The following is a 56,896-nucleotide window of genomic DNA, read 5'->3' as shown; positions in this document are numbered from 1 at the left end:
TCTGGGCTTCCCGCTCGTGGTGCTTGGCGTTGAGCACGTTGTGGGGCACCTTGAGGATGATGTCCGCCTGGGCAAACAGGGATTTGGCGTCCGGAACGATCTGGGCCCCCGCTTCCTGGAACACGTCATCGGCAAAATTGGCCTCCTGCCCGGCATTGCTCTCCACAGCCACGGTAAAACCGAGCTTGATGAACTGCTTGACGGAATCCGGGCTGGCCGCCACCCGCCGCTCCCCTGGATAAACCTCTCTTGGAATACCGATTTGCATAGAATCCCTCCTCATGAAGTTAGACCGACAAAAACAAGGCGACAGCAAGCGTTCGGGGAAAATGACTTCCCCCGAACGCTTATCCATATGAATGTAAAGGTATTGGGTCGCAGATGGACCGATTGGATCGCAACCCGGAAAGATCAATCAGAAGCGAAAGCGATTATTGCAGCGTATCGTCATACTTTTGTTCCAAGGAACTGGCGTGTTTTCCTTCCTGTTCCGCCAGGAACATCAGTACCGCTTGAATGTTCGGATTGGTGGCCCGACCCGCCAGATCCAGGTACAACTGTCGGGCCTTCTTCTCCCGTTTGGCGGCCAGCAACAGCGCATCCTGATAACCCAACATGCTGTTGGGTCGGTCGTCCACCACCAGATAGTCCGACAATTTCAAGTCGGGATCGGGACAACGACGTTTACCAGCCTTGAAACAGTCATTTTCCATGATCCCTTGCAGGCGACGTTTGTGATCCTCCTCCTGCAAGGCGTACTCCAGCATGATCTCCTTTTGATCCCTGGTTTTGGAACGGGTCGCCATTTCCCGATAAAAGGCCGCTTCCTCTTCTTCATGCTGTATGGCGAAGTTGATGACCTCTTCGAAACTATGCATGTCGAATCCTTCCCATGGTCTGAATTATTGAGGAGCAGAAGAGGCCCAGGTCTTGGTTGCAAGCCAAAAAGCCATCTCCCGACAATCATCGGCAACCGCAACCCGTTGCGGTGACAATCCGGTGGGTGCGACCCGTTCGCCGCGGCTGTTCAGCAAGGCGGCCAATTCCGGCACTTCCTGGACCAGTTCCCGCCTCAAGGTCTGCAAATCCGCCAATCCGGGTTCGTTGGCCAGTGCCGACAAGACCCAATAGCCAGCCCGATCTTTTGCGGCGGGCAGACAATTTTGCAACAGGGTCAACGCGCCATCCCGGTTCAGGAAGGCTCCTTCGGTCATCAACGGATCGGCCATGGTCAGATTGAGTTCCGCATGGATGTATGGACCACACGAACCAACGGACATGGCAATGACCTTGGCACCGTTCAGATGGGAAGTGTCCACCCAGACATTCACCAGCAGCAGACAATCGACCGGTGTGGAGTCCTGCCAGGGTTTGGCACCCAGACGGGTCAACAGGGCGACATTGGCCTCGCCGCGAATCTTGCCATGGGGTTTTTCGGCATCTTGAATGACCAGACCCGAGCCGTAATAAAAACCAGCCCCCAATCGACGCGCCAACCGGGCCGCGGCATAACTCTCCTCGACCGTCAGTTTGGCGGAAACCACCACCGCGACCTTGCCACTGCCAGACAACAAAGCCTGGGCAGAGGTCAGGGTATTGAGATCATCCTCCCCCATCCGACCCGGCAGCAAACGATGTCTGAACCGACCCTCCGCGCAGATGATCGCCCCGTTGACCGGATCACCATCGATGGAACCCACCTTGACCACACGACCTTCCGCCACATGCACCGCCAGACCGCAGCCACGGCTGCAATTGGTACAGGTGGTCTGCATCGTCTCCCAGATCCAGGGTCCAGCCTCTTTGCCGGTATTGGCGGAAAGCGTCCCCGTGGGACACACATCGATACACATGCCGCAGGCGTCGCATCCGGTCTCTTGCAGGGAATCACCAAAATTGGGTCCGATGCGGGTGACAAATCCCCGATTAATGAAACTCAAGGCGTGGATCTGTCTGACCTCGGAACAGATCCGCACACAAGAACCGCAGGTGATGCACTTGTCCGCCTCGATACGAATCAGGGGATGACGCGTATCCGGGAGATAATCCCGTTTGTTTCCGGCCAACCGTTTTTCCGAAGCGCCGTACTCGGTCGAATAATGGCGCAAGTCGCAATCGAACCGCGCATTGCAACCACATTCGATGCAACGGGTGGCCTCGGCCATGGCCCGCACCTGATCCAGACCCACATTGATGGGGGCCCATCCCTCGCCGGCCAAACGCTTTTCGGGGGGATGGGTAAACTCCAGGGCACGTTTCTTGTGGACATAGCGGGGAGAAAAGTCCGCCATGTCCAGATCCTCCAGGCGTCCCCTGGAGATGACATACGGCTGAATCAGTTTGACATCCGCGCCATTCAGATACAGATCCATGGCCACGGCGGCGCGACGCCCCTCCCCGACCGCCCGAATCAGGATGTCGGGACCAAAGGCGCAGTCTCCCGCGGCGAACACACCTGGAATGTTGGTGGTCTGGGTTTTTTCGTCATACACGAAAGTCTGCCAACGGGTGACTTCCGGCTTGTCGGTTTCGTTGTCGATGCACGACAGGTCCGGATCCTGACCAATCGCGGGAATGATCAGATCAAAGGGCAGATCCTCTTCACTGCCTTCCAACGGCACGGGACGGCGGCGTCCGGAGGAGTCGGGTTCTCCCAGGGTCATGGTGATGACCCGCAACCCCTTGGCCCGCCCCTTTTCCAGCAACACCTCGACAGGCGCGGTCAAAAAACGGAATTCCACGCCTTCTTCATGGGTTTCTTCCTGTTCGACGGGCAGAGCCGGCATTTCGGCCTGGGTGCGTCGATACAGCAGGGTCACTTCCGCCCCCAGACGACGGGCCACCCGGGCACAGTCCATGGCCGTATCGCCACCACCGATGACCCCCACCCGCTTTCCAAGCTCGACGGGTTCGTTGAGGACCACCTTGCGCAGAAAATCCACCCCCCCCATCACCCCCGGAACGTTTTCGTTGGGTACGCGCATGGCCTTGGCCTTGTGGGCGCCGATGGCCAGCAGGATCGCGTCGAATCCTTGGGATTTGAGGCCGGCAATCGTGAAATCCTGTCCCAGGCGTTGGTTGTAGTGAACCGTGACCCCCAGATCCAGAATGGATCGGATCTCCCGATCCATGATGTCCCAGGGCATGCGGAAACGAGGAATGCCATAGCGGGCCATGCCTCCCAAAGCGGGCAGAGCCTCGAAAATGTCCACGCTGTGTCCGGCCTGACGCAGAAAATAGGCGGCGGACAGACCCGCCGGACCACCACCGACGATGGCGACCCGTTTGTTGGTTTCCGCGCCGGCCTGGGGCACAAAGGGACCGTGCGTCAAATCGAACTCGGAGGAGAACCGTTTCAAAGGATTGATGGCCACGGGTTCATCCACCAGTCCGCGCCGGCATTGGGATTCACACGGATGGGGACAGATGCGACCACACACCACCGGCAACGGATTGCGTTTCTTGATGAGTCTGACCGCGGCTTCAAAGTCGCCGTTGGCAATGTGGGCGATGTATCCCTGAATGTCGATACCCGCCGGACAGGTGGCCTCGCACGGCGCGATGCAGTCCCCGGCATGATCGGACAGAAGCAGATCCAGAGCCATGCGCCGACTCTTGACCACCTCGGCGCTGTCAGTATGAATCACCATGCCCGGCGCGACACGGGTGGAACAGGCGGGCAACAGCCCTCTGGCCTTTTCCACCGACACCACGCACAAAAAACAGGAGGCAAAAGGCTTGAGACGGTCATCATGGCAAAAGGTCGGAATGTGAATGCCTTGCTCCGTGGCAACGTCACGAATGGTGGCATCGGCACGGGTTTCGACGGATTGGCCATTCAAGGTGATCGTGATTGTATCGCTCATTTGGTATGGACTCCCGGTCAGGCCGCCAGAATGGCGTCGGGGTTGCAAACCTCCGCGCACATGCCGCAATTGATGCAGATTTTCGGATCGATGACCCAGGTATCGGGATGTTTCAAAGTCCCGGTAATGGCATTGACCGGACAGTAACGCTCGCAAATGGAACAGCCGGAACACTTGTCATTCAGGATGGTGTGTGTGATCAACCCCTTGCACACCCCGCCCGGACACCGTTTTTCCTGCACATGAGCGATGTATTCGTCGCGGAAGTACTTGATCGTGGTCAACACCGGATTGGCAGCGGTCTGACCCAGGCCGCACAACGACGCACTCTGAACGCTCCGACCCAGATCTTCCAGAAGATCGATGTCTTCCATGGTTCCTTCACCCGCACAGATCCGGGTGAGGATCTCTTTCATGCGCAGGGTGCCGATGCGGCAAAAGGTGCATTTGCCACAGGATTCGTTTTCGGTGAACTCCAGGAAATAGCGGGCCAGATCCACCATGCAGGATTTGGAGTCCATGACCACCATGCCGCCGGATCCCATGATGGCTCCGGTGGCGTTGATGGCTTCGTACTCGATGGGGGTATCGAACAGACGCTCGGGAATGCAACCGCCGCTGGGCCCGCCCAACTGAACCGCCTTCAGGGGCCGGGTGGAAGCGGAACCGCCTCCGATATTTTCCAGGACATGACGGATGGTCACCCCCATGGGCACTTCCACCAGACCGCCCCGGGCGATGGCTCCGGCCAGGGCGAACACCTTGGTGCCGGAACTCTTCTCTGTCCCGATGGCCGCATAGGCGGCTCCACCGTTCTGGATGATCCAGGGGAGATTGGCCAAGGTTTCCACATTGTTGATGATGGTGGGTTTGCCAAACAACCCGCTGATGGCGGGAAACGGAGGCCGAATGCGCGGCATGCCCCGTTCACCTTGGATGGAGGCCATCAGGGCCGTCTCTTCCCCGCAGACGAAGGCTCCGGCCCCTTCCTTGATCTTAATATCGAAACTGAAATCCGAACCCAGGATATGATAACCCAGATATCCGGCCTCACGGGCATCCTGAATGGCCTGACCAAAATATTGGACCGCCAGAGGATATTCGGCGCGAATGTAGGCATATCCTTTGGACGCCCCGATGGCATAGGCCGCAATGAGCATCCCTTCCAGCACGTTGTGGGGATCCCCTTCGAGCAAAGAGCGATCCATGAACGCCCCCGGATCCCCTTCATCCCCATTGCACACCAGATATTTGACATCACCCGGGGCATTGCGGGCAAATCCCCACTTGGTGGCTGTGGGGAATCCGGCCCCGCCACGTCCGCGGATTTTGGCGATTTTCACCTCTTCGATGACCGCCTCGGGGGTCATGCCACTGGTGATGATCTTCTTGATGGCGTCGTACCCGCCTCTGTCCAGATATTGCGCCATGGAGGTCGGATTCAATTGTCCGACATTGCGCAAGGCGATGCGGGTCTGACGGGTCAGATAGTGTCCGCCTTCGCAATCCGGCTCCTCGCTGGAGCGGATCAGCAACGTCTTTGGCAAGACCCCGTCCCCCCGGAGAAACTGGATCACCTTGGGAAGATTTTTCTTGGTCAGATTGCCCCACAGATAGCTCCTGCCCTGGTCATCGACGGTCTCCACCATCACTTCCCGGTGGCACATCCCCACGCAGCCAACGCTTTTGAACTGGGCATCGGGGAGGCGTTTCTTCAACAGTTCCGTCACCTCAGGGGCTCCGGCGGCGATACCGCACGACCCTTCTCCAACGGTAATGGTCCATTGGGTGTTGCTCATGATCGGCACTCCTTGTTTGGCACCCTGATTTTATTAATTTTCAGCATCTTGACCTGCCAGGATTTCATTGTTCTCGCGGGCGTGCTTGAAAAGTTGACGTTGGGCATCAGCCCCTTTGACATTCGGAAAAGCCTGCCCATCGATCACCATCACCGGGGCCAAGCTGCAACAACCGATGCACGCCACATTTTCCACGGTATAAGATCCATTGCTGGCGGTATCTTGTTCCGGATTGCTGATCCCCAGAGCATGACGCAAGGAGGTGTTGAGCCGGTCCGCGCCCTGAACATGACAGGCGGTGCCGTGACACACCTTGATCATGTGCCGCCCAACAGGCTTCAAGCGGAATTGCGCGTAAAACGTGGCCACACCATACAACTGACTGGCATTGATACCTGTCTGGGCGACCACCAGATCCATGGCCTTGCGGGGCAGATAGCCATAATGACCCTGAATAGCCTGCAGAATGGGAACAGCCGCGGAAGAATCAGAACCAATAGCCGTAATCCAATGATGCACGAGTTCCGGATCAACCGTGGCTTCCATGTTTTGAAGATTCATATGATCTCCTTTTCAGTTTGATAGAAACTTCGATCCATGCAAAAGAAATACTATTCATTTAAAAAACTTCGCGTATAACTATAAAATATGATTAAAACTTCCATGAATGACAGTGTCATCCCTATCGTGTTGATCGATTTAATGCAAGCATGCCAAACTTCTGATTGTTACACTGTGACACAAAGCGCGACACACCAGCAAGGCTCTTTCCAACTTGTATCGAAAATTTAGCACAATTTTTATAGACTTTATTGATCTTGATATGTTATTAATACAATCTTTATACAATCTTTATGCATCACAAGGAAAGACTTACATACAATTCTTGAAAAGACTTACCGAGGGATCAATCGGAACAATCCGCTTGAGGTCAACTTTAAAGAACGGGACGTCGCAGGGCTCGATGTTGCGCAGGGGAGAGGCGCGCCTCAACAGGGGACAAACCGATAACCAATACCGGTTTCAGTGAGAATGTATTTGGGATTGGCAGGATTCTCTTCGATCTTACGGCGCAAACCAGCCATAAAAACCCGCAAATAATGAGGACGATCCATGTATCCTTCCCCCCAGATTTCGCGCAGGATCTGACGATGGGTCAAGACACGGCCAACATTGGTGACCAGAAGCGTCAGGATACGATATTCAAGAGGGGTCAAGTGGATCGGTTTCTCTCTCAGCGTCACCAGACGCTGATTGATATCTACAAACAGATCACCAAATCTCATCATATTTTTATCGTTTTCCGTCTCCGCTTCATTGCTTTTGGGAAGTGTACGACGCAATACCGCACGAATACGGGCCTGCAATTCCAAAACTCCAAAAGGTTTGGTCAGATAGTCATCCGCGCCCGCATCCAACGCCTCCACTTTCTGGACCTCTTCGGTACGCACAGACAAGACCAGAATGGGAATGTCACACATATCCCGCAATTCACGAATCACATCCACCCCATCCCGATCCGGAAGTCCAAGGTCCAACACGATCAGTTCTGGACGACGCGTCACCGCTTCGATGATGCCTTGCTGGGCCGTATCCGCTTCCCATACCTTGAATCCGGAGACGCTCAAAGCCATCGCCACGTACCGACGCACCAGTTTCTCGTCTTCGATCAACACGGCATCCCGTAATGTTTCAGTCATCCAGTTTCTCCATATCAGGAATCACGAAAGGATACTCCGTGATGGGAAGACGAAATTCAAATTTTGTCCCGCCTTCCGGACGATTTTCAGCATAGATGGTTCCGGCATGGGCTTCAATCACGGAGCGAACAATCGCCAACCCCAACCCCACCCCGCCCACACTGGGTTGTAATTTGCCGCGCACAAATTTTTCAAAGATGGCCTCCTCCTGACCGGGAGGCAATCCAGGACCATTATCCATCACCAGTACAACCACATACGGTCCATCCACATGAGCCCTGATTTCAATACGGCTGCCCACAGGAGTATGGCGCGTGGTATTTTCCAACAAGTTGCAAAAAACACGTTCGATCATCATGCCGTCCATTTCCAACAAGGGTAAATCCTCTTCAATCTTGGTGTACACCTCATACCCATCCAACAAAACAGAACAATTCTTGATCGCGGATCCCAGGACCTCATCCAGAAATTGCCACTCCTTGTGCAAAGAGACATAATCAATCTGCAAACGCGCCATGTCCAACAGTTTGTTGATGTCGGAAAGAATCCAACGAACCTGCTTTCTCATGGTGTCCAACAGATCGACATGGGCAACGGACAAGGGAGGATCGATCAATTCCATGGCATCCGCAATACTGGCCATGGCGGCAATCGGGGTACGTATATCGTGTGAGAGACTGGACAATAAAACATTGCGCAACCGTTCCGATTCCATTTCCATTTCCGCTTTTCGGGTCTTGGAGGCATAGGCAAGCCGTTCCAAGGATAATCCGACGAAGTTGACATACGCTTTCAGGATGGATTCCTGATCGGAAGTCAATTCACACATCGCTTTGTTGGAAACCAACACCACAACGCCATAAGTATTCGAACTACCCTGAAGAGGAATATATACAGGTTTCCCGGATTGACGCACCAGGGGATCCTGCCAGGAATCATCATGGTCTTCAAAAATTTTCTGCGCATGATCCAAATCCAGTATTTCTGGCATGGCGTTTCTCGCGATCAACTTGCCTCGTTCATCGGGCAACAACAAAATGGCACGGGCATCAAAGTTGACGGCAATGAATTGATAAGAAGGCTCAATGATCTGCTCCTGACTGACAATGCCAACCAGTCTGCTGGCCAACTGGTACAAGGACCGAATGCTGCGCTCTCGATCTTCCGAAATTTTCGCCTGGGTCCGCAACCCAACAGTCAAATGGGAGGTGGTCAGGACAATAAATAACATCACGACAAGCAGGATCAGGTATTGAGGCTCTATAATCGCAAACGAAAAGTGCGGCGGGACAAAGTAATAAGCAAAAGCACAAACGCTCAGAAATGATGCCAGTATGGATGCTTTTCTCCCCATCTTGACGGAAACCAGAAAAACAAGAAGCAGGTATATCATTTGTACATTTTCCAGGATTATCTTTCCCTGGAATGGAACAATCAGCAAAGTTGCTGTAAAAACAAGCAACAATACAATGAATTCTTCGTTCTTCAACAGTGGAGTCATTATGTTCACACCCCCCGCAACCTGACAGAAACCATGATTGACCTATCAAAGCCCGTTTGAGATGCACCTGTCAAGCGTGTCCCGATGCGGACATACCCCAAACCAGAATCATCATGGGACATAATCTGGCTTGGTTGCGAACCGTCTGCGACCGTACCATCGTGCTTGCCGCTGGCCGGGTCGTCACAGACAACACCGCTGGCCGGATCCAATCTTCCCCGTGCCATCTATGCGGACTGTGATGGCTGACGTGCGGACCTGTTCGAGCACACCAGGGGGACACAACTTCACACCTTGACTCCGGACAGGATTTTCTCCATTCTTCCGATAAGAGGACTGAAGATGCGGAACACGGCTTTGGCATCACCAGATTCACCATAAGAATGAAGCCCTTAAGACCACTTTCAAGGTGGTCTTTTTTGTGCCGGCATCCAACCGGGATCCAGCAACCATAAAATTCGCCTCTTTACACACAGGTCAACCACGGGTCGTGCAGGCAAAGTTTCCATTCAAGAATGCAAAAACGACCGTTCAATCAGGTGTCATGATGAATTCCTTGCAGAGCGCACGCATAAAGGCATTCCCTGTATCAGCCAATTGGCTACGCATGAGAGGGGATGCCTGGATGCGTTACATGCGTTGGTTGCCGATTCTCCTGTTGATTGTGCTGGCCGGATGTCAGGCCAAACCTCTGCCGGAAATCGCGGAACCGCCCAAAGCGCCAGAAATCGTGGAAGATGGCGAAAGATTCTCCGATGCCAGTCTGGAGTCCGTCTCCTGGTCGGAGATTTCTCCGAGTCTGTTTCAGGACAGACAACTCAACACCTGGGCCGACGCCCTGACCCAAAGTTCGATTTATTACCGTCGTATTCCCGCCGACAAGCGTTTCTCGTTCGCCGGCTATACGGTTTCCGCCGCGCAGATGGCCCGGGCCTGCACCGAACTGGCGGAACTGGCGCGTAGCAACGATCCGGCCCGCCTGAAAAAAGAGCTGCAACAACGGTTCCGCCTGTTCCGCTCCGTGGGGGGTAATTCCAAGAAGAATGTATTGGTGACCGGCTATTACGAACCGCTGTTGCATGGCTCCTTCACCCGCTCCAAACGATACTTCTATCCCATCTACCGGCGTCCCCCGGACCTGCTGGATGCCGGCAACAAGGGAGGGTATCGACTGGTCAATGGCAAGCGTGAACGCTATTTCACCCGCAGCCAAATCGATGAACGGTTCCTTTCAAAAACCGATTCCAAAAAGCTTTCCGCCAAGCTGGCCAATCGTGGATTGGAACTGGTGTGGGTGGACAATCCCATCGATGCGTTTTTCCTGCACATTCAGGGATCCGGGCGGGTCAAACTGGATACCGGCGAACTCATGCGCATCGGCTATGACGGCACTAATGGTCGCACCTATACAGCAATCGGCAGAATTCTCATCAGCGAAGGCAAAATCCCCCACGAAGAGATGACCATGCCCCGCCTGCGTCAATGGCTGGTGGACAACCCCCGCGAAAACCAACGACTCTTCTTCGCCAATCCGTCGTATGTCTTCTTCCGCAAGCTGTCGGGAGAATCGGTGGGCAACATCAATGTGCCCTTGACCAAGGATCGCTCGATTGCCACCGATCATCGGCTGTTTCCCAAGGGAGCGCCGGCCATCATCTCCACCACGATTCCCGAACTGGCCCCGGATGGCAAAACCGTGGCCAGTTGGCGACCGGAAGTGCGCTTTGTGGTCAACCAGGATACCGGCGGAGCCATCCGTGGACCTGGACGGGTGGACCTGTTCTTTGGATACGATGAACAGGTGGAATACCGGGCCGGCGTCATGAAACAAAACGGCTCCAGCCTGTATTTCATCGCCCCCCGTCCCGACCGCCACTGACCGGAATCCCTCTGGCAGGGGTCTTTTTCACTCAGGTCCATTCACGTTGACCGGGTGGAAAAGCCCCCTGCCACGACGGCACCACCTTCCCACCCCGCTCCGATTCCAGGCTCTTGTGCCGATACATACCGGCACAAAAATACAACTAAAATAATCTGATTACGCCACATCATCGCAAACCACACGCCATTTCCGTCCGTGAATACACACATATAATCACAAATAAAATCGATAGCTCATCATCCTTTGATGAATCCGATGATCAACCCGAGCAACCAATCCGCCACCGGAGCGACATTAATTCAGGAATCTTAATAAGAAATTGACGAAAAACGGGATACTCATGACACAATCCTGACATAGAACCATTTATACTATTCAAATGTGTGTTGATTTCCTGTTCTAAAATACAAACCCGAGAAAGAAAAATAATGAATATAATCATTATTGGGATCACGCCGATCGGCGAAATCCTGGCAAAATATCTGGTCGAGGAGGGACACGACATTCATGTCGTGGATCCCAATCCCGAGGCCATTTCCCAATTGCTCACCCATGTGGATGTCCGCGCCTTGCAAGGGGATGTGAGTGATTTGGCCATTTTGCAGGAGGCTCACATTCATTCCGCCGATCTGGTGATGTCGGTCACCCACTCCGACACCCGCAACATTGTCACGGCTCTGGGTCTGCACTCCCTGGCGCCCAAAGCTAAGGCGGCCATTTGGGTACGGGATGAACAGTTCACCACCAACACCCACATCTGGAACGGTTCGCAACTGGATCGGGCCATCCTGATCACCCCGGAGCGCAATGCCATCAATCTGGTGATGGATCTGTTGGAAATCCCCCTGGCCTTTGAGGTGACCTCTTTTCTGGAAGGACGCATCCATATCGCTGGATTCCGCTTGCAAGAAGACAGTCCCCTGATCGGCAAACAGTTAAAAGAGATCGACAAAACCCAGGAAAACCGTACCCTGGTAGCGGCGGTGGAACGCGAAAACGAGACCCTCATTCCCGATGGTGACTTTGTTTTCCAACCCCGGGATCGACTCTATCTGCCTCTTCTGGCGGGACGGGAACTCTCCTCCGCGTTTGCGTTCATGGGATTGGAACACAATCATCAACAGATGCACAAAACCCGGCATTTGATCGGCGGCGGTGGACGCATGGCGCTGCATCTGGCCATGAAACTGGAACAGGAGGGGTTCAAACCCACCATCGTCGAAAAAGACAGTCAACGCTGCGAAGTACTGGTGGCGCGACTCTCCCGCACACGCATTCTGCACGGGGATGTGACCGATCCCGTGTTGTTGCAGGAGTTGGTCACCCCTTCCACGACCTACATTGCCCTGACCGGGAACCAGGAGATCAATTTCATGTCCTCGGTTCTGGCACGGCGTCTTGGATCCGGGCGATCGATCACCATGTTCGACAATGAAGGCTATATCGCGCTGTCGGCGTTCATGGGCATCGATGCGGCGGTCCATCCCAATTTTACCGCCATCGGCCAGATCATGGGGTTGTTGCGGCCCTGTGATGTGCAGGAAGCGCAATTGATGCTGGGCGGAAAACTGGAGGCCGTGTTGATCCGGTTGACCGCTGACGCCCCCCTGGTAGGCAAAATTCTGCGGGAGGCCAACATGCCAAAAGGGGTCATTGTGGCCGCTTTGGTCCGCGGGGGACAATTGCTGCTCCCCGACGGCAACACGACATTCCAAACCGAGGATCAGATTCTCCTGGTCAGCAGCAGACAAAGCAAAATCAAGCGCAAAATTCGTCAACTGGTTCTTGCGGAGCACTAAGCCATGAATCTTGTGATGAATCTGCGTGTATTATCCCTGCTGGCCATCCTGCTGGCGGTTTGTCAGAGCGCCGCCTTGGCCGTCGCGTTGATCCTGGGAGAAAATCCCGGTCCATTCATCGGTTCCATGCTGACCGGGGGGACGTTGGGTGGCGTGCTGTATTTCAAGACCCAATCCGCCAAAACGGAACTCCGCGCCAGAGATGGCATCCTGATTGTGGGACTGGGTTGGGCCATGGCGACAGTCCTGGCCGGTTTGCCCTTTGTTTACGGGGGCTGGATGGGATGGATCGACTCCTGGTTCGAGACCGCCTCCGGATTCACGACCACCGGGGCTTCGATCCTCACGGATGTGGAGATCCTGCCCAAGAGTCAATTGTTCTGGCGTTCGGAAATCCAATGGCTGGGTGGCATGGGTATTTTGCTGCTGGCCATCGCGATTCTGCCTTTTCTGGGGATTGGCGGCATGGAAATCATGAAAGCCGAAGTCCCCGGTCCCACCAAGGATCGCCTGGTGCCCCGGGTGGCCACCACCGCACGGATTCTGTGGGTCCTGTACGCCGGGATCACCCTTGCCAACATTCTGGCCTTCATGGGATCGGGCATGGATGTTCTGGAGGCGACCGATCACGCCTTCACCACCATGGCCACAGGTGGCTATTCCACCCGCAACGCCAGTCTGGCCGCCTTTTCACCCGCCGCGCAATGGTGGTGCGTCTTTTTCATGTTCGTGGCCGGGGCCAATTTTCTGCTGCACTACCGCCTGTTCATGAGGCGTGATTGGGGAATCTTCAAGGATCCGGAACTGCTCACCTATTTCGGCATCACCGTGATCGTCTCCGTGTTCACCGGGTTCGTGCTGATGGTGGCGCAGGAAAAAGGTCTGGAATTGGCCATGCGACATGCCTTTTTCAATGTGGTGTCGATTCTGACCACCACCGGATTCGCCAACGACGACTTCGCCAAGTGGCCGCTGTTTCTGCAGGTGATTCTTCTGAATCTGATGGTGATTGGCGGCATGGCCGGTTCCACCGCCGGAGGCATCAAAGTGGTACGTCTGGTGATGGTCTGGGAGTTGTTCCTGGCCATTCTGGATCGTTTGATGGCACCCCGTCGCATCACCCGACCCAAATACGCGGGCGTGATCATCCCCCCGGAGGTGATGGAAGGCAGTTTGATCATGATCGTGGTCTTTTTATTCGTGATGCTGCTGTCCGTGATCGTGCTGACCGCTGTGGGACTCGATTTCACCACCGCTTTTTCCGCCTCTCTGGCCTGCATCGCCAACGTGGGTCCGGGCATCGCCAAAGTCGGCCCCGTGGAAAATTATGCCTTCATTCCCGACGCGGGCAAATTGCTGCTGACCGTTACCATGATCGCGGGACGTTTGGAACTCTTCACGGTCTTGATTCTCTTTTTCCCCCGGTTCTGGAAAGGGGAATAACCACCAGCACCCCCGGTTTCGGCCAGACCAACACCCGTTCATCGATAACAGTGCGGATCCAGCCACGTTTCTTTCCAAGGAGCAGGATCGCCATCTTGGCCATGCACCGCTTGCGCAAAGGGTGCATGGCCAAAAAACCATCCGGCCCCACGCGCCGCACCCGGCCAACTCCCGCCCCACCCAAAACATCCCCGTTGACAAACTCGAAAAGCGACAGCCCCCGGCCAAAGACGGGAATGACAGCTCCCTTCCATCTTCCGGGCTTTCGTCCCACCCCTCCCTCGGTCTATAATTCCTGTGGCGGGTATCGCATAAACCTCCAGGAGAAATCGCAATGAAGCACCTTCACGCCGCACTGGTGATCGCTGGTCTCTGGGTGGCTCCGTTTTTCACAGCCCATGCGGACTCCCCCTACCAGAAAGTCCAGCCTCTGCTCGACACCTCCAAAACCGTGCTGGACGAGCCACTCCGTTATCCCGACGGCTCCCCTTTGCAAGTCAGTTCCACCATTGTCACCATCACGCCCGGCGAGGAGACCGGATGGCACAAACATGGCGTCCCCATGTATGCCTATATTCTATCCGGGGAAGTGACCGTGGATTATGGGGAACGGGGCACACGCACCTTCGGCGCCGGGACAGCCATGGTCGAGGCCATGGACCAGTGGCATCGGGGCACCAATCGGGGTCAGGAGCCGGTACGGATTCTGGTGGTCTACATGGGTTCGGACAAGGCGCGGAATGTCCTTCTGCGCGCAGGAAAAAAGGAAGAATAATCGACAATGCTCCACCAGGATCTGTTTGAATCCACAACCGATGATCAGGGCAGAAAACGTCCCGCCCTGAAAAAAACCGTGCCGCAACGCTTGATGCGACTCATGGGGCTGCGCCCGGATGAACCGGATGGCCCGAATGGCCCGGGGGAACCGGATGGCAAAGAAGAAAAATACCAAGCCACTCAAATCCCGGTGCGGGAGATGCGGGATGTGCAGGAGTGGTGTTGCTATACCGCCGAATTCGGCATCGTGGAAACGCATGAACAGTTTCCACCCCCGGTGCAACTGGTGACCATTCCCTGTCGCTCACCCAGCGGGGATGGCCATTGCACCCGCACCGGAGAAGAACGACCCTGCACGCTTTTTGGCGCCTTTTCGTCGGTGGAGACCCCCGACAAGGAACGGGTGAAAATCATTGTGGCTCCCGTGTTGCCGGGCACCTCCCTGTCCGAGCCGGAACAGGCGATGCTGACCAAAAAACGGGAGCGTTTTCACAAATCCCTCCGACAATGGGAAGAGGTGTTGGCGCCGGTCAACCTGGTGTTGGAGGCCAGCACCCGCAGTGTGCAATTCTGGTTGCACTCCTGGTTCGGGAAATAGGGAAGCCATTCGGGAAAGGAAACAACAAGGGGGAGTTCAGGAACGGGGCCAATCCTGATCGGCGATCTGCCGGAGCGTCTCCAGCAAGGCCTGTTTCTTGATGGGTTTGGACAGGTACAACGTGCATCCCGCCTCCCGGCTGCGCGCCCGTTCCCCTTCCATGGCGTGGGCCGATAGGGCGACGATCGGCACCGGGGGACGGTTCATCTCCCGTTCCCATTGCCGAATGATGCGGGTGGCGGTGTAGCCGTCCATATTGGGCATCTGCACATCCATGATCACCACATCGAACCGCTCCTTCTGAACCCATGTCACCGCTTCCACCCCATCGTTGACCAAAACCACGCTGTGCGGAGTCGGCATCAGATAGGCTTCAAACAGGATCCGGTTCTCTTCCACGTCTTCGGCCAGCAGAATGCGCAGGCCACGGGTCTGTCCGGTCGTCGCCCGCTCCAAAGGCGCGACCCGCAAAGATGATGCAGCCGCCAGACGTATGGGCAGATCAAAGAAGAACCGGCTTCCCCGACCCACCCGGCTCTCCACCCCGATGTTGCCCCCCATCAACGCCACCAGACGCCGCGAGATGGACAATCCCAGTCCGGTCCCTCCGTATCGTCGGTTGATGCCCGCGTCAGCCTGGGTGAACTGTTCAAAAATGTGGCTGATCTTTTCCTCGGCGATGCCGATGCCGGTATCGATCACCTGGAACATCAGGCTGTCGGATTTTTCCTCATGGCATGTCAGCCGCACATCCACCCGGCCCTCATGGGTGAATTTGATGGCGTTGCCCAACAGATTGATCAACACCTGACGCAACCGTCCATCATCCCCCAGGATCGCCTCCGGAATATCCGCAGATACCATCGCTTCCAGGATCAATCCCTTCTCCTCGGCGGCGATTTGCATCAACCGGGCGGTCTCTTCCAGCACCTGACGGGGCGAAAACGGCATTTCCACCAAAGTGACCCGCCCGGCCTCGATGCGGGAGAAATCCAAAACATCGTTGATCACCCCCATCAAGGCCCGACCCGAATGGTGCATGATCTGGGCAAAACGACGCTGGGTGGCATTGAGATCGGTTTCCAGCAACATTTCCGACATGCCCAGCACCACGTTCATGGGGGTGCGGATTTCATGACTCATGGCGGCCAGGAATTCGCCTTTGACCTGAGCGGCCTTTTCGGCCTGAGCCTTGGCCTGTTGCATGGCGATTTCCGCCTGCTTGCGCTGGGTGATGTCCCGGGCCGCGGCGAAAATGCCCTGCGCCTCCCCCTGTTCATTGCGATACAAGGCGGCGTTGTACAACACATCCACCGGCTGACCGCCCCCTTGCGGCTTGAGCGCCAGAGGATAATCCCGTACCGTCCCTTGCTGCCAGACACGCTGATACCCGGCCCGGGCCTGCTCCGGATCGGTGAAACAATCGGAAAAATCGGTACCGATCAACTCTTCGCGCTTTTTCTGGGTCACCTCTTCCGTGGCCCGGTTGACATCCATGATCTTGCCATCGGCGCTGATGGTCACCAGCGGATCGAGGCTGGCTTCGATCAGACTGCGGGCATACAAAAAGGACTCCCGCAACTTCCGTTCATTGTTGCGCAACAGCGCCTCGGTTTCCCGTTTGGCCAAACGATTGCGATAACCTTCGATCATCTGGGCACAGGTGGTGACCACCGGCTCCAGAAAGGAGACCACCCCCTCATCGTAACCAGCCGGACGGTTGGCCACGCCCAGCACCCCCACGATCTCCTCCTGTCTTTTGATGGGCACACCCAAAAAAGCCTGCAAGGGAGGATGCCCCTCCGGCAAACCGCAGCTCCTGGGATCGTGGGCCGGATCGTTGGCGATCACGGGCATGCCGCTCAAATAGGGCGCGGCGTACAGACCGTGCATTCGGGTGAAATGAAATCCGGTCGGAGCGTGGGCCTCGTAATAAGCCCTGGAGGCGTCATCCCAGGCGATGTTGGAGATGGCCAAAGTCTGAAGATAGACATGGCCTTGCGCGTTGATTTTGGCTTCGGCCACGAAGCCGTAACGACTGTCGGTCAATCGCAGGACTTCCATGAGCAGGGTGTCGAACAGGGCGTCGGGATGGGACTCCCCGATGAACAGGCTCTGGATGCGATTGATGCAGGCCACCTGCATTTCCAACTGTCGGTTGGCGGTCAGGAATCCGGTTTCCGCCCGCTTGCGGTCGGAGATGTCCAGAATATGCGCGACAAAGTGTACCGGTTGATCCTGAAAATCCCGCACCATGGAGACGCTCAACACGACCCAGACAAGATGGCCGTCACGATGGATATAGCGCTTCTCCATCTGGAAGGTGTCCAGATTGCCCGCCAGCAATTGACGCACGAAAGCCAGGTCCGCTTCCAGATCATCCGGATGGGTGATGCTCTGAAAATCGATGGCCAGCAACGCCTCCTCGTCATAGCCGATGATGGCGCAAAACGCCGGATTGACCTTGAGAAACCGCCCCTCGGGGGAGGCCAGCACCATACCATGGGCCGCGGTCTCGAAGGCGCCGCGAAAACGGGATTCACTGAGCCTGAGCGCGTCTTCCGTGCGTTTTTGCATGGTGATGTCGTGCATGGAGACCACGGCCCCCAGCTTGTTTCCCGCAGCGTCGCATATGGCCCGACCGGTCGCCAACAGGGTACGTCTGGTACCGTTTTCCGGAGCGACCACAAGCTCCTGCTCCAGCACGCTCTGGCCGGAAAAGGCCCGGTACAAAGGAATTTCCTCGATTGGCAGGAGGGTCACGCCATCCGGGCGATACAGATCGTAATGACGGCTCCACTGCTCGGGAGGCAGATTCTGCTCCCGTTTGCCGTGGAAATCCCGGCTGGCTTGATTGAAGAAAGAGAGCATCCCCTGTTCGTTGCAGGCCACGACACCATCCTGAATGTTTTCCAGAACCGCCTCGATAAAAATCTTTTGTTTGTTGACCGCCTCTTCGGCCTGGAGACGGGCCGTGGTCTCTTCGACGATGGCGATGTAATGCTCGGGAGGTTCACCGGGCTGCCAAGCCGCCGAAACGGTCAGGTTGACCCAAATGACCGTTCCATCCTTGCGGATGCACCGTTTTCTCAAGGTGTATTCGGGAACACCCCCGGACAAAAGCCCTTCCAACGCGGCCAGATCCATGCTCAAGTCGTCGGGGTGGGTCAGTTCCCTGGCACTTGTGTTGACCATCTCCTCCCGGGAATAGCCCACCAATTCCGCATAGCGCCGATTGACCCGCACAAAACGACCGGTGGCCGCGTGGACCAGCGCCACCCCCAGGGGACTTTTCTCGAACAGGATCCGCAACCACCGTTCATTTTCCAGCAGATTCTGTTCCATCCGCCGTTTTTCGGTCACATCCCGACCCGAGGCGAACAGCACCTGCCCATCGCCCACCGCTGTCCAATCGGTCCACAAAAACTCCCCGTTCCGATGCACCAATCTCACCTGGAAATTGCGGGTGATGCCACCGCATAAAACTCTATCAATCTCCTGTCGGGTGGATTCCAGATCATCGGGATGAAGATACCGATCGAAAGCGGTCCGGGACATTGCATCGAGGGTGTATCCCAGAGCCGAGGCCAAAGCCGCGTTGACCCGCAGCAAAAAGCCATCCGCACCGATGATGCAATACAAGTCGGGAGAAAGCGCAAAAAAACGATCCCGTTCCTCCTCAGCGCATCTGCGTGAGGCGATTTCCCGTTGCAACAGGGTCTCGGAGGCCGACGGTTCATCGGACACTGCCTGGACTACTGGTTCCATAGCCACCCAATCAAATCGTTATGGGGCGCGGGCCAAGCCATTCACCCCGGTTCCATGGGTCTTCTGCTGACGTGCCTGGTTAACATCCGGATCGCATCCGGCGATTGGTGCGGGAACCGATTCAAACGAAACGGCTCAAGGTTTCCAGCAGCAGTTTCTTGCTGATGGGTTTGGACAGATGCAACGTGCATCCCGCCGCCCGGGTGACGGCAATGTCTTCCCACATGGCGCTGGCGGTCAAGGCCAAAATCGGAATCGGGACACGATCATGGCTGGCCTCCCATGCCCGGATGGCGCGGGTCGCCTGATATCCATCCATACCCGGCATATGCATATCCATCAAGACCAAATCGAAAGTCCCCTCCTTAAATTTCTGCAAGGCCTGCACCCCATCCTCCACGAGGGTCAGACAATGCGGAGTCTTTTCAAGATAGGCATCGATCAAAAAACCATTCTCTTCCGCATCGTCCGCCATCAGAATGGACAAACCGCTCTCTTTCCGCTCAGCGATCAGGAGGTCGGGTTGGCCGGAATCCACATGCCGCGACTCGACGGTCGGAGCCTGGGAAAACGACAGTTCCACATGGAAGGTACTCCCCTGGCCGGGTTGGCTTTCCAGCCAGATGGAACCCGCCATCCGTTCCACCAGTTTGTGACAAATGGACAGCCCCAGTCCAGTGCCCCCGAAACGGCGCGACGTGGAGGTATCCACCTGAATGAACGGTTGAAAAATCTTCTGTTGCCGATCCAGCGGAATCCCCATGCCGGTATCGGCGACCGAAAAACGCAACCGGTGTTGCTCTCCCTCCTTCCCCCCCGGGTTCTCCCCCTCCCCGATCCGGACCATCGACAGCACCACCCGGCCTCGGGGGGTGAATTTGACCGCGTTGGAAAGCAGATTGAGCAGAATCTGCTGAAGCCTTTGCGAATCACCGATCAGACGCTTCGGAATGTAAGGATCGATCTGCAACGCAATTTCCGTCTCCTGGCTGGAGGCCTTGGGCTGAAGCATCTCCACCAGGGTCTCCATCATGGCCTCCGGCTCGAAGGGGATGGTCTCCAGTTCCAGTTGTCCGGCTTCCACCTTCGACAGATCCAGGATATCGTTGATCAAGGCCAACAGTCCTTGTCCGGCATGATGGATGATCTGAACAAAACGCTGCTGACTGTCATTGAGGGGGCTTTCTGCCAACATCTCCCCCATGCCGAGAATGGCATTCATGGGGGTACGGATTTCATGGCTCATGGCCGCCAGAAAACGACTTTTCTCGGCATTGGCCTTGTCCGCGTTGGCGATGGCCTGTTGCAGTCTGGCATCCAGTTGTCCGCGTTCGATGATGCCGGAAAGGGTATTGACAATGGCCTGCAACAGTTCCGCCTCCTCGGCGTCCCCGACATGTCCCGCCGGCAACAAGAGGTTCATCACCCCCAGCACCCGCTCCCCGGAAACGATGGGCGCGCAATACAGACCGCAGGAGGTCATTCCCGTGCAAACGTGGGCAGGCTCCTGGTCCGAAAAGGTGATCAAACGCAGCTTCCGATCCGCAAACACCTGTCCGCACAAACACCAATCCCTGGGAACCTGAACGCACTCCATCCCCATCGACCGGGACAGACCCCGTTCAACGGCCAGCACCAAACCATCCTGCGTTTCGTCATACAGAAAAATCATCCCTTTGGCCAAGGTGGGCAGCCAACTTTCCGACAGGATCAGATCCAGGGCGATTTCAAGCTGTCGGGTCAAAGTATGCTGGGCTGTAGCCGATTGCAACAGCTTGTTGATGAGAATCTGGGTCTGAAGCAGACGCCGGGTCTGTTGTTCCGCCTGCTTGCGGGCGCTGATCTCCCGACCCACCGCCGAAAAAAAACGTTTCCCGTTGACCACCCAGGAAGACAAGGAAAGTTCCAAAGGAAACAATTCCCCGTTCTTGCGCATGGCGGTCAACTCCAGCAGCCGTCCGGCATGATGCAGGATTCCGGTCTCGTTGACCCGTTGCAAGGCGTTGCGGTGTCGCTCCTGATCCTGTGGCGCCATCAACAGCGTCACGGGCAATCCGAGGATTTCATGCTCCCGATAACCAAAAATCGACGCGGCCCCGGAGTTCCAGGAGACGCAACACCCGGCGGCATCCGTCGAAACGATGGCCTCGCTGGCCGAATCGGTGATGGCGCGGAAACGCAATTCGCTCTCCTTCAGCGCCGCCTCCGCCTCCCGTTTTCCCTGGATCAGCCGCTGCTTCTCCAAAACCCGATCGATGGCCCCCGCCAGCAAAGCCGGATAGTTGCCTCCCGTCTCCTTGACCACATAATCGACCGCCCCCAGCCGCATGGCCTCCAGGGCAATTTCCATGCTGCCGAACCCCGACACCATGATCACCGAAGGCGTGGCCTGTTCATCCAGCATCCGTTTCAAGACGGCCAAGCCATCCAGATGGGGCATTTTGTAATCCACCACCACCACGTCACAGGGCGACCGGGACAATTTTTCCAATCCGGCCACCCCATCCGGGGCCGTCTCCACCGCGAACCCGTGCCGTTGCAAACGACGCAAGACCAGTTCCGCCAATGCCGCGTCATCCTCCATATAAAGAATGCGGGGCTTTTCAGGGTGCAATGAGGCAGTCATCACGAACAACTGGGAAAGGACATGATGTTGATCAACAACCCCATGTTCTGGATGGTCTTGGCGAAATCCAGCGGGTTGACCGGTTTGGTGATGAAATTGTTGCAGCCCAGATCATAACAACGCTGCACCTCCTGGGGATCGTCGGTGGTGGTCAGGATCACCACCGGAATCACCCGGCACTTCTCGTCCGCCTTCATCTCCCGCACCACCTGGTAACCATCGACTTCCGGCATGTTCAGATCCAGCAGCACCAGCAGATGCAGCGGACGTTGCCGGCCCGCGTACTGTCCCTTGTTCAACAGATAGTCGATGGCTTCCCGTCCGTTGGACAGTCGGACAATGGGATTGGTGATGCCGCACCGACGCAAATTGCGTTCGATCAGGATGGCATGGGCATCCTCGTCTTCCACCATGACAATCGTGACCGATTGGGTTGCCTGCATATCCACTCTCCTCCTCGTTCTTTAAAGATCGGCCGTTGGGGGCGGCACTGTCGGCAGAGTCACGGTGAAGGTCGTCCCCTGCCCCAAGGTAGAGTCGCACACGATTCCCCCTCCCAGACGCCTCACCAGCGTGCGCACATACGCCAGTCCCATACCCTCTCCCTGGGTGTCCTGACGCCCCACTCTCTGGAACAAAATAAAAATCTTCTCAAGATCCCCGGACGCGATGCCCCGACCGTTGTCGATCACCTGCAACGTATAGCGCCCGGACTCTTCATCCGCCGCTCCCCGCACTTCGACGGTTCCAGGCCGCTGAGGGTCGAGATACTTGATCGCGTTGGCAAGCAAATTGCCCAGAATCTGCTCCATGGCGGTCCGGTCGCACACCAGATCCGGCAGACTCCCCACCAGCATGGTCACTCCCGCCTCCTGGATCGTAAAACCCAAGGCCTGAATGTTCTCTTCCACCAACTGACGCATGTTCAACCGCTCGGCGCGCAAGATGATCCGACCCAGCCGGGACAGGTGCAAAATGGCGTTGATCAAACCATCCATCTTGTGGATGGAGGCCCGGATGTAACGCAAATCCTCCGGAATGCGGGTCTGCAACAGTTCATGGGCCTGTTCCGGCTTCCACCCTTCCAAGGTGTCGGGAATCAGGGTCATGAGGATGTTCAGTTCATCCAGGTCCATCTGCAACTCTTCCGTGAACCCCTGGATGCTGAGCAACGGAGAACGCAAATCATGAGAAATGATATAGGTGAACTGCCGCAACTCTTCGTTGGTTTGCGCCAGATCCTGCAAGGTGTGCTGATGCTCCAAAACTCTGAGTCGGAGATCCACCACCAGGGATTGCAACCGGTCGGCCATGTGGTCGAAGGCGCTGCCCAGCACGCCGACTTCATCTTGTCCCCGGATCCCGGAACGAATGGAAAGATCCTGATCGGAAAGACGGGCGGCGGTGTCACCCAGAATTTTCAGCAGTCCGGTCTGTTTGCGGATGGTGAAACCGATCAACAGCACCAGCAGCACAAATGCGGTCAGACTCATCCCCAAGATGGTGACAATCTCCCGTCGCAGCGGCGCGAACAGCTCTTGTTGATCGATCTTGACCACTAGGCCCAGGCCCCATTCGGGACTCATCCGGATGTGGCGAAACGCGCCCACCACCGGCACGTCGCGGTAGTCCAAAGCCTCGATGAGGCCTTCGTGTCCGCTGGATGACAACCGGGCGGGAATGGAGGTCAGACGATGTTGCAACGGCAGGGGGCGCGTGCCGTCCGGCAACGCATATCGGGCCGTGTTGATGATGAATCCGTCCTCGTTGATCAGCACCACCTCGCCGCTCTCTCCGAGGCTTTCGCCGGTATCCAGCAACTGCTTGAGCAGGCTGTTCGGGTTGAGCGCCACCACCAGCATGGCCACCTCCCGCCCGGCGCTGTCGAACACCGGATGGCCGATGCGGAAAACCGGCCATTGCATCCCGGCCTGCATCCGCGCCTTGCCCAGATAACCCTTGCCCGACAAACGCGCCCGTTTCAGGAACTCATCGTGTTCAAAGGGTCGCTGCCCGCTGTCCCGACTCGACAAAACCGTCTGGCTGACCAGATCGAACAGTTCCACATAGTCGAATTCCGGATAGATGTGGGCGATCTCCCGCAACGCGTCGCGAACGCGTTCATCCCTCTCAGCCGAACTCGGCAGGGAAAGCGACGCCGACAACGAAGAGATACGGGCGAAGATCCGTAAATCCTTCTGTTTGTCCCCCAACCAACTTTCAATCTGCTCTTTGTGCAGATTGGCGATCAGACTCAATTGCCGAAACATCTCCGAGCGCAACTGACCCATGCGCCCATCGAACCGGGTGTAAGGCACACCCCGGATGATGCCATAGACGATACAACCCAGAATCACCAAAAACAGCAGACTGGACCAGACGATCAGCCGGGTGCTCAAGTTCCATCTCCGGGAGACCACCGCCACCTCTTGCCGGGGGGTACCGGGAGCAAAGGCGGTCACTCAACCGGCTCCACGCCCGAGAACACATCCAACCGATTGGGAATGGGCGCGGCCAGAATCGCTTCCCCCACATCCCGACGGAAACAGGAACGGACCGTCTCCCAGCCCAGCCCCGGCGGCACCTTGCCGATGCTTCTCAGAAAACGGGCGGCCCGCCCGATGCGCCCCTCTTCCATCAAATCCTCCAAGGGGATCACCGGCATGATCCACAAATGCCGCAAGCTGCTGTGGACCAGACGGATGATCTCATGACGAAACGATTCGACATCACGCATGCCCATGCTGCCAGCCGCCTCTTCCCACCAGCCAACCGCCCGGGCCAGATGATCCTCCGACCGTTCCAACCAGTTGAGTGCCCTGGCCTCGGAGGCCACCAACTCGGAGACCCGGTCGGGATGCTGTTCGGAAAAATCGCGGGTAAAATAGAGATAACCGGAAGAAAGCACCCGATGGATGATCTTGTGCCCATACCGGGATGTGGCCAAAGTGGGGGTGGGTTCCCAGGCGCTGAAGGCGTCGATGCTTCCCTGCTCCAAAGCCAGGGGCATGGCGTTCACCTCCATGGGAACGAGAGTGACTTCCGCCTCGGACAACCCGACCGCCGCCAATGCGGTCAGCAACGCGTGATGCGCGTTGGAACCAAAAGCATATCCGATGCGACGACCGCGCAAATCGGTCAACAACAGGGAACGACGTGCGACAATGGCGCTGAAATACAGATCCGCCAGCGCCACCACCCGCACCTGATCCGATACGCAGGCGGTGATGGTGGGCATATCCCCCCCGAACCCGCCTTCCAGCTTGCCGTCCCGGAGTTGCAGGTTGAGATCCGATCCCTTCAAAAAGGGATGAAACCGCACCGAGGCCCCGGATCGCTGCAACGCCTCTTGCAGAATGCCATCCCGCTTCATCACTTCCGTGATGATGCCGATGGGCAACCATAAGGGTTGGATGCCGATGTCCACGACCCTTTTATGATCACCGAATGTATTATGATTGTCTTTATTGCCGACACCCTCCCCAGGAGTCACCACAGCATGCCCAATATCCTGGACCGCCAGACCCGCAGCATGGGAAAGCACCCAAACCAGACAGACCAGCACTCCGAACCCAACCTTCCGGGCAACGGAAATCCAACTCGACATCTCCCCCCTCCCCACCAACTTTTGCAACCGGTTTTCCTGTTTGTAATCATACCACAATTCGTGTACATGAACAACAGCTTATTCTATTATAAGTCCATTTTCGCAACAACACCCCATCGACGCCATACACCCAAAAAATGCAACGCCACCATGACCCGCCGCGACTTTTTTCGTTTTCCGGCCCATTCCGGCCAAGCGGGAATGTTTTGACTTGATTTTCCGCCTGTTGCACCGGATCATGCCAGCAGTCGGCACACCAAAGGTCATGACACACTCGGAAACGCAACAGCCAGGAGAACCGACAACATGCACCCGGGGCAGGTTCCGTGTGGTTTGCGATCCAACAACTCTGACCCACCACAATACCACAGGGCCACCCATCGATTCGCTGCGCTCCTGGGGGTTGTCTGGCTCATGCTGGGCTGTGACGGACCCGCAGAGGCACAAACCCGGATCATCCGCTATTTTCCAGTCGGCCCCATCTATCACTATCGATGGAAATTGCTGGATCTGGCCCTCTCCCATGGGCAGGCCGCGCATCCCACCCCATACAAGTTGATGCCCTATGCCGAAGAAATCACCCAAAACCGGGGAATCAATCTGCTGGAGTCCGGCGCCATCGATGTGATCGCCCTGGGAACCAATGCAGAACGGGAGTCGCGGATGCGACCCATCAAAATCGACATTCTGCGCGGCATTGTCGGCTTTCGTGTTTTCGTGATCCGCGCCGAGGATCAAACCCGCATCGCCGGAATGGATCCCCAGACGCTGCGGGAACAATTGAGCTTCGGTCTCAACCGTCAATGGGCGGATCTGCCGGTTCTGCACGCCAATGGTTTTGTGGTCGAGACCTCCTCCCGCTATGAGAACCTGTTCGGCATGCTGGCCGCGGGCCGCTTCGACGCCTTTCCCAGGGGCATGAACGAAGCCCGACGGGAACTCGACGAACGCCAGACCGCCTTTCCCCAACTGGCCCTGGAACAGACCAAGGCCCTGTATTTTCCCTATCCGGTCTACTTTTGGGTCAACCGGGAAAACATCACGCTGGCGCAACAAATCCAACAGGGTCTCGAAGCCGCGTTGGCGGATGGCTCGTTTCGTCAATTGTTTGAAAACCACCACGCCGACGAGATCAAACAGATGAAAACCACGCCACGGGAGGTGATTCGGCTGCACAATCCGATCCTCCCCGCGGCCACAGACGAACCGGATACCCGCTGGTGGTGGCCATGACCCGCCTGGGGCATCACCATCCGCCACCGCGCACCGTTGACCCAGGGGCGCGATCCGCACCGCCCCCGGCGGTCCAACCCGCTTGAAGGAAAGACGATGTTTGCCAAGCAAACGCTCTCCAGAAGGCTGCTGTATACCATGTTTCCCTGGTATCTGCTGCTTGCCCTCGGCATGACCGGGGCGCAACTGGCCATTCAGTATTTCAGTGTCAGCCGGGATATCGATCAGGATCTGGTTTCGTTGGGCCGGACCGTCCAACCCGGCATCACCGAGGCCATGTGGGAACTGGATGCCCCGCAACTGATTTCCATGGCGCAAGGGGTCCGACAAAACGCCATCGTCACCGGAATCCGCATCGAATCCGTGCAAAAGGAGATCCAGGTGACCGATGGCACCCTGCCCGATCCCACGGCCGAGGCCGATTCCCTGTTTTCCGGCTTGCGCCCCCCTTCCATCGTTGCCCTGGTGCATCACTCCCCCCGGGGCGAAAGCCACCTGATCGGCCATCTGACTTTGTATTCAAGCCGGGAGGTGGTGTGGAATCGCACCAAATACAGCTTTCTGATGGTGCTGCTGCACTCCATGATCGTCACCACGGGCCTGTGGCTGATCATCTCCTGGACCATTCGTTTCCGTCTTTCCGGCACCGTGACCCGGATCGCCGAAGCCGTGGCCAACTGGCGCTTTCAGGCCAACGACACCCCGGTGGCCAAGCTGGAATATCCCTATCGGGATGAACTGGGGGATCTGGTCCAGGCGTTCAACGAGGGGCGGGCGCGGCTGTTCGAGTCGTTGCGGGAGTTGAATGACCTCAACCGCAATCTTGAATCCATCGTGGAGATCCGCACCCGGGAGTCCCAACAGGCCAAAGAGGTGGCCGAAGCCGCCAATCAGGCCAAAAGCCAATTTCTGGCCAACATGAGCCACGAAATCCGCACCCCCATGAACGCGATCATCGGCATGGTGTATCTGGCCCTCAAGACCCCGGAACTCTCCCCGGCTTTGCACAACTATCTGGCCAAGACCCAGAGCGCGGCCCATTCGCTGTTGGGCATCATCAACGACATTCTCGACTTCTCGAAAATCGAGGCGGGCAAACTCGAACTGGAGTGCATCCCCTTCGGACTCGACGCGGTGCTGGAACAGTTGACCGACTCCATCGGGTATCAGGCGGAACACAAAGGGGTCGAGTTTCTGATCCGTTACGATGCGGCCATTCCCCCGACCCTGATGGGGGATCCACTGCGATTCGGTCAGATTCTGCTCAATCTGTGCGGCAACGCGTTGAAATTTACCGCCCAGGGAGAGGTGGAACTGGCGTTTCGTTGTCTGCGCACCACCGCAACCGACCTGACCCTGATGATCTGCGTACGGGATTCCGGCATCGGCATGACCCCCGAGGCGCAAGCCCGGCTGTTTGAAAAATTCACCCAGGCAGACCAATCCACCACCCGTCGTTTCGGGGGGACGGGACTGGGTCTGGCCATCAGCAAAAATCTGGTGGAACGGATGGGGGGACGCATCTGGGTGGAGGATTCCCAGCCGGGACAGGGAACCACCCTCTGTTTCACGGTACAGATGCCCATCGCCGATCAGGCCCGGATGGGCAATCGCGAACGGGTGGAACAGGCCGGTCCGCTGCTGCGGGGATTGCGGGTACTGGTAGTGGATGACAATGCGGTCTCACGGGAAATTCTGGCCGAAATGCTGCGATTTTTTCATCTTGATGTCACCCTGGCCGCCAACGGGCGGGAAGCCCTGACCACCCTGACCCAGCAGGGAAACCTCCCCTGCGACTTGGTGTTGATGGACTGGCGCATGCCCGGCATGAACGGCGACGAGGCCACCCGACGCATCCATGGGGATCCATCGATCCCCCACAAGCCGAAAGTGGTGATGGTGACCGCCTACGGTCGTGGGGATGTGCTGCGTCTGGCGGAGCAGGCGGGTGTGGATGGTTTTCTGATCAAGCCGGTCTCCCCTTCCGCACTGCTCGACACCATGCTTTCGGTGCTGCGCCATGACCGGCTGTTGGACAAACAAGGGGATCTGTTGCCTTCCGGCGGAGCGCGACCGTTTGAAAACGGCCTGGATTGCGTCGGAACGCGGGTGCTGCTGGTGGAAGACAACGACATCAACCGGGAGTTTGCCCACGAACTGCTACGCAGCGTGGGCATCACGGTGATCGAGGCGATCCACGGCCAGGAAGCGGTCGACCTAGTGCAACGATACCCATTCGATGCCGTGCTGATGGATATCCAAATGCCGGTCCTGGATGGACTGGCGGCGGCGCGTCAGATTCGCGCACTGGCCCGCTCCCCAGGCGGCGAACGATTCGCCACCCTGCCGATCATCGCCATGACGGCATTGGCCATGGTCCACGACGCCGAACAGAGTCTGGCGGCGGGCATGAACGACCACGTGACCAAACCCGTGGCGCCCGATCGCCTGATGGACGTTCTGGCCAGATGGATACACCCGCCGACCCGCACCACCGATCCCTCCTCCACACCACCGCTGCCGGTTCTTCCGGCGGTGGCACCCCCGGAACCGGATCCGGAACTGCTGGCGTTGACCACCCTCGACGCACGTGAAGGAATCCGCCGCATTGGCGGCAAGGTCGCGGCCTATCGCAAACAGTTGAGCCGCTTTCGCGAACACTATCCGAATGCCGCCCAGACCCTGCAACGATCGCTGCTGGAGCCGGACCTCCCCAAGGCACGGGATTTCTGCCATGCGCTCAAAGGAGTCACCGGCAACATCGGCGCCAGAGCCTTGTATGCCACCATCACCAACATCGACGCCCGGCTCAAACAGGGACAATCCCCGGAACCGGCCACCATCGCCGCCTTCGATGCCCAACTGCACGCGGTGATGCAAGAGATCGACACCCTTTCCGCCGGTCCGGCCACACCCCCCACCCCCACTCCCACCCCTTCACTGGATCCCGCGCAACTCGCGGAGCGGCTGGAACGGTTGTCCCAGGTTCTGCTTTTTGATCTGGGGGCGGCGGAACCCCTGCTGGCCGAACTGCGCGCCGGAACCGCCGGAACCCCTCTGGCATCCACAATGCTCGCCATCGCCACCCAGGTTGATCGATTCGCCATCGACGAAGCCCTGGTCTTGGTGGATTCTTTGCGAAAACGCTTCCATGACACCATCGGAGTCAGCCAAGCATGAACCCAATCGTGACAGTTCGCCCCCGCATTCTCATCGTGGACGACGTGCATGAAAATCTGCACGCCCTGATGCACATCCTGCGAGACGACTATGCCATTTCCGCGGCCACCTGCGGGGAGAAGGCCCTGGAACTGGCGCAACGCCACCCCCAGCCGGACCTGATTCTGCTGGACATCCGCATGCCGGGCATGGATGGTTATGGCGTGCTGACCCATCTGAAAGCCAATCCATCCACCACCCGGATTCCGGTCCTTTTCGTTTCGGCACTGACCGATGCCGCCGACGAGTCCCAGGGAGTCAAGCTGGGAGTGGCGGATTATGTCACCAAGCCCATCAATCCCGGCTTGCTGCATCTGCGGATTCGCACCCAACTCGAATTGCAGCGTTATCGCCAGCATTCCATCGTGTTCGAGCCCGCGAGCCACACCCGCGCCGAAGAACAGCCGACCCTGCTGGTGGTGGATGACATCCCGGAAAATCTCCACAGTCTGTTGGAGGTGTTGCAGGATGATTACCGCATCATGGTGGCCAATTCCGGCGCCAAAGCCATCGAGCTGGTCTTGGGCCCAACCCCGCCGGATCTGGTGCTGCTCGATGTCCTGATGCCGGGAATGGATGGCTACGAGGTATGCCGCCGCATCAAGGCAACCCCGATCGGCCACCGCATTCCGGTGCTTTTTGTCACCGTGATGGATGCGGCCCAGGAAAAGATCAAAGGATTTGCCGTCGGCGCGGCGGATTACATCACCAAACCTTTCGACATCGACGAGGTGCTTGCCCGGGTGCGCATCCATCTGGAGTTGGCCCGCTTGCGCTACTGCCTCGAACAACTGGTGGAACAACGCACCACCTCCCTGGCCACCAGCGAAGAGAAATACCGCATTCTGGCCGACTACTCTCCCAACTGGGAGTATTGGCTGGCCCCGGAGGGTCGTTATCTTTACGTTTCACCGGCCTGCGAGGAGGTGTCGGGTTATACACCGGTCGAATTCATGGCCGACCCCAACCTGATGGCCACCCTCATCCACCCCGATGACCTGGAGTCCTGGAAATCCATGGGTCCCGGCACCAGCACCACGCTCCCCGCCCCCGTAAGCGTGCGCATCCGCGGCAAAGACGGCCAGGAACGCTGGATCGAACATGTGGGCAAACCGGTATTCGATGCGACCGGCAAACTGCTGGGGTACCGGGGATCCCACTACGACATCACCCAACGGCGTCTGGCCGAGCAGGCCCTGATGGAAGAGATGACCCGTCGGCGCACCCTGTTCGAGCGTTCCCGGGACGGACTGTGCGTGATCGAAATCGATGGCCAGGTCTGTGAAGCCAACGCCACCTTTGCCAGAATGCTGGGCTACTCCAAGGAGGAGATGACCACGCTGCATATCTGGGATTGGGACGACCGCTGGAACGAACAAGAAATCCTGCCCATGCTCCAGGAACTCAGCCATGAGGGCAGCACCTTCGTCACCCGGCATCGACGCCGGAACGGCAGCCTGTATGATGTGGAGGTCAGCACCTGCCGGGTACAATGGCAAGGTCGCCCGTTGGTGCTGGCCTCCCATCGGGACATCACCCAACAACTGCGGCAGGAAGCCCAGTTCAGGCAGGCGATGAAGATGGAGGCCATCGGCACTCTGACCGGAGGCATCGCTCATGATTTCAACAACATACTTGGAGTCATTCTGGGATACACCGAAATGGCGCTCAAAAACCTGCCCAAGGAAACGCGCCCCCATACGGATTTGCAGGAGGTTTATCAGGCCGGGCTGCGGGCCAGGGATCTGGTGTCTCAGCTCATGACCTTCAGTCGCCGAACCGAGCGGCACTACCGTCCCCTGCTGTTGGCGCCCCTGGTCAAGGAGGTGATGAAATTCCTTCAGGCCGTCATCCCCGCCAATGTGGAGACCACCACGCACCTGCGCACCCTCACCGCCCTGGTGCATGGCGATCCTGGCGACATCAATCAAATCCTCATGAACCTGTGCACCAACGCCGCCCATGCCATGGAAGGAATCCCGGGAAAATTGACCGTCACCCTGGAAGAGATTCTCCTGGAAAAACAGAATATCGGCACATTACCCCTGAATCCAGGCCCCCACGTGCGGCTCACGGTGGATGACACCGGACACGGCATGGCACCGGAACTGCTACCGCGTATTTTCGATCCGTTTTTCACCACCAAGGACGTGGGCAAGGGGACCGGTTTGGGATTGTCGGTGGTTCACGGACTGGTCACGGCCATCGGCGGCGCCGTGGAGGTCCAGAGCCGGGAAAAGGAAGGTTCTTCCTTCCGGGTCTATCTGCCCCGGTTGCCGGAACAACGGCCTTCTTTCCAGCAACACCCCTGCCGTGAGCCTTCCCTGCCGTTGAATCTGCGGATTCTGCTGGTGGACGACGAGGTCACCTTGTTGGAAATCGTGCGGTTGCAATTGATGGAACTGGGCTGTCAGGTAACCGGAGTCAACAACCCGGAAGAAGCCCTGGAACGACTGCGGGAGCAGCCCGATCGGTACGATCTGGCAATCATCGATTTGATCATGCCCCGCACCCTGGGAACCGATCTGCTACGGGAGATTCGCACCATCCATCCGACGCTGCCGGTGGTGCTGATTTCCGGCCATCCGAGCGCCTCTTCCCGGGAAGCGGAACAATTGGGATTCGATGCTTTTCTGCGCAAACCGATCCTGTTCGATGATTTGGCCATGGTGTTACGTCAATTGATTTCAAAAAGCGACTTCCCCAACCCGACTCTGGAGAAAAAATGAACAAGATCCTGGTAGTCGACGATGACAAGGCATTTTTGCAAATGGTGGTCACCCTGTTGGGAGATGCGGGCTTTCAGGTGGGTGCGGCCAACAGTGGCCAATCGGCCCTGCGCCAGTTGGCGGATGATGGACCATGGGATCTGGTCCTGTGTGACATCCTCATGCCGGAACAAGATGGCATCGAGACCATCCAGGCCATTTTAAAAGCCAACAACACACAAAAAATCATCGCCATGTCGGGAGGAGGCCACTATTTGCCCTCCTATTCCGCCTTAGAACTGGCCCAGGCTTTTGGATTTGTGGAGACGATTTTCAAGCCTTTCCATGAAAAACAACTGCTTGTCCTGATCGACAAAATCCTGAAGTCATAAATTTCTTCCGACAGACGCGCCGCCCCACAGGCAAGCAGCCCGATTTCCAACCTTGGGGATCAAACGGCGCGACTTTGTCGGATGATGACCTGCAACCCAAGCAATCTGAAACGAAAGCGCAGCCAAGCCGGCCGGTCCCCTGACCGGCGACGATTATTCACACTCCGCCGCGACAACCCGGCAACGCTTGTGCTGACACATCTCCAGGGCATCGTCGATGGCCTTGCCCTTGGTTCTGCCATATCCATAGCCGTAATATTTCCTTGAAACCGCCACCGCACCACAGGTTTCAAACCACACGATGGTTCTGCAATTGGTGCCACCATACTCTTTGCAGTATTTCATGGCCACCCGCTTGGCCTCATGCTTGGAATCTCTGCCGATCGCGAATCCATAGGCCGGATCAACGTCACCCATTTGATCATCAATGGCAATCGCACCGTAAGAAAAAGCGCTGCCAGGTAATGCCAACCCCATCGCGAGAACCATCCATGCCAATTTTTTCATGATCCAATCTTCCAGAAAAGTTTGTTGTTGTTCCCAGAACCGGACACCTAAAGAATCATCACGTTATGACCAAGACATTCTCCAGTCAACCCTACAAAAGCGCGAAATGACGCAAAACCGCGGACAGTTTCGGATCATCCCTGGCCAACTCCCGCAAGGCCCCCAACAGTTGATCCAACAGATTGGATTTTTCCTGTAGGCGTTCCTGGTTGCTTTGGAGTTCCCGGGCGTTCAGGGCCATGCGCTCTTCCAGGGGTCTCATCATGGTACGCCGGTCCCAGAAGATGAAACCGACAAAAGAGAGGATAATCCCCAACAGCGATCCGAACAATGTCAGAATCAACTGGGTCAGACCTTCAAGACGTTTATTGACATCGTCAAACTTCTTGTTCACATCATCAAACTTCTTGTTCACATCATCAAACTTCTTGTTCACATCGTCAAAACGCTTATTCATATCATCAAAACGTCTATTGACATCATCAAAACGCTTGTTTGTGTCATCCAAACGTTTATTCATATCCTCAAAGCGCTGGTTCAAAGCACCCTGACCCGCCCGAATCGTGGCGAGCTCCTGAATGATCTCCCGGTCGGTCATGCGCGGGGCAACCTCCACCCCACGGGCCTCCCCCATGCAACAGAGCAAGGCGACTGTTGGCCAAACCAACACAGCGCGTACCGCCAACAATCGGGGGCGATTTCTCACGATGGTCATGGATCGACTATCCTTGTTCCATTTTATTATCGATATCAACGGGGCACCCACCCATTTCAGGATAAATTAAACCACACAATCCGTCACAGGGCAATCAAAAAACCGTTCCGGTCAACCCATTGGAACACAATGGAAAAACGTCTTCAAAAACCGCCCGCACCACCCCTTTCACCCATTTACGGCAAAGATGGAGAAAGGCATGCCGACTTGTTCCCGGCACCCTCCCAGATCCAAGACGAACCGATTGAAACCCGGGATTCAACCCCAGACCAAAAAATCAGCGCAAAAAATCCGGTTTGAGACACGCCGACGCCCCCGCCCCGTCGGTTCCCGGGTGACATGTTCAACAATTCCGTTGAAATCATTGAAGAAAACATTGATTAATGATTTCACTTGACTTGCGTGCAGGAGTTGGAATATGCTTTCTCCCCAATGGCCAAACGGTTTCTGGAAAGAATCCAGTTCGGAAAGATTCACATCGGTTCACCACCCAGGTGATATAAGGTTTTCTTGTTGCCAAGGCCGCCTTTCTGGGCGGCTTTTGTGTTTTTTAGACCAGATTTGATCTCTATGAAAGTCAATCTTTTCAGCTTGCCCGGCGAGAAACCGCACCACGATGTCAATTCAGGACCCGCTTACGAATGACAACAAGGTTACGATTGGTGCATGAGCGTAACCTTTACCTGCATCGACGCGACAAGCCCGAAGGAAATTCACGCGGCACGGGATCTGTTTCAAGAGTATGCGGACTCGCTGGGAGTGGATTTGGGCTTTCAGGGATTCTCGAAAAGAGTTGCGCAAGCTGCCCGGTGTTTATGAACCACCACGGGGTGGATGGCTGTTGGCCCGCTCGTCGCAGATCTGGGCAGGTTGCGTCGCCTTGCGTCCCCTGGAACAAGACATCGCTGAAATCAAACGGCTTTTTGTGCGACAGCCGTATCAAAGACTGGGTTTGGGGAAGATGTTGATGGTGCAGATACTGAATCAAGCGTTTCATAAAGGTTACCGGCGCATCCGCCTCGATACCCTGCCCACCATGACCGCGGCCCGCAAACTTTATCACTCTTTAGGCTTTCGCCCCATTCCCCCTTACGTTTATAATCCCCTCACAGGGGTTGAATTCTTGGAATTGCAATTGTCCACCTTTTTTACCGTACCACCAACCCCCACCTCACTTTCAGGAGCAGTTGAAAATGGCAAGTCGTGAAACAGGAAAAGTCAAATGGTTCAATGACAGCAAAGGTTTCGGTTTTATCGAACGGGACAATGGCCGTGGTGATGTGTTCGTTCATCACAGCGCCATCTCCATGAGTGGCTTCAAGAGCTTGGCCGAAGGCCAACGGGTCGAGTTCGATGTCAGCAGAGGCGACAAGGGCGACAAGGCGGACAACGTCAAAACCCTGTAAGCTTGCGGCATGAAGGTCGCCGTCCCGGTCATCCGGTGACGGCGACCTTTTTTCCGATCAACCATCCCGATCCTTCCCTTTTACATTGCCTGTCATCCCAGCCCCTGCGCCGGGATATGAATCATGAGTCCCGATTGATCTCCCCCCCTAAGAACAGAAGATCCCCCATGCCCAGATTCGAGTGGAAATACGGATACGAGACTCACAACAAGATCGTCGATCTGCAACACAAATCTTTCCTTGAATTAATGAATCGTCTGTACGATGAATTGGCCACATCCAAAGAAAAAAATTATCAGGTCCGCCTGCTCGACGAACTCAAATATTATGCCCGTTTCCATTTCACATCCGAAGAGAACATTCTATTCAGATATTTACCCCACAAACTCGACCGGCACAGAGTGTTGCATGACTTCCTGATTCACGCCCTGGAATCCAAAATCGAAAGCGTCAAAAACGATCTGATCCAGGCGGAAGAGATCATTCTGTTTGTGATTGAATGGTTTTTCACCCACACCATCACGGAAGACGTGACGGATTTTCTCGATTTTGAGGAACGATAACCGATCCACCCATTCCGGATCAGAAATACCGCATCCCGACAACCCCTTCCCTACTTTCCGATCCATCATGACCGACACAGCCGATACCCCTCAAGCCCCCCAGTGGGATCTCTCCCCCCTTTATGCCGGACTCGACGATCCCCAATTCGACGCCGATCTGGCTTGGTTGAAGGATCATTATCCGGCGTTTTCCGCCGCCTTTCAGGGCCGATTGCAGACCCGGCTTGGGGAGGCACTGGAGGCGTGGGAACGGATCCAGGAGAGATTGAATCGGCTCTTCATCTATCTTCATTTGCGTCACGCGGCCAATCTGGAGGATGAAGCGGTCAAGAGTCGGCTCTACGAGGCCAATATCCTGACAGACGGCCTGGGCGGAGAACACGCCACCTTTTTCCCCATCGAACTGGCCGCCCTGTCGGAGGAGGATTGCGCATCCCAGATCGCCGCGGATCCCCGCTGCGCACGTCTGAAGCCCTGGATCGATAAAATCCGCCAGCAACGCCCCTTCATGTTGAGCACCGAAGTGGAAGCCGCCTTGACCAAACGGGCCACCTTCGGTTCCGACTCCTGGTCTGCATATTACGACGAAGTGGAATCGGACCTGCGTTTTTCTCTGGCAGAAGGCCCCCGCACTCTGGAAGAGACCCTACATCGACTGGCCGAAGAACCCGATCCCGACCAACGTTTCGCCATCCTCACCGCCCTGAATGGCGGACTGGGTGGATCCTTCGCCCGTTTTTCGGCCCAAACGCTCAACATGGTGATCGGTGGCAAGGGCGTGGAAGACCGGGAACGGGGTTACGCCCATGCCATGGATTTTCGCAACCGCAACAATCGTCTACCCGACGCCATGGTCACGGCCTTGCATCAGGCGGTCGAAGAGGAGGCCTCTCCGCTGGGACAACGGTATTACCGTCTCAAGGCCCGTCTGATGGGATTGCCTCAACTGCGCTGGAGCGACCGCAACGCCCTGTTGCCTTTTGCCGACCGCACCCACATTCCATTCGATGAAGCCCTGGAGATGGTCCAGGGGGCCTTTGCCAGTTTCAGTCCCACCCTGGCCCGTCTGGCCGAGGGAGTTGCCACCGGTCGCGCCATCGACGCCCATGCCCGTCCGGCCAAACAAAGCGGAGCCTTCAACTATTCGGTGGTGCTTCCCGGTGGATGTTCCGCCTCCTATGTGCTGATGAACTACCAGGGCAGCAGCCGGGACGTGATGACCCTGGCCCACGAACTGGGTCACGCGGTCCATGGTCTGCTGGCCGGACCGGCCCAGGGTCCGTTGCTCGCCTCGGCTCCCATGGCCTACGCCGAAACCGCCTCCATCTTCGCGGAAATGACCACCTTCCGGTTTCTGCGGGAACGGCTGCGCCAAAACGGCAATCCACAGGCCTTGCTGGCGCTGCTGATGGGACGCATCGAGGATTTTCTCAACACCGTGGTCCGCCAGATCGGCTTCTCCTGCTTTGAACAACAGATGCACGCCACCAACGGACGACTGAGCGCCCCGGATCTCTCCCGGTTATGGCTTGAAAACCTGATCCGCTTCTACGGCCCGGAAGGAGAACCCTTCACCTACGCCGAAACCAACCATCTCTGGAGCTACATCAGCCACTTCCACAATCCGTTCTACGTCTACGCCTATGCCTGCGGAGAACTGCTCACCCAGAGTCTCTACGCGGTCCAGGGCAATCTGGGTGAGCGGTTTGAAAGTCATTACCTGGATCTGCTGCGCGCCGGAGGATCCAGGGATGTCACCGCCCTGCTGAGTCCATTCGGTCTGGATCCCACCCGCTCCGACTTCTGGAAACAAGGCATTCGCGTCAGTCTGGGAGCCATGCTGGCAGAAGCCGAAGCCCTGGCCGAATCGCTCCAACGCTCGGCCTGAAAACGCCCCCATCCGAGACGTTCATCTCAACCCGCCATCGGCGACCACCACCCGCGCTGACCGCTTGGTTGCCGGATTCCAATCCGGTGGTCAGTCAGGTGGTGAGTCGTCGATAGATATCGGCGATCTTCAGGGGCAGGGTCCGCACATCGTCCATGACCACAAAGCGGGCCGGACCATACAGATGGGGCAGATATTCCCGGGCTTCCGTGTCGATGGTAATGCAAAACGGATGAATGCCGGTGCGACGGGCCTCGATCAACGATTGACGGGTATCCTCCATGCCGTAGTGCCCCCGATAACCATCCTGGAAGCTGTCATAATCCTCCGGCTTGCCGTCCGACAGGGTGATCAGCAAACGAATACGCGCCTCCTGCTGATTGAGCCGGTAGGCGGCGTGACGCAAAAACACCCCCATGCGGGTATAGTCCTTGGGACAGATGCCGGCGATGTTGCGTTCCACCTCCGGATGGTACGGTTGGTCAAAACTCTTGATCACAAAACTGTCACAATGTTTGCGGGTCATGCTGGAAAAACCGTAAACCGCGAAACGATCCCCCAACACCTGCAACGCCTTGCACAACAGCACCAGACTCTCCCGGATGGCATCATTGACCCATCCCTTGGTGGAGCCGCTCATATCCACCAGGATCAAGGTGGCCACATCCCGCTCCTTGTGAAGCCGATAACGAAACAATCGGCTGTCCATTTCCACGCCGGTGCGCCGGTCCACCAGGGAGTGGACCAGGGCATCCATATCCACTTCGTCTCCCCGCTCCTGGCGTCGCAACCACTGATCCCCGCCCCGCAACAGCTCGAAACTGCGACGGATTCCCTGCCACAGGCCATGATATTTCTCCAAAGCCGACGCAACCACCGGATCGTCCGTCGGGGAGATGGGCTGTTCCCGCAACACGCACCACGCCTTGCGATAGTCGTTGCGGTGACAATCCCATTCATCATAATAGCGGATCACCCGGCCATCCGCCTCCTCCCTCCGTATGGTGGCCTCGGTCGTATCCTCCTCCTGCCTCATCGATTCCATCAGGGCGTACCCCCCGGAACCCGCCGCCGACAGATACTCCGGCGGAATGCAACCCAGATCCTGAACGATGGAACGCATCACGGGATGCAAGGATTCGGGAAGCCGCAACGGTTGACCATCCAGGCGCATTTCAAAAGTACTCCCGTCCGGCAGCAGACAACACTCCAGATCCAGATCACGCCCGCCCACTCCAGGCATATCCACCGGTTTGCTGTCCCGAATCGCCTCTCCCACGGTTTTGCGAAACAGAATGCGTTCCTGTTCGATGCGGCGTTGCATCTCCTGGAGCGCGGGTCGATACAGCGCGGCGCCATGAAACGGCAACGGCATGGGCAGGGGACACGAGGCCCCATACAACCCGGCCAGATGATCCAGACTCAAATCCCGTTGCGCATCCGGCGCCATCAACGCCCGCACCGGCGCCCGCCAGGAGTCCGGCAAACGGTTCCGGTCGTCGTGCCACTGGGCCATGAACCGTCCCAACCCGGGAAAGGTCCGGGTGAGGATGGCGTCCACCCGATGGGATTCCAAGGCGAGATAAATTCGGGCCGCCTGATCCGGATCCGGATAAAGCTCCAGACGCTGCATCAGTCCCGGGAAAAAAGTCCCATAACGCCCCAACCCCCACAAATGGGCCGCCAGACAGCGATACAGGCGATGGCTCTCCCCGGTCCGGTTTCCCAGACACAAAGAGACCGGCAAAAACAGGGTTTCCGTGTTGGTGTGCGGCTCGACGCCCTCCTCGATGGCAAGACGACGCCCCCCCAGACCGGTCACGAAAACCGTCAACTCCCCCACCAGATCAGACAAAAAGAGAGTCCCTTCCACCCGGTCATGACGCTGCGGCCCCTGTTTGAGCAGCTCCAGGGACTTTTGCAGCCCCTCCTGATCGTAACGGGTCATGATGGCGCCCAGCCAGGATCTCAACGACTCGTCACGCAACCGATCCAGAAAGGGGGGCAATTGCCGGGCACACTGAAACGCCAGTTCCGGATTGATTCGCGCCAGAATCGGCAACCAGTGCAACAAGGTCTGTTGCTGCCCGACGGGTCGCGACGCCCAATCCTGGGCCAGTCCGGTGACGGTACGACGGGAGGAGAGGGCCGCCTCCAGAATCTCTTCCAGCCGCTCTTCCAAATCCTCCACGGAGAGTGCCAACGGTTCCGGAGTCATGATGCCGCCTAAAAAATCGATTCGCTGAGAGAACGCATGGCCCCGTTCATATCCGGGTCATCGGTCAACACCCGAATGATGGCGGCTGAACAGGCATCAGCGGGGGACCGACCCGCAAGAATCAACTTGGCCGCGTGTACCAACAGCCGGGTGCTGGCCCCTTCTTCCAGGCCATTGCCTTTCAGGTTGCGGGTCAACTGGGCAAAACGGACCAGAAGATGGGCCATCTCCCCATCCAGACCGGTTTCGTTGCGGATGATCAACGCCTCTTGTTCCAACGATGGATAGTCGAACTCCATGGCGACAAACCGCTGTCGGGTACTTTGTTTCAGATCCTTGAGCACACTCTGATAGCTGGGATTGTACGAAATCACCAAGCCGAACTCCGGCGCGGCCCTCAACAGAATCCCGAGTTTTTCGATGGGCAGAATGCGCCGGTCGTCCGCCAGGGGATGGATCACCACAATGGTATCCTTGCGGGCCTCGACGATCTCGTCCAGATAACAGATGCAGCCATGACGTACCGCCCGGGTCAAGGGACCATCCTGCCAGACCGTCTCCCCTCCCACCACCAGATAACGGCCCACCAGATCGCTGGTGGTCATGTCCTCGTGGCAGGAAACCGTGATCAAGGGTCTTTTCAACCGCCAGGCCATGTATTCCACAAAGCGGGTCTTGCCACACCCCGTAGGGCCTTTGATCAGCAAAGGCAGATGATTCTGATAGGCTGCGACAAACAAATCGATCTCGGCCCCCATGGCCTCGTAATAGGGGCGATCCGAAATCATGTTGTTTTCGACCGGCATTCCAAGGGATGACATGCTGACACCTGCCTTCGCAAAAAGGGTCGCGGGAAGTTTCCAGGCAATACAATGAAGAATCGTGCAAACCGCGGCAACGGCGCCCAATCGACACCCAATGCTTTGCCGGGTCGGGATATCCATTCCAGACCAGGAACCCTGTCATTCGGTTCCATGAATCAATCGTAGGGTATTGGCTTGACGAGAATTAAAGAAGCGACCGCCCTTGTCAGTCAGGGTGGACGAGGTGCGACAAGAGAAGGGAGAAACCTTGAAAAGGCCCAATCAACAGCCCCAAGGGAGTCATGGGAAAACAAACACAGAGGGAAAAAGCACCGCAAGCCGGGTCCGGCGAAACAAGAGTTGCCCCACAGACCCGGCTCGACGACACGAAGTGGAAAAAACCGATTCTATGCCGAACCACCCGCCACGGATGAACGACGAATCTTCTTCCGCAACCGACGGACCGCTTCGGCTTTTTTCCGACGCTTGCGCTCGGAAGGTTTCTCGAAGAATTTCCGTTTCTTCATTTCCCTGAACATGCCTTCCCGGATCATTTTCTTTTTCAAAACCCGAATGGCTTGATCCACATTATTATCGTAAACGTCAATCCTCACGAAAGATCACTCCTCCTTTGTTTTTGAAACCGGACAATGGGCCTTTACTGACACCGCTCCCCTTTTAGGGAACGTTAAAATCATCTCAGGATAACTCATTCTCACCCAATGTTCAACCTTTTATACACACCGCGGCGATGGATTCTCCCACGCATCAAGGTTTTTTGGGCGCGGGTTGTGCGGGAGTCTGTCCTTTGGCCGGCAGTTGAATCGCCATGAAGAGCGGTTCTCCTCCCCGTTGCATCAGGACCAGCAACGTTTGTCCCGGCTCCAACTTGGCGGCCATGGCACGGAAATCATTGACGGTTTTCACCGGTTTACGATTGATTTCCTGGATCAGATCCCCGGGACGCACCCCGGCGTGCTCTGCCGCAGAACCGGTTTCCACCGAAGCGACCACCACGCCATTGGCCTCGGCGGGCAGTTCGAGGCGGGCGCGCCAATCGGCGGAAAGAGGCTGAACAGCGACACCCATCAGATTGCGTTCCTTGGATGACTCGGCATGTCCCGATTCTTCGGGACTGGCGTCGTCATCGTCACGCATGGTGGCCACCACCACATTCAGGGTTTTGGCAGCACCATTGCGGATCACCTCCATGGTGACTTTTTTGTTGACCGGCGTTTCCGCCACCACAGCGGGCAGTTCCTTCATGCGTCCCACTTCGTGACCGTCGAAACGGACGATAACATCCCCGGCCACCACGCCGGCCAGATCCGCGGGACTTTTCGGTTCCACGCTGGCCACCAGGGCGCCGCGCTGGGCACCGATCCCCAGGGCTTCGGCCAACTCCTTGGTGACCGCCTGGATACGCACCCCCAGCCAGCCGCGGGTCACCTTTCCGGAGGCCCGCAACTGGGTAACAATCGACTTGGCCATGTTGATCGGGATGGCGAAACCGATCCCCATGTTGCCCCCGGAACGAGAAAAGATCGCGGTATTGATGCCGATCACTTCCCCTTGCAGATTGAACAAAGGTCCACCCGAATTGCCCGGATTGATGGCTGCGTCGGTCTGGAGAAAGTTGTCATAAGGACCCGTACCGATGCTGCGTCCCCGGGCGGAGATGATGCCCACGGTCACCGAGGCTTCCAGACCAAAAGGATTGCCGATGGCCACCACCCAGGATCCCACCTCGGCCTTTTCCGAGTCGCCCAGATCGGCCACAGGCAATTTGCCATCGGTCTTGATGCGAATCAGGGCCAGATCGCTTTTGGCATCCCGTCCCACCACGGTGGCGGTGAACTCCCGTTCGTCGGAAAGCCGCACCTGAATCTCATCCGCCTCGTCCACCACGTGGTGATTGGTGAGAATATAGCCGGACTCGTCGATGATCACCCCGGAACCCAGACTGCGGGAAGGGATCGGCTGCTGGTCCGGTCCCTGCTCGAAGAAACGCCGAAAGAATTCGTCCAGTTGGGATTCACCGCCCTTGGGCATATGGGGCATGGCTTTGTCTTGTTTAGTGGTGGGGGGTTTGATGTTCTGACTGGAACTGATGTTCACCACCACCGGCTGAAGCTTCTTGACCAGGGGAACCAGATCGGGAAGATTGGTCGTCGCACCAGCCGGAAACGCGACGCCCACACACACCGCCAATACAACCCACCAGGAGATCACCCGCTGCTTGATCCTCGACATGATGCTGTAAGTTCCTTTTTGGTTTCAGGAGAGAAAACTGGGAGGGGAGTGGTGACACATGTCCGCCTCAAGGATTTCCACGACCACCGGACCTCCTTCCCGATGCCCCCGGTCATACCGCCCGGAGCGTTGCCGCAGCCAAAGGAAGGTGACAACCAGGGAAAGCAGTCCCACCAGGGCGGAAAAGGCCTCGATGTCGATCTGCCAAGCCATGGTCTGCATCAGATACCGGGCCCACGACACCGTGGCGAACAGCACCACCAGGGGCAGAATGTAGACCAGAAACGAGGCTCTGAGAAAACTCCGCTCGGAGATTTCGATGAAGACCCGTTCCCCGACCCGGGCATGACAGGCATTCAGGGCATGGACCTTGATGGAGCGCTGTCCCAATCCACCGGAGAGTACGGTACAGGTATTGACGTTGTGGCAAGTGCCACACATTTTCTGTCTCTGACCGCTGACAACCGCGTAGTCCCCTTCCAGGGCCACGACAATCCCCTCTTCCCGTATCATTTTGGGGCGCCCCGCTCGATGTGGGTCAACTATGGATTTCCTGGTATTCAACATGATTGGCGGCATCCAAGGTGGATGGCAGAACCTCGGCAAGGATGGTGCCCACGAACAGGGCCGGAATCCCGAAGCGGAGCAACCGGTCACGCAACCGCTCCCGGGGGGAGGTACTTTTTTCGTTGTTGATGGCCATCATCACCGACTGTGTGAACCGTTCCCCCTCGAACCAGGGCAGTTGGCCAGCCATCATCAGGTCACGGATCTGGGCCAGACGCCCCATGGCCTGACAACAATGATCACAGTGAATGAGATGTTTGGCCACATGACCGACAATGATCCGGTCCAGTTCGTTATCCAGAAAGGCCGAGACCAATTCCGGATTACAATCGTTATTCGTCTGACTCATCGCTCGTGCCCTCCAGCATGATGATGACCGGGGGGAAACCCGTGTTGATTCCTGTCTTGCAGATAAGCCTGCATGCGATCCATGATCTCCTGCCGACTGCGGTAGATCCGGGAACGCACGGTACCGATGGGACAGTGCAAAGCCTTGGCGATCTCTTCGTAGGAGTGACCCTCCACATCGCGCATCTGGATCGCCTGACGCATTTGTTCCGGCAGCGCGTCGATGGCCTGACGCAGATTGGTCATCATTTCCTGCCGTAAAATCAACCGTTCCGGTGTTTCATGGTTACGCAATTGCGGTGCCATGCGTTCCGAGTCCTCCAACTCCTCGTCGGACATGGCCAGTCCACGATTCTTGGAGAGCAGATGATTTTTCCCCGTATTGACGGCGATGCGGTAAAGCCAAGTGTAAAACGCCGACTCGCCACGGAATTTTTCCAACGCCCGATAGGCCTTGATGAAGGTCTCCTGGGTCAGGTCCAGCACCTTGTCCGGATCGGAGACGATCCGGGCGATGGTGGAGGCCACCTTGCCCTGGTAACGACGCACCAAGACCTCGAAGGCCTTATTATCCCCTTTTTGGGCATGGGCCACAAGGAGGCTATCCGCGTCATCACTCCCATTCAGGTCGTTATCGTCACCGCTCACGCGTACAGGGCTCCACGTCGTTACCAACACTCAGGGGTCACACACCATTAAACACCAATTCGGCGCCATGATTCAAGATGCCGAAACGCCCCGCCGGCAAATTCTCCATCAAAGACTCTTGACAGCGCGCCACTCTCTCCCACAATAGTGCCCCATGTCCACTTTCATGCAATCACGTCCTCTCACCGCCGATTTCCTGATCATCGGTGCCGGAGTCGCCGGTTTGGATCTGGCCTTGCGTCTGGCCGGACACGGCGACGTGTTGGTGCTCACCAAAGCAGAAGCCGGTGAATCCAACAGTTATTACGCCCAGGGGGGCATCGCGGCGGTTTTGGATCCCGCCGACGATCTGGACTCCCACATCACCGATACCCTGGTGGCCGGCGCCGGCCTGTGTCACGAAGACACGGTGCGCCATGTGGTGGAACACGGACCCCGTTCCATCCGCCGTCTGTTGGATCTGGGCGCCCCCTTCACGCGGGAAAGCCAAGGCGGATTTCATCTCACCAAGGAGGGAGGACACTCCACCCGACGGGTGATCCACACCGCCGACGCCACCGGTCGGGCCGTGATCGAAATCCTGCTGGAACGGGCCTTGCAGCATCCGCGCATCCGGATCCTCGCCGATCACATGGCCATCGATCTGGTCACGTCCCGCAAAATGGGCATTTTCGCGCCGGGACAGCCCAACCGCTGCTTCGGCTGTTACGCCCTGGAAATCGCCACCGGACGGGTACTCACCCTGCAAGCCCGTTTCACCATTCTGGCCTCCGGCGGAGCCGGAAAGGTCTACCGTTACACCTCCAACCCGGATGTGGCCACCGGGGATGGTATCGCCATGGCCTATCGGGCCGGTTGTCGCGTGGCCAACATGGAGTTCATCCAATTTCATCCCACCTGCCTGTACCACCCCAAGGCCAAATCCTTTCTGATTTCCGAAGCGGTGCGCGGCGAAGGCGGCATTCTGGTGATGAAAAACGGCGAACCCTTCATGCACCGTCACCACCCCAAGGCCGATCTGGCCCCCCGGGATATCGTGGCCCGCGCCATCGACTACGAAATGAAACGGTCCGGGGATCGTTGCGTCTATCTGGACATCACGGCCAAAGGCAGCGCCTTCATCGAGGAGCATTTCCCCAACATCCACAAAAAATGTCTGGAATTGGGCATCGACATGACCGCCGAACCCATTCCCGTGGTGCCCGCGGCCCACTATACCTGTGGCGGGGTCAGCACGGATCTGGAGGGGCGTACCGATCTCGATGGACTGTTCGCCATCGGCGAGGTGAGCCATACCGGTCTGCACGGCGCCAACCGTCTGGCCTCCAACAGTCTGCTGGAATGTCTGGTCTTTTCGGAAGCCGCCGGTACCTCCATGCTCCAGACCATGCGGGAACACCCCCGTTTCGCCCATCCCGACATTCCGTTGTGGGACAGCTTCGATTGTCATCCCTGCCAGGAGGCGGTGCTCGTCTCCCACAACTGGGACGAAATCCGCCGTTTCATGGGCAACTATGTGGGCATTGTCCGCTCGAACCGTCGTCTGGCCAGCGCCCGACGCCGCATCGAAATGGTGCAAGAAGAGATCAACGAATACTACTGGAACTGCCGCATCTCCCGGGATCTGCTGGAACTGCGCAATATCGCCCTGGTGGCCTCCCTCATCATCCGTTCCGCCATTCACCGCAAGGAAAGCCGGGGTCTGCATTTCACCACCGACTATCCCAATCGGGACGACGCGGCCTGGAATCACGATACCATCCTGCCCATCACCGATATTTGAATCCGCATCACGGACCAAGACTCGCCGCCCTGCCGGGCCATCGGTCGTCCGGGCCATCGGTCGTCCGCCATCCGAGACCAGCAATCAGGCCGGGAAACTCACCGCTCTGTCAACGCCGCATCCATGAAATTGATGAAGGGATAAAACAGGTAGTCCAACACCGACCGCTGACCGGTATGAATGGCGCAGCGCACCACCATGCCCGGAAACAGCCGATAGTTCATTTTCCCTTTCTGAAAATAGGCATGCTCGGTCTCCACCCGCACCTTGTAATAAGGAACGCCCTCCTTGGTGGCCAAGGCGTCCGGGCTGATCTGCACCACGGTGCCGGACAACTTGCCGAAGCGTGAGGCATCCGAGGAGGTCAGGGTGACAAACGCAGGCTGTCCCACGCTCACATAACCGATATCCTGAATCGGCAATTTGGCCTCCACCACCAACCGGTCCTCACCAGGCACCAGATCCATGGCCGTGCCACCAGGGGGAATCACCCCGCCTTCGGTCACCAGATAAAGGGTCTTGACCACACCATCCACCGGAGCGGTCAACACGGTCCGGGACAAATTGTTCTGGAATTTTTGCAAACGCACCGTCAGTTCCGTCATCTGGCGACGATTTTCCGCCAATTTTTCCCGTGCGGCCTCCTCGAACTCATGCCCCACCGCCGCCAGATTGGCCTGGGCCTCCTTGGCGGAAGCCTCGGCGCGCAACTGGGCCATGCCATCCTCTTCGATGGCGCTTTTGATCTGGTGGGTCTCTTTGAGCAAATCCAGATGGGAGTAACGGTTGGTGATGTCTTTTTCCAGCAATTTGCCGCTGATGGAAACCTGCTCTTCCACCAGGGAGAGGCGTTTTTTGTTATTCTTGATGCGAGTCTGAATCTCCTGCACCGCCTGTCGATGGCCCACCAGACTCTCCCGCAAGCCCGCGAGCTTCTCTTCGCGACGATGACGGTTGCTGGCGAACAACTCTTCGGCACGCTTGACCAGATCCGGATGATTTTTCTTCAGATCCGCCGGAAAATTCGGGGTGTTGGCACTAACGATCTCGGCTTGCAAGCGGGCGTTATCCACCTCCAAAGAGGCCAGACGGGCCGACAACTCCCCCACATCGGCATCGCTGGCCACGCTTTCCAACTCCACCAGGGGTTGTCCCTTGCGTACCGACTCCCCCTCCTTGACCAGAATGCGCCGAATCACCCCCCCTTCCAGGTGCTGCACCTGTTTGATCTGGGTGGAGGGGATCACCTCACCCTGGGCAAAGCTCACCACATCAAGCAGCCCCCATGCCCCCCAGACCATCAAGGAGGCCACCAAACCAATAAAAAGCAATACCACCAGATGATGGGTCCATCCCACCCCATCGTCGATGTCGTCGGCCTTGACGGTGCTCTCCGCTGACCGGCTCACGGCGTGTTCTCCGGCGGGCGGGGCGCCTTGACGCGCAGTTCGGGAACCGGTTTCTTGTCGAGGTTCAAAATCAGATCCGCCCCCCGGATCAAGGTGGCATCGTGAGAAAAAACGATCACGCTCCGACCCATGCGGGCCATGCGGCTCAGTACCGTGGTGACCGCCTCCCGTCCCGGCAGATCCATGCCTTCCAGCGGCTCGTCGAAAACCGCCAACCGGGACTCGCCACCCAACGCCCGGGCCAGGGCCAACCGTTTGCGGATGCCCACGGCCAGATGGGTGCCACCGTTGATCAACGGGGTATCCAATCCCTTGGGGCTGTCGTGGAGGAATTTGGCCAGGCCCGCTTCGGCGATGGCCACGTTCATGCCCTCCTCGCTCCACTCCGGATCCAGGGAGGTGAGATTGTCACGAATGGTTCCTTCGATGAATTCCGGCTCCTGGGGCAGATACACCACCTGTCGCCGCCACCAGGCGAGGGAAAGCTGATCCAGATTGACTCCATCCACCAGGATCTGTCCCCGGGTCGGTTCCAGCAAGCCCAACAGGATCCGGGCCAGGGTGGTCTTGCCCGTACCGTTGGCGCCGGAAACCACCAGCGAAGAGCCGGGAGGCAGGGTCAGCGTCAGGGATTCAAACAAGGGATCCGAGCCGTCGTCGTGGGCGAAGGCGATCTCCTTGAGTTCCAGACGACCGGTATAATTCTTCACCAAAGCGCCGCCGGCCCGTTCCAGTGGCAGACGGGAAAAACTCCCCAAGGTCTCCATGGCACGCCGGGCCTCGGTCAGGGCGGCGCCCAGTTGCGCGAATCGCAGAATCGGGGCCATGGCCCGTGAAGCCAGAATATTCGAGCCCACCAGCAAGCCCACATCCATTTGTCCGGCGACCACCAGTCTGGCCCCTTCGGCGATCACGAACACGCTCATCAAGGCGCCGAGGGACTGGGCCGCGGTCTGGATCAACTCCCGTCTGGCCTCGATCCGGCGCTGAAGCTGAATCGCGCCGGCATGACGATCCCGAAAACGACGCAGCAGAAAACCGGCGGCATTGAAGGCCCGCACCGCGTCCGCGGCCCGCATGGAGGATCCCCCCAAGGCACCCACTTCGGCGCTGGCCACGGAGTGCTCCTTGAGCAGTCCGCGCAAAAAGGGATGACCCAGAATCGACACCAGAAAAGCCAATGTCAAAAAGCCGCAGGCCACCAAACCCAGCGGGGGTTGCACCATGAACAGCACGCTGACAAACACCAGGGCAAAGGGGACATCGATCAACGCCACCAGATTGGCCGGGCCATGGATGCGCCCCACCACGCCCGGACTGGCCACCACCTCCCGCTGGGAAGCGGGTCCAAGACGATCAATGCTGCCGGCGCGGGTGGTGACAACCCGCTCGAAGAGACGGACGCCCAGTTGATAATCCGGACGCACCGTCACGCCCTGAGCGAGTTTCGTGCGGACCTGACGAAAACCGAACTCCATCACCACCGAAAGAATCACCCCGCTCGTCAGGGTGACCAGTGTGGAATCGAGTCCGTGGGAGACATAGCGGTTGAGCACCTGGATCACGTAGACCGAAGAGGCCAACCCCAGCAGATGAATGCACAGGGAGACCGCCAGAAGCTCAACCGCGAACAGAGGGCGGGAAAACAGTTGCTTGAGCAGAACCGTCATGGAGTCGGTTTTTGCACTGCCGGTTTCTTGGCGTCGGCCTTGCCGGATTTCTTGTCCGGGGTGGCAGCCGATTTCTTGTCCGATTCCTTGTCAGCGGGTTTCTTGGCCGCCTCCTGGGGTTTGGCAGGAGCCGGAGCCGGTTTGTTCACCGCGCCGCCAACCGGTGAAGAAGGCATGGCATTGGCATCATTTTTGGCCGGGGCACCCTTGCCGCTTTCCAAAACCCCAGGCTCCAAAGAACCCATGGCCTGCAACAAGGTGAAACCGGCGATGATCACGTCGGTATCCGCCGAGGCCGCATCCGAACGGGCATTGATCAGAGCGGTTTCACCGTTGAGGATGTCCAGCAGGGTACGCTTGTCCATCTTGCGCTCTTCCCGGGCCAACTCTAAGAACTTCTGGGCAATGTTGGCTTGACTGTTGAGCAACTCGGCATTGGCGCGGGCGGTGTTGAGGTTGTGCCAAGCCACCCGGGCCTGCTCCTCGATCAGACGACGGGTATCGTCATAACGACGCTGGGCCGCTTCCAGATCCTGTCCTGCCGCCGAAACGCTGTTCAAGGAGGCCATGCCCAGGTTGAGGGGATAGTTCATCTCCACCTTGCCAAAGGTTTCGTCCTCGAACTCGTCCACACCCTGGACCTTGTCCTTGAACTTGCGCTCCACAATACCGTTGATGGTGGGAAAGAAATTGTTGCGTTCCACGGCCCGCTTCTGGGAAACCAGCATGTCGGCAAGAAGACGCAATTGATTCAACTGGGGATTCTTCTTGACTCCAACGGCCACGGAGTCATCCACACTCTTGGGGAGATTATTGAGGAAGGATTCGTCCGGAGGGGTCAACTTGAGGATTTCAACCGCCTCTCGCAAAAAGACCGTGCGTACACGCTCTTCGGACTGGGCCACGGCTCCGGTGGCCTGCACCTCCCGCGCCCGCGCCCCGGCCAACTGGGTCTTGACCTGCAACACGTCGGTGGAGTAACCACGACCCAAGGCGACACGCACATCCTCGACTTCGCCCTGGCGCTTGATATTCTCCACGGATTGGCGCGCGAACCGCAGCACATTGTTGGTGCGCCGCAATTGATAGTAGGCCGTGGCCGCGTCGAGAATCAGATTCTGTTGAGCGGTATCCAAGGCGGCCACAGTCTGGTCTTTTTGCAACCGGGCCACATCCACCGCCGCGTTGGCCTTGCCAAAGTCCCACAGCAGTTGGGTCAACCGCACATCCAACTCCCTGGACTCCATGTCGGTGTTGGTTCCGGGACTCTTCTGCATGCGACGCTCATGGCCATAGTGGCCGGTGAGGCTCAACGTGGGCAAGAAACTGGTCTTGAACCGCTCCGAAACCCGCTCGTCGCTGGCGGAGACATCGGCCCTGGCGGCCAGAATGCGATCATGGCGTTGCAAAATTCCATCCACCGCCTCGCGCAACGTCTCGGCGCGCACACTTGAATCCGGGGTCAGGAATGCGGCCACCGCCAACAGGGCCACACAACACGAACGTCCTACCTTCATGGAGACAACTCCTTCTTGCTGGTCATGGCCAGTAAAGCAAAATACCCTTTATAAAGTACTTTGCAAAGTTTGTACCGAAAAACCGACCCCCCGTCAACCAAACGTCACATCCGTATGGGAGAATTGCGTCGCCGTCACATGGGGCAACTCGGCCAGTACCGTCACACCCCCGGCGGCATTGGCATCGGCGTCATACAATAGACATTGCCCACTGTCCGTTCCCCCATCGTTGTCGGTAAAAGTCAGAAAAGCCAGATAATCCGTCCCCCCAGCCACGCCGGCACTCTTGGCCAGTCCATCCAACACCCCATTCTGCATGGCGGTTTGCAGGTCGTTCACAGAGGCCGCCGAATAGGCGATCTCCACATAATTGACCCCTTCGGTCAACTTGCCACCAGCCTGGGACTGAATCGATCCGAACCCACTGTCCATCAAGCGGATCTTGTCTTGTCCCGGCGTGAAGTCGGTGATCTGATCCACCAACGAAAACGATCCGGAACCCTCGGCGACGCTGCCGTAATGGAACACATCCGCACCCGCGCCACCGGTCAAGGTATCCTGGCCCTCGCCGCCTTGGAGCAGGTCATCGCCAACGCCCCCCACCAGGGTATCCTGACCCGCCGATCCCACCAGGGTATCGTTGCCGGCGCGTCCCAACACCAGGGTATATTGGGCATCATGCAACCCGCTCACATCCAAACGATCGTTGCCCGCGTCACCCACCACCACATAAGCCGGATGATCCGCCGTGATCCCGGCGGGACCGGTACCTGGAGCCACATCGTACATTTTCACCGACGATGAACTGCCCGAACTGTTGAGCGCCCCATCCGTGGCCTGAATCTCCTCGATGCTGCGAGCCAGATCGATCTGACTCTCCGGCGCGGCAAAGGTCAACGAAGCCGTTCCCCCCCCGGCAGGCAGGATGCCGGTATCGATTTGCACCAGCAGATTGTCGGAACCGGCGGTGGTGGAGGTTCCGATGCGCATGGCCACATCGTGCAGATTCCCGAACTGCAACGCGTCATGCCCCCCGGAATCCTGAATGGAGTCATTGCCGGCAAAGGTGCTGTTCTGATCCCAGAAATAATGGGTATCCAATCCGTTGCCCACGAAATGATCGCTGGCGGAGGTCTGGCTGTAGTTCACCTGCACACTGCCCGGCAGGATGCTGGTGGCCAGAACATCCAGGCTGACATTCTGCAACGTGACCAGGGTATCCGCATAATGGTCCCCACCCCCGTTGTAATCCAGACGGATCACCAGATCCGTCCCCACCTGTTCGGCCTTGAGCCACCCTTCTCCGAAGGGATTGGAACCGTAATACCCATAATTCTGCAACACTCCCGACAGATCGAGCCGGTCTTCGGCGGTGAAGTCGGTGATGGTGTCGCTGCCGTCGACAACATAACGGGAAAGGGTATAATCGTACAGCAGCAGGGAACCATCCATGACGAACAGATCCGCTCCCGCGCCACCGGTCAGGGTATCCGACCCCCGATCTCCTCGCAGGGAATCTTCCCCATCGGAGCCGATCAGAACATCGTTCCCATCCCCTCCGTTCAGATAGCCTCGGCCACTGAGGGTGTCATTGCCGTTTTCGCCGTACAGATAACCGCCGCCTTGCAAGGTATCGTTGCCCGCGCCGGCATACAGATAACCCAGGCCGATTACGGTGTCATCCCCGTCCTCCCCATACATCGCATCCCAACTGCCATCGGTACCGCCGCTCAAGGTATCGTTGCCCAGGCCGCCATACAACGAATCCGAACCGAATCCACCGGACAGGGTATCCGCCCCCCCATTCCCCCGGAGCGTATCGTTGCCCCCTCCTCCCGTCAGGGTGTCGTCCCCGTCGTTGCCCGTCAGGTCATCATTGCCACCCAGTCCGGAAAGGGTGTCATTGCCACTGCCACCCACCAAGGTGTTGTTGCCGGCGTCGCCGGTCAGGGTCTGATTCACCACCGGTCCACCCGGCAGAATGCTGGCCAGGATCGTGAGCGGTGTGGCATTGAGCAGGGTCACCACGGTGTCGGCAAAGTTGTCGCCACCGCCGTTGGCATCCAGCCGAATGACCAGATCGTTGCCCACCTGTTCGGCCTTGAGCCAACCATCCCCGAAAGGCGTGGTGCCGTAATAACCGAAATTCGACAACACGCCCGACAGATCAAGTCGATCCTCGGCGGCGAAGTCGGTGATGACATCGCTGTCCACCACATACCGGGCCAGGGTGTAATCATACTGCAACGCCGACCAGTCCATGGTGAACGTGTCTTTTCCAGCGCCACCGGTCAAGGTATCCGAACCCTGACCACCGTTCAGGGAATCATCCCCATCCGATCCCACCAGCGTGTCGGAGCCATAACCGCCAGCCAGAGTCCCGCTGCCGGTCAGGGTATCATCACCGTCATCCCCGTACAGGTAGCCGCTGCCTTGCAGGGTATCGTTTCCATTGCCACCACTGAGGTTGCCATAACCTTCCAGGCTATCGTTCCCCGCCTCGCCATACAGATATTCCCAATTGCCATCGCTTCCGCCGGCAAGGGTGTCGTTTCCATCGCCGCCGTACAGATAATCGGTGCCGTATCCGCCGGAAAGGGTGTCATTGCCGCCATTGCCGCGCAACGTATCGTTGCCGGCCCCACCGGAAAGGGTGTCATCCCCGTTATTGCCCGTCAGGTCATCGTTTCCTCCCAGACCCGACAGAATATCCTTGCCGCTGCCACCCACCAGGGTGTTGTTCTTGCCGTCCCCGGTGAGGATCCGGTCAACCGACGGGCCTCCCGGCAACACGCCGTCCAACACATCCACCGAGGAGACATTCTGCAAGGTGACCAAAAGATCCGTATAACCGTCTCCCCCCCCGTTGGGATCCAACCGAATCAGCAGATCGTTGCCCACCTGTTCGGCCTGCAACCAGCCATCCTCAAAGGGGGTGTTGCCGTAATAACCAAGATTGTAGATGATACCCGACAGATCGAGCTTGTCCCCAAGGGAAAAGTCGGTGATCACATCCGCATCCACCACATATCTGGACAAGGTATAATTATACTGCATGCTATACCAATCCATGACAAAGGTATCGGCTCCCCCTCCACCCGTCAGGGTATCCGAGCCCGCATCCCCGCTTAGGGTATCATCGCCACCCCCGCCCACCAGGGTATCGGTACCCGCGCCACCCGAAAGGGTACCGCTGCCGGTCAAGGTATCGTTGCCGGCATCTCCGTAGAGGTGGCCCGTGCCAGTCAGACTGTCGTTGCCATCGCCACCATACAGATAACCGTTGCCAGTCAGGGTATCGTCCCCGGCCTCGCCATAGAGGGTATCGTTGCTGATGTCATTCCCCCCATCCAGGGTGTCGTTGCCCGCGCCACCATACAGGGTATCCACGCCATATCCACCCGTGAGGGTGTCATTGCCCCCGTTGCCATACACCGTATCGTTGCCGGAACCAGCGGACAGGGTGTCATTGCCTTCATTGCCGGTGAGGGTGTCATTGCCCCCGAAACCGGTGATGGTATCGCTGCCACTGCCCCCGGTCAGAGTATCGTTCCCACCGGTGCCATCCAGCACCCGATCGATCACCGGACCGCCAGGCAGAATGCTTCCCAATGCCGTCAGGGACGAGATGTTGTTCAAGGTGACCAGCGTGGCGGAGTAGGAATCCCCGCCCCCGTTCAAATCCACACGGATGATCAGATCGGTTCCCACCAGATCGGCCTGCAACCAGCCATCCACGAAGGGATTGGCGCTGTAACAACCGATATGATTCAACGCGCCGCTCAAATCGAGTTTGTCGTCGATGGAAAAATCGGTGATCACGTCGCTGCCATCCACGACATAACTGGACGAGGTACTGTTATAAGTGACCGAATACCAATCCAGCGTGAAGGTATCGGTTCCCGCGCCACCGGTGAGGGTGTCCGCACCGGCACCACCCGTCAGGCTGTCGTCCCCATCCGCACCCGTCAGGGTGTCGTCCCCGTCTCCACCGGTGAGGGTGCCGGATCCGGTCAAATGGTCATTGCCCGCATCACCGGACAACTGACCATGGCCGATCAGGGTATCGTTGCCGATGCCACCGTACAGATACCCATGACCGGTCAACGCGTCATCACCCGCTTCACCATACAGATAGTCGGTGCTGCCATCATCGCCACCGTTCAAGGTGTCGTTGTCCGCGCCGCCATACAGGGTATCCGAGCCGTATCCCCCCGACACAGTATCCTGACCCGCTTCGCCGTTCAGGGTATCGTTGCCGGAATCCCCATAAAGGGTATCATCCCCGTTGCCACCCGACAGCGTGTCGTTGCCGGCCCAGCCGTGCAAGGTATCGTTGCCCGTGGTGCCGGTTACCGTGGTGCCCAGTTCGGAGCCGTCTCCGGCAACGTATTTCAAAATGCCACCGGACATCGAACCCGTGAGCAAATTGGTGGCCGCCACATTCTGCAACGTGACCAGCAGACCCGAATAGTTGGTCCCTTGTCCCGTCATGTCGATGAGGATCTGGGTGTCACTCCCCACCTGTTCCGCCTTGAGCCACCCGGCCCCGAAGGGATTGGAGCTGTAATACCCCACCCGACTCAACGCACCGGACAGATTGAGGGAATCCCCCACCCCGAAATCGGTGATGATGTCGCTGCCATCCACCACATATTTGCCCAGCGTATAATCATAGGTGATGCTGTACCAATCCATGGTGAACGAGTCGGCACCGTCTCCACCGGTCAGGGTGTCCGAGCCGCCCTCGCCATTCAGGGAGTCATCTCCTCCAAAGGCCGTCAGGGTATCGTTGCCGACACCGCCGGACAGGGATCCGCTTCCGGTCAAGGTGTCGTTGCCGCCCTCGCCATACAGCACTCCGTTGCCGGTGAGATGATCGTCTCCGTCGCCACCGTACAGACTGCCTTGACCACCGATCGTATCGTTGCCGGCCTCGCCATACAGGACATCCGCATTGTTCCCGCCACCGCCGACGATGGTATCGTCACCCGCTCCACCGTACACATAATCCGAGCCATACCCCCCATTCAGGGTGTCGTTGCCGGCGTTCCCGTACAGGGTGTCGTTGCCACCGCCGCCATTCAGGGTATCCGCGCCGCCTCCGCCCGTGAGGGTATCGTTCCCGCCAAATCCGTTCAGCGTGTCGTTGCCGTTGTCGCCGGTCAGGATATTGCCCTGCCAATCACCGTTGAGCACCTGACTGGTCACCGGGCCACCCGGCACGACACCGCCCACCAGCGCATCCGAGGTCATGTTGTTCAACGTGACCAGGGTGACGCTGTAATTGGTGCCCGATCCGGTCGGATCCACGCGGATCACCAGATCGCTCCCCACCTGTTCGGCCTTGACCCATCCGTCCGCAAAGGGACTGCTGCCGTAATAACCCAAACGGCTCAACGCACCAGACAGATCCAGTTTGTCCCCGATGGCAAAGTCGGTGATGGTATCGCTGCCGTCCACCACATATTTGCCCAGGGTGTAATCATAGGTGAAGGAAGACCCGTCCATATAAAAGACATCCGATCCCCCACCACCGGTCAGCGTGTCCGAACCGCCCTCACCGCTCAGTTGATCATCCCCACCGCTGCCCGTCAGGGTATCGTTGCCGGCTCCACCGTACAACTGACCGCTGCCGTTCAGAATATCCTGGCCCGCTTCGCCATACAGGGTGCCACTGCCA

At 57.6% G+C, this 56,896-nt stretch carries 39 protein-coding genes and 11 pseudogenes (1 of these 50 only partly in view); 15 read left to right on the top strand and 35 right to left on the bottom strand.

What is annotated here, in order from left to right:
- The 7 genes from HQL98_06060 to HQL98_06030 all read right to left on the bottom strand — a co-directional run.
- Positions 1-268, bottom strand: a 268-nt coding sequence (locus tag HQL98_06060; protein MBF0271605.1) for an NAD(P)(+) transhydrogenase (Re/Si-specific) subunit alpha, incomplete at its 3' end; no start/stop codon positions are given.
- A gap of 163 nt (positions 269-431) precedes the next feature.
- On the bottom strand, positions 432-878 hold the full coding sequence (locus HQL98_06055; GenBank protein MBF0271604.1) for a ferritin family protein: 447 nt from the start codon (positions 876-878) through the stop codon (positions 432-434).
- 24 nt (positions 879-902) lie between these two features.
- Positions 903-3,866, bottom strand: coding sequence for an FAD-dependent oxidoreductase (locus HQL98_06050; GenBank protein ID MBF0271603.1), 2,964 nt, complete (start codon positions 3,864-3,866; stop codon positions 903-905).
- A gap of 17 nt (positions 3,867-3,883) precedes the next feature.
- Complete coding sequence (locus HQL98_06045; GenBank protein ID MBF0271602.1) at positions 3,884-5,665, bottom strand: NADH-quinone oxidoreductase subunit NuoF; 1,782 nt, start codon at positions 5,663-5,665, stop codon at positions 3,884-3,886.
- A gap of 33 nt (positions 5,666-5,698) precedes the next feature.
- Positions 5,699-6,226 carry an NAD(P)H-dependent oxidoreductase subunit E gene (locus HQL98_06040; protein MBF0271601.1) on the bottom strand — a complete coding sequence of 176 codons (528 nt, stop codon included), beginning with the start codon at positions 6,224-6,226 and terminating at the stop codon, positions 5,699-5,701.
- 428 nt (positions 6,227-6,654) lie between these two features.
- Positions 6,655-7,365 (bottom strand): response regulator, encoded by a 711-nt coding sequence (locus HQL98_06035; GenBank protein ID MBF0271600.1) that lies wholly within the window; start codon positions 7,363-7,365, stop codon positions 6,655-6,657.
- The gene (locus HQL98_06030) at positions 7,358-8,866 is read right to left on the bottom strand and encodes a DUF4118 domain-containing protein (GenBank protein MBF0271599.1); all 1,509 of its coding nucleotides are present in this window, start codon (positions 8,864-8,866) and stop codon (positions 7,358-7,360) included. Before HQL98_06030 ends, HQL98_06035 begins: the two co-directional genes overlap by 8 nt.
- Before the next feature lie 625 nt (positions 8,867-9,491).
- On the opposite strand from HQL98_06030, the gene HQL98_06025 reads away from it, so the two are divergent.
- From HQL98_06025 to HQL98_06005, 5 genes are all read left to right on the top strand, one after another.
- Positions 9,492-10,745: an MltA domain-containing protein gene (locus HQL98_06025; GenBank protein ID MBF0271598.1), complete on the top strand. Its 1,254-nt coding sequence runs from the start codon at positions 9,492-9,494 to the stop codon at positions 10,743-10,745.
- Positions 10,746-11,176: 431 nt separating this feature from the next.
- Positions 11,177-12,547 (top strand): Trk system potassium transporter TrkA, encoded by a 1,371-nt coding sequence (gene trkA, locus HQL98_06020; protein ID MBF0271597.1) that lies wholly within the window; start codon positions 11,177-11,179, stop codon positions 12,545-12,547.
- Positions 12,548-12,550: 3 nt separating this feature from the next.
- Positions 12,551-13,990: a TrkH family potassium uptake protein gene (locus HQL98_06015; GenBank protein MBF0271596.1), complete on the top strand. Its 1,440-nt coding sequence runs from the start codon at positions 12,551-12,553 to the stop codon at positions 13,988-13,990.
- A gap of 334 nt (positions 13,991-14,324) precedes the next feature.
- Positions 14,325-14,765 (top strand): cupin domain-containing protein, encoded by a 441-nt coding sequence (locus HQL98_06010; GenBank protein ID MBF0271595.1) that lies wholly within the window; start codon positions 14,325-14,327, stop codon positions 14,763-14,765.
- 6 nt (positions 14,766-14,771) lie between these two features.
- The gene (locus tag HQL98_06005) at positions 14,772-15,365 is read left to right on the top strand and encodes a hypothetical protein (GenBank protein MBF0271594.1); all 594 of its coding nucleotides are present in this window, start codon (positions 14,772-14,774) and stop codon (positions 15,363-15,365) included.
- A 36-nt stretch (positions 15,366-15,401) separates the two neighbouring features.
- Here the strand turns inward: HQL98_06005 and HQL98_06000 are convergent, their stop codons facing one another.
- The 5 genes from HQL98_06000 to HQL98_05980 form a co-directional block, all read right to left on the bottom strand.
- Positions 15,402-19,139: a PAS domain S-box protein gene (locus HQL98_06000; protein MBF0271593.1), complete on the bottom strand. Its 3,738-nt coding sequence runs from the start codon at positions 19,137-19,139 to the stop codon at positions 15,402-15,404.
- Positions 19,140-19,254: 115 nt separating this feature from the next.
- Positions 19,255-21,759: a response regulator gene (locus HQL98_05995; GenBank protein MBF0271592.1), complete on the bottom strand. Its 2,505-nt coding sequence runs from the start codon at positions 21,757-21,759 to the stop codon at positions 19,255-19,257.
- The gene (locus tag HQL98_05990) at positions 21,759-22,202 is read right to left on the bottom strand and encodes a response regulator (GenBank protein MBF0271591.1); all 444 of its coding nucleotides are present in this window, start codon (positions 22,200-22,202) and stop codon (positions 21,759-21,761) included. The genes HQL98_05995 and HQL98_05990 overlap by 1 nt, the downstream gene beginning before the upstream one ends.
- A gap of 21 nt (positions 22,203-22,223) precedes the next feature.
- Complete coding sequence (locus HQL98_05985) at positions 22,224-24,221, bottom strand: sensor histidine kinase (protein MBF0271590.1); 1,998 nt, start codon at positions 24,219-24,221, stop codon at positions 22,224-22,226.
- Complete coding sequence (locus HQL98_05980) at positions 24,218-25,186, bottom strand: NrtA/SsuA/CpmA family ABC transporter substrate-binding protein (GenBank protein ID MBF0271589.1); 969 nt, start codon at positions 25,184-25,186, stop codon at positions 24,218-24,220. Before HQL98_05980 ends, HQL98_05985 begins: the two co-directional genes overlap by 4 nt.
- Positions 25,187-25,258: 72 nt before the next feature.
- Here HQL98_05980 and HQL98_05975 point away from each other — a divergent pair, with 72 nt between their 5' ends.
- The 5 genes from HQL98_05975 (at position 25,259) to HQL98_05955 (ending at position 32,918) form a co-directional block, all read left to right on the top strand.
- The gene (locus HQL98_05975) at positions 25,259-25,576 is read left to right on the top strand and encodes a hypothetical protein (GenBank protein MBF0271588.1); all 318 of its coding nucleotides are present in this window, start codon (positions 25,259-25,261) and stop codon (positions 25,574-25,576) included.
- 246 nt (positions 25,577-25,822) lie between these two features.
- Positions 25,823-26,599, top strand: a complete 777-nt coding sequence (locus tag HQL98_05970) for a hypothetical protein (GenBank protein MBF0271587.1) — start codon at positions 25,823-25,825, stop codon at positions 26,597-26,599.
- A gap of 96 nt (positions 26,600-26,695) precedes the next feature.
- A complete protein-coding gene (locus tag HQL98_05965) occupies positions 26,696-29,779 on the top strand; it encodes a response regulator (GenBank protein MBF0271586.1) in 3,084 nt (1,027 codons plus the stop codon).
- Complete coding sequence (locus HQL98_05960) at positions 29,776-32,547, top strand: response regulator (GenBank protein ID MBF0271585.1); 2,772 nt, start codon at positions 29,776-29,778, stop codon at positions 32,545-32,547. Before HQL98_05965 ends, HQL98_05960 begins: the two co-directional genes overlap by 4 nt.
- The gene (locus HQL98_05955) at positions 32,544-32,918 is read left to right on the top strand and encodes a response regulator (protein ID MBF0271584.1); all 375 of its coding nucleotides are present in this window, start codon (positions 32,544-32,546) and stop codon (positions 32,916-32,918) included. Before HQL98_05960 ends, HQL98_05955 begins: the two co-directional genes overlap by 4 nt.
- A gap of 153 nt (positions 32,919-33,071) precedes the next feature.
- Here HQL98_05955 and HQL98_05950 read toward each other — a convergent pair whose 3' ends face one another.
- Together HQL98_05950 and HQL98_05945 are read right to left on the bottom strand one after the other, a co-directional pair.
- Positions 33,072-33,425 (bottom strand): DUF4189 domain-containing protein, encoded by a 354-nt coding sequence (locus HQL98_05950; GenBank protein ID MBF0271583.1) that lies wholly within the window; start codon positions 33,423-33,425, stop codon positions 33,072-33,074.
- 91 nt (positions 33,426-33,516) lie between these two features.
- On the bottom strand, positions 33,517-34,140 hold the full coding sequence (locus tag HQL98_05945; GenBank protein MBF0271582.1) for a hypothetical protein: 624 nt from the start codon (positions 34,138-34,140) through the stop codon (positions 33,517-33,519).
- A gap of 666 nt (positions 34,141-34,806) precedes the next feature.
- Between HQL98_05945 and HQL98_05940 the strand changes: the two are divergent.
- From HQL98_05940 to HQL98_05925, 4 genes and pseudogenes are all read left to right on the top strand, one after another.
- Positions 34,807-35,347, top strand: a pseudogene (locus HQL98_05940) (GNAT family N-acetyltransferase).
- Entirely contained in the window at positions 35,334-35,546 is a 213-nt protein-coding gene (locus tag HQL98_05935) for a cold-shock protein (GenBank protein MBF0271581.1), read from the top strand. Before HQL98_05940 ends, HQL98_05935 begins: the two are co-directional and overlap by 14 nt.
- 167 nt (positions 35,547-35,713) lie before the next feature.
- Positions 35,714-36,109, top strand: a complete 396-nt coding sequence (locus HQL98_05930; GenBank protein MBF0271580.1) for a hemerythrin domain-containing protein — start codon at positions 35,714-35,716, stop codon at positions 36,107-36,109.
- Positions 36,110-36,176: 67 nt separating this feature from the next.
- Entirely contained in the window at positions 36,177-37,997 is a 1,821-nt protein-coding gene (locus tag HQL98_05925; GenBank protein MBF0271579.1) for an oligoendopeptidase F, read from the top strand.
- 94 nt (positions 37,998-38,091) lie between these two features.
- Here the strand turns inward: HQL98_05925 and HQL98_05920 are convergent, their stop codons facing one another.
- The 7 genes from HQL98_05920 to rpoE all read right to left on the bottom strand — a co-directional run bounded on the left by HQL98_05920 (position 38,092) and on the right by rpoE (position 44,813).
- Positions 38,092-40,215, bottom strand: a complete 2,124-nt coding sequence (locus HQL98_05920) for a nitric oxide reductase activation protein (protein MBF0271578.1) — start codon at positions 40,213-40,215, stop codon at positions 38,092-38,094.
- 8 nt (positions 40,216-40,223) lie between these two features.
- The gene (locus tag HQL98_05915) at positions 40,224-41,036 is read right to left on the bottom strand and encodes a CbbQ/NirQ/NorQ/GpvN family protein (GenBank protein ID MBF0271577.1); all 813 of its coding nucleotides are present in this window, start codon (positions 41,034-41,036) and stop codon (positions 40,224-40,226) included.
- A gap of 389 nt (positions 41,037-41,425) precedes the next feature.
- A complete protein-coding gene (locus tag HQL98_05910) occupies positions 41,426-41,632 on the bottom strand; it encodes a 30S ribosomal protein S21 (protein MBF0271576.1) in 207 nt (68 codons plus the stop codon).
- A gap of 154 nt (positions 41,633-41,786) precedes the next feature.
- Complete coding sequence (locus HQL98_05905; protein MBF0271575.1) at positions 41,787-43,262, bottom strand: DegQ family serine endoprotease; 1,476 nt, start codon at positions 43,260-43,262, stop codon at positions 41,787-41,789.
- A 33-nt stretch (positions 43,263-43,295) separates the two neighbouring features.
- Complete coding sequence (locus HQL98_05900; GenBank protein ID MBF0271574.1) at positions 43,296-43,784, bottom strand: SoxR reducing system RseC family protein; 489 nt, start codon at positions 43,782-43,784, stop codon at positions 43,296-43,298.
- Between the two features lie 25 nt (positions 43,785-43,809).
- The gene (locus tag HQL98_05895) at positions 43,810-44,187 is read right to left on the bottom strand and encodes a hypothetical protein (GenBank protein MBF0271573.1); all 378 of its coding nucleotides are present in this window, start codon (positions 44,185-44,187) and stop codon (positions 43,810-43,812) included.
- Positions 44,184-44,813, bottom strand: coding sequence for an RNA polymerase sigma factor RpoE (rpoE, locus tag HQL98_05890; GenBank protein MBF0271572.1), 630 nt, complete (start codon positions 44,811-44,813; stop codon positions 44,184-44,186). The genes HQL98_05895 and rpoE overlap by 4 nt, the downstream gene beginning before the upstream one ends.
- A 187-nt stretch (positions 44,814-45,000) precedes the next feature.
- Here rpoE and nadB point away from each other — a divergent pair, with 187 nt between their 5' ends.
- Positions 45,001-46,617 (top strand): L-aspartate oxidase, encoded by a 1,617-nt coding sequence (nadB, locus tag HQL98_05885; GenBank protein ID MBF0271571.1) that lies wholly within the window; start codon positions 45,001-45,003, stop codon positions 46,615-46,617.
- 98 nt (positions 46,618-46,715) lie between these two features.
- Here the strand turns inward: nadB and HQL98_05880 are convergent, their stop codons facing one another.
- The 14 genes and pseudogenes from HQL98_05880 to HQL98_05815 form a co-directional block, all read right to left on the bottom strand.
- Positions 46,716-48,026: an HlyD family type I secretion periplasmic adaptor subunit gene (locus HQL98_05880; GenBank protein MBF0271570.1), complete on the bottom strand. Its 1,311-nt coding sequence runs from the start codon at positions 48,024-48,026 to the stop codon at positions 46,716-46,718.
- Positions 48,023-49,696 carry an ATP-binding cassette domain-containing protein gene (locus HQL98_05875; GenBank protein MBF0271569.1) on the bottom strand — a complete coding sequence of 558 codons (1,674 nt, stop codon included), beginning with the start codon at positions 49,694-49,696 and terminating at the stop codon, positions 48,023-48,025. The genes HQL98_05880 and HQL98_05875 overlap by 4 nt, the downstream gene beginning before the upstream one ends.
- Positions 49,693-51,213 (bottom strand): TolC family protein, encoded by a 1,521-nt coding sequence (locus tag HQL98_05870; protein ID MBF0271568.1) that lies wholly within the window; start codon positions 51,211-51,213, stop codon positions 49,693-49,695. Before HQL98_05870 ends, HQL98_05875 begins: the two co-directional genes overlap by 4 nt.
- Positions 51,214-51,306: 93 nt before the next feature.
- On the bottom strand, positions 51,307-52,002 hold the full coding sequence (locus HQL98_05865; GenBank protein ID MBF0271567.1) for a M10 family metallopeptidase C-terminal domain-containing protein: 696 nt from the start codon (positions 52,000-52,002) through the stop codon (positions 51,307-51,309).
- A 396-nt stretch (positions 52,003-52,398) separates the two neighbouring features.
- Positions 52,399-52,665, bottom strand: a pseudogene (locus HQL98_05860) (type I secretion C-terminal target domain-containing protein).
- Between the two features lie 3 nt (positions 52,666-52,668).
- A pseudogene (locus HQL98_05855) lies at positions 52,669-52,914 on the bottom strand (hypothetical protein).
- A gap of 18 nt (positions 52,915-52,932) precedes the next feature.
- Positions 52,933-53,475, bottom strand: a pseudogene (locus HQL98_05850) (type I secretion C-terminal target domain-containing protein).
- 264 nt (positions 53,476-53,739) lie between these two features.
- Positions 53,740-54,285: pseudogene (locus tag HQL98_05845) on the bottom strand (type I secretion C-terminal target domain-containing protein).
- Between the two features lie 6 nt (positions 54,286-54,291).
- Positions 54,292-54,648 (bottom strand): annotated as a pseudogene (locus HQL98_05840) (calcium-binding protein).
- A 456-nt stretch (positions 54,649-55,104) separates the two neighbouring features.
- Positions 55,105-55,434: pseudogene (locus tag HQL98_05835) on the bottom strand (calcium-binding protein).
- Positions 55,435-55,458: 24 nt separating this feature from the next.
- Positions 55,459-55,911, bottom strand: a pseudogene (locus HQL98_05830) (type I secretion C-terminal target domain-containing protein).
- A 213-nt stretch (positions 55,912-56,124) separates the two neighbouring features.
- Positions 56,125-56,469 (bottom strand): annotated as a pseudogene (locus HQL98_05825) (calcium-binding protein).
- Positions 56,461-56,724, bottom strand: a pseudogene (locus tag HQL98_05820) (type I secretion C-terminal target domain-containing protein). The pseudogenes HQL98_05825 and HQL98_05820 overlap by 9 nt, the downstream one beginning before the upstream one ends.
- Before the next feature lie 6 nt (positions 56,725-56,730).
- Positions 56,731-56,896 (bottom strand): annotated as a pseudogene (locus HQL98_05815) (calcium-binding protein) (it continues 50 nt past the right edge of the window).

Source organism: Magnetococcales bacterium (assembly GCA_015231755.1).
Lineage (GTDB): Bacteria > Pseudomonadota > Magnetococcia > Magnetococcales > Magnetaquicoccaceae > Magnetaquiglobus.
The sequence above is the reverse complement of the archived record's forward strand: the minus strand, read 5'-3'. Positions and strand labels throughout refer to the sequence as shown.

Coding starts and splice junctions, on each gene's coding strand:
- HQL98_05935 (MBF0271581.1), top strand. CDS start 35,334: ATGGCAAGTCGTGAAACAGGAAAAGTCAAATGGTTCAATGACAGCAAA.
- trkA (MBF0271597.1), top strand. CDS start 11,177: ATGAATATAATCATTATTGGGATCACGCCGATCGGCGAAATCCTGGCA.
- HQL98_05870 (MBF0271568.1), bottom strand. CDS start 51,213: ATGAAGGTAGGACGTTCGTGTTGTGTGGCCCTGTTGGCGGTGGCCGCA.
- HQL98_05925 (MBF0271579.1), top strand. CDS start 36,177: ATGACCGACACAGCCGATACCCCTCAAGCCCCCCAGTGGGATCTCTCC.
- HQL98_05920 (MBF0271578.1), bottom strand. CDS start 40,215: ATGACTCCGGAACCGTTGGCACTCTCCGTGGAGGATTTGGAAGAGCGG.
- HQL98_05965 (MBF0271586.1), top strand. CDS start 26,696: ATGTTTGCCAAGCAAACGCTCTCCAGAAGGCTGCTGTATACCATGTTT.
- HQL98_05930 (MBF0271580.1), top strand. CDS start 35,714: ATGCCCAGATTCGAGTGGAAATACGGATACGAGACTCACAACAAGATC.
- HQL98_05995 (MBF0271592.1), bottom strand. CDS start 21,759: ATGACTGCCTCATTGCACCCTGAAAAGCCCCGCATTCTTTATATGGAG.
- nadB (MBF0271571.1), top strand. CDS start 45,001: ATGCAATCACGTCCTCTCACCGCCGATTTCCTGATCATCGGTGCCGGA.
- HQL98_06040 (MBF0271601.1), bottom strand. CDS start 6,226: ATGAATCTTCAAAACATGGAAGCCACGGTTGATCCGGAACTCGTGCAT.
- HQL98_06005 (MBF0271594.1), top strand. CDS start 14,772: ATGCTCCACCAGGATCTGTTTGAATCCACAACCGATGATCAGGGCAGA.
- HQL98_05945 (MBF0271582.1), bottom strand. CDS start 34,140: ATGACCATCGTGAGAAATCGCCCCCGATTGTTGGCGGTACGCGCTGTG.
- HQL98_05915 (MBF0271577.1), bottom strand. CDS start 41,036: ATGTCATCCCTTGGAATGCCGGTCGAAAACAACATGATTTCGGATCGC.
- HQL98_06035 (MBF0271600.1), bottom strand. CDS start 7,365: ATGACTGAAACATTACGGGATGCCGTGTTGATCGAAGACGAGAAACTG.
- HQL98_05875 (MBF0271569.1), bottom strand. CDS start 49,696: ATGACGGTTCTGCTCAAGCAACTGTTTTCCCGCCCTCTGTTCGCGGTT.
- HQL98_06025 (MBF0271598.1), top strand. CDS start 9,492: ATGCGTTACATGCGTTGGTTGCCGATTCTCCTGTTGATTGTGCTGGCC.
- HQL98_05975 (MBF0271588.1), top strand. CDS start 25,259: ATGCCCAATATCCTGGACCGCCAGACCCGCAGCATGGGAAAGCACCCA.
- HQL98_06045 (MBF0271602.1), bottom strand. CDS start 5,665: ATGAGCAACACCCAATGGACCATTACCGTTGGAGAAGGGTCGTGCGGT.
- HQL98_06030 (MBF0271599.1), bottom strand. CDS start 8,866: ATGACTCCACTGTTGAAGAACGAAGAATTCATTGTATTGTTGCTTGTT.
- HQL98_05895 (MBF0271573.1), bottom strand. CDS start 44,187: ATGAGTCAGACGAATAACGATTGTAATCCGGAATTGGTCTCGGCCTTT.
- HQL98_06015 (MBF0271596.1), top strand. CDS start 12,551: ATGAATCTTGTGATGAATCTGCGTGTATTATCCCTGCTGGCCATCCTG.
- HQL98_05955 (MBF0271584.1), top strand. CDS start 32,544: ATGAACAAGATCCTGGTAGTCGACGATGACAAGGCATTTTTGCAAATG.
- HQL98_06010 (MBF0271595.1), top strand. CDS start 14,325: ATGAAGCACCTTCACGCCGCACTGGTGATCGCTGGTCTCTGGGTGGCT.
- HQL98_05950 (MBF0271583.1), bottom strand. CDS start 33,425: ATGAAAAAATTGGCATGGATGGTTCTCGCGATGGGGTTGGCATTACCT.
- HQL98_05990 (MBF0271591.1), bottom strand. CDS start 22,202: ATGCAGGCAACCCAATCGGTCACGATTGTCATGGTGGAAGACGAGGAT.
- HQL98_05900 (MBF0271574.1), bottom strand. CDS start 43,784: ATGATACGGGAAGAGGGGATTGTCGTGGCCCTGGAAGGGGACTACGCG.
- HQL98_05865 (MBF0271567.1), bottom strand. CDS start 52,002: ATGTACGATGTGGCTCCAGGTACCGGTCCCGCCGGGATCACGGCGGAT.
- HQL98_06050 (MBF0271603.1), bottom strand. CDS start 3,866: ATGAGCGATACAATCACGATCACCTTGAATGGCCAATCCGTCGAAACC.
- HQL98_06055 (MBF0271604.1), bottom strand. CDS start 878: ATGCATAGTTTCGAAGAGGTCATCAACTTCGCCATACAGCATGAAGAA.
- HQL98_05960 (MBF0271585.1), top strand. CDS start 29,776: ATGAACCCAATCGTGACAGTTCGCCCCCGCATTCTCATCGTGGACGAC.